Below are 55586 nucleotides of genomic sequence, written 5' to 3'. Positions count from 1 at the left end.
GATGCGCCGACAGCATTGGCGCTCGGCGGAACTCTCGATGCGGTGCACAGTCATGCCAGTGGTGCGTCGCTGAACATTCGAATTTCCGTGACAGCGATGGGGGAGGGATTCGTTCTCCTGTGCGCTGACATGGCGTCGGCTCGGCAGTCGATCGAGCGGTTTGGCACTGTCATCTCCGAGCTGAACGAAGCAATTATTGTTGCGACGTCCGAGGGCGTGATTGAGTTGGCGAACCCGGCGGCTTTCAACCTGTTAGGGCTTTCGCCCGCAGATGTGCCCGGCCTGGGAATTGCGACGTTGCCGATCGAGTTTCCAGACGATCAGCGAGAGGACCTCATCGCGAAAGTCTTGCGGACCGGTGTGGGCTTCACCGGTCGTAGGGCCCGGCGGACCGGTGCCGGCCTTCGGTGGTTCTCGGTGAGCTGTCACATTCTTGACATCGATCAGGACAACCCAACCCTGATTACGTCGCTGACCGACATCACCGAGCAGACCGTCGACGCAGAAGATCAGCGACACAGAGCAATTCACGATGGGCTCACTGGCCTCCTGAACCGTTCGGGCTTGCTTGCGCGGCTTGATCTCGCAAAGCCGGAGCGCGGAGCAGTCCCGCTGGTCAATGTGCACTACCTCGATCTCGATCGCTTCAAGATGATCAACGATTCACTCGGCCACAGCTACGGCGATGAGGTGCTGCGCATTGTGGCGCAACGCCTCCTGCACGCCGCAGTACCGGGCTCTGTCGTCGGCCGTATCGGCGGTGACGAGTTTGTCGTCATCAGTCCTGCCAGCTCACCTGGGGCATCGATTTCTGGTCAGGCCGACCACCTCCTCGCGGCGATCGCCACTGACCCGATCGAGGCCGGCGCGGGCAGTGTCCGCATGACCGCGAGCGTAGGAAGCGTCGGTACTGACCTCCTCGCTGAGCAGCGCAGCGGGGTCGACCTGCTGCGCGATGCGGATATTGCGTTGTACTACGCCAAGCAATCGGACAGGGCTGGCGCCGTGCTCTTTTCGGTGCCTCTGCGAGAGAAGTTTCAGTACCGCCAGCAACTTGAGCAGGATCTGCGTGTGGCGCTCGATACTGCGGGGAACGAGGCGCAGGTCCGGAACTCCTATGAACTCATCTACGACACCGCGACTGGACTACCTGTGGCTGTAGAAGCTCATCCGCGTTGGATGCACCCCACCAGGGGTGAGATCGCGCTGACTGAGTTCATGCCTCTTGCTGAACAATCCAATCTTGTTGAGACGCTCGGCCGTCAGGTGATGGTCGAAGCCCTGGCGGATCTGACCACCGTTTTCGGGTACCGACCCGGCGAGTTGACGCTGGCGGTGAATGTGTCTGCCGGCCAGTTCCGCGATGTCCACCTGGTCACCGGGATACGGGAGGCGGTCGAGAAATCGTCCGTCCGGCCAGCCGATGTACGACTTGAAGTCAGCGAGACTGCGTTCAGCGACGAGAGCGGGACCCGGCGAAGCATCGTGATTCCGCGCGCGCAGCTCGAAGACCTGCGCGCTTTGGGCGTGAGGATCGTCCTTGATCATTTCGGGTCGGGGTACTCGTCGTTGGAGCAGCTAGAACAACTACCGGTAAACGGGATCAAGATTGCCGCGTCATTCGTCAACCGCTACTCGACATCGCACTTCGCGAGAACTGTGGTGGAGAGCATCGTGGGCATTGCCCGCTCAGAGAACCTCGTAGTCATTGCAGATGGGGTCTCCAGTGCGGACGAACTGCGGGCGATGACCGACCTGGGCTGTACACAAGCGCAGGGGCCATACCTTCACGCCAGCGCATCCGCCGCTGAGACGGCCCGGCATCTGCGATAGTGCTAGAAGCGTTCTGGATCCCTAGAGGACCGACCCCGGCCGGCGACCATCAGAGAGCATCCCGCGGTTGCCCGTGGCATGAAGGTGCCGTTGAAGCGGTCGTCTCGCGTCGGTGGGCGTTGTTTTCGCCGCCGCTACCTCGGCGAGTGCCGCGAGGAGCTCGCTGCGCGACACTGTGGCTGAGCCAGCAGCCCTGGCCTCGTCGTAAGCATCGATGATGCCCTGGCACTCGGGATGACGTAGCTGGTGGATCGCGAGCACGACAGTGATCGCGAACGCGCCGATCACAACAGCGATCAGGGCAACGAGTAGAGCCGAATGCAGCATGTAAGTCCCCGAGACTCTAGTTGCGCTCGCCAACCCCGCGCTGGCGACAGCTGTCTTGCGAATTGAGCGTAACGCTCAATCCCGCTACCCACAATGGCACCACAGACGCGGCGGCCAGCTGCTGCTAGGTTCAACATTGATTCCCGGTTCCTGACGGTCTCGGTTCCGGATGGCCGCATGGGCCTCTGCTGAAGCAGAAGGCGCTATGCCTTCCATTCGTCGTGCCTCAAGGAGGCTAATCGTGATCGAATCTCTGGGCCGTCTCAGGCAAGTGCACCACCTGAATTGCGGCACGTTTAGGCCGTGGCCGGGAGCCCTGCTGGCTACGCACGTTCTTGCGTGCGAGTTCGAGCATGGCCTGATTCTGATCGATACCAGTCTGGGAACGGCAGACATCGCGCAACCAGGTAAACGGTTGGGGGGAGCCATTCGCCCCCTGCGACCATCGTTGCGTGACTGCGAGACGGTGCTGTCTCAGCTCACTCAACTGGGCAAATGGTCATCGAGTGATGTTGCTGGCGTTGTGGCCACGCATCTTGACTACGACCACATCGGCGGCGCATCGGATTTTCCGGGCGCCTTGGTGTACACAACGCGAGCCGAGCTCGAGGTGGCGGTCAGCCGATCATCACAGAAGCAGAGGATCCGATACCGCCCGAAGCACATCGCTGAAATATCCACTCGCGTGGTAGTCGCTGCGGCCCCCGATTCGGACGTACTCGGATTGGCCGCCACCCAGGTTGATGCAGAGGGGTGGCTGTATATGGTGCCGCTGCACGGCCATACAACAGGGCACTCGGCGGTGGCGGTGCGAGATCCAGGCCGGGGATGGCTGATCCATGCCGGAGACGCGTTCATGCACCGCGCAGCGATCGGCCTTGACAGCCCGTCGATCCAATCGAGGGTCACCGGGGTCGCCGAACGGCTCCTGGCGACCGATACCCAGGCTGTGGAAAGCAACCACAAAATCCTGTCTGCTCTCGCGGCGGACCCCGCTGTCCGGGTCTTCTGTTCTCATGATCAGAAGCAATTTGACATACTTCATGCTGAATCCTGCGTCGGGCAGCGTTCGCCGATGGCCCACAATGTTCGACGGGGCGTGGTCCAGCCACGAGGTCAAGCATGAGTGTGAACACACTCGAAGGGTGTTAGGGGAACACTTTGAACAGCACTGAGAACAGTTCGACCTGGAACATCGTTGAGTGGATGGCCGACGGCGAACCAACGTTGATCTTCGACGGCAAGAAGCCGCGCCAGTACGTCTCGATACGTCGGCGCGAGCACTATAGGCAGCTCGACATCGACGCCGCCATCCTGGATGCGGTCAAGGCGGCCGTCACCAGCTTCGAGCGCGTCGAGCAGGCGGTGACCGTGAAAGAGGGATACCCGCCACTTCAGCTCATCGCCGACCCCATCCTTGGTCCGCTGGGTGTTTCGTACGGCGCGCAAGTGTGGATCGGCCCTACCGACCAGCCTGTGCCACCCGTTCGGGCCATTGGGGCCTTCGAATGGGATCCTGCCACGGAGATCACCTATCACGGCCGCACCATCGAGACAGAAATCCTCGGTCACGCTGAACCCAAGGAACAGCGTGTGAGCCCGGAGATTTTTCGTCACTTTGAAGCTTTCCCTCGGGAAGGTGAGCTCGGTCGGTTCATCGCCGAGATGCGCTCCAACCTTGTCGAGCACGGTGCGACATTCGACAGCAGGTTAACCCTGAAGAGGATGGATAACGTTGTGCGGCAGGCATATATGACTATGCGAGCGGTCCGCAAAGACGAGGGAGTGTGGATGCTTCGGGGGCTCGTGCACGACATCTCCGACGTCGAGAAACCACAGCTCACCGATACCTATGACCGGCGTACTGCTCGGACCACTGCTGCGCTGATCGCCGGAGATGACCCGGTCGGCATCGGTCACATCGACTTTGCCACCGGCATTGTGGCCGATTGGCTCACACCACCCCCGGCTCCTCTGGACGGTTGGCTGGTTAACAATCCGGAGTTTCACCAGGACAACATCGAGGAGATGACCGCCGCCCAGCTCAGACTCGCGAAGGCAGAAACGACCAAAGAGGAGTACCGAGCATGGGTTAGGTTCCCGGACACCGACTGGATCGAGGCAAAATTCCTGCTCGCTGCCGCGACACCGGGAGTGTTCGGCCACGGACTTATTCGCGTGGAAACCGTTGCTCCTCACGAAGATCGCGGCGACAGCTCCGAGCAAGGGGGGCCGCTGCTGTGGTAGGGCGCACGACGCAATGGCAATGGCAGTGCGCACACGACCAACCCAACATGGAGGATTGATGATGACGAACCCTGCTCGCGATGCCCGACTCGACACAGAGGCGGCGACGTACCCGGATGGCAGCCTGAAAATGGGCTGGGCGGTCGCGATGAGCATGGCCACCGTCCAGGATTACGCTGACGGCAAGAGCAAGGCGGAGCCAGGCGAAACTGAGATCGACGTCCCTTAAATCGGGAACGATCAAAAATTGCGACCTTTACTTGACGCGTCGGCGCGCCCTGGACCGCGCCTCACGCACATGCGCTCGATCCTCGACACCCCGATCCCACGCCGCGCGTAGCGCTTTCTCCGAGACCGCGTACAAAGGCGCCATGAGCGTCACCAGGCTGGGATCGGGCGCCCGCCGGCCTCGTTCAATGTCGCTGAGAACGCTCTTGGCCATGCCCAGGCTCTTGGCCACCTCGGTCTGAGTCAGCCCGGCCCGACCACGCAGGTCCGCCAAATACGGGTGGTCAGACACACCGGGGGTCAGATCCGCTGGCGTGAGGCCCACAGCTTTGGCGGTGCTCACCAGGGACGCAGGGGACGGCGTAGTCACGCCTCCCAACCACGACGACACCGCCTGGCGCGAGACTCCGATCTCATCCGCCAAGTCTTCGATCGCTAGGTTGTGTCGCTCAAGAGCCCGCCGCAGTGCCGCCGGAGAAAAGCCTGCCGTACCGCCGCGTGGCACCCGCCGTACCGCCTCTCCGCCATTGACCCCGCCAACTCCCTGTCCGTCTTCATTGTGGCCGCTCACAGCAGACCTCCCAGCCTTCGGACGAACAATACTTGCGAAAAACAGTTGCGGTTCGTCGGTACGCGGCTTACGCTATCTGCATGGGTGCTGACAAGGTGACGACACGGCCGTGTCGCTTGCGGAACGGACATCCATCTGCTTACTATCCTTTCGCGCTCCCGTCAGGGAGGACTCTTCTCATCGGTTTGATGACTCGCCGGTGGTCGCAATTTCGGGCACAGTCGTGCCGTGATTTTGGGGGAGTCTGGAATGGGTTTTAGCGCATACACACCGCGTCGGTATCACCTGGCGAACAACTCTGTCAGTTCGCCGCAGATCGTGCAGTTCACGCCGCTTCTCAGCGACAGACACGAACTATTGGTTCTAGCGCCTCCATGAACAGCTAGATCGACCCCGAACCCTTCCAAAGATTGGCGTCCAGGGGGGTCCGGGGTCTAGTCACGCAACCACCGCATTTGGCGACTGCCGACCCTCTCAGGGTAGGCGGTTTTTGGAGTGCTCGTTAGACGCTTCGTCGATGCACCCCTTCAATTTCCCTAACCTTGCAGAGGAAATCCCTTGTCTTCGAGATCTATTTACAGTCCCCGCCATGCGCTCGTCGAACCGCGCGTTTCCCGTTCGTTGTCCACTCCGTCGTCGACGTCACGTCGCATGATTGCGGCTGCTGTGGCAGCTGCAGCCGTGATGAGCTTCGGTGCCGGCACCGCGTTCGCTGACCCTGAGGGTCAGGGCGGTGTAACAGCTCCACCGTCTGCCGGACCTGGTCAGGGTGGTGTCACTCCGACTCCCGAGCCCGCGCCGACTGCACCTGTCGAGACTGCTCCCGTTGTCGATTCGGGGCCGGGGTCGGTTCCCGATCCGGTGTGGGACCCGGCCGCGCCCCCGGTGGTGCAGGGATGGGACGAGCCCGCTCCGGTGTACCCACAGGTATATAACCCGGTGCCGCAGGGACCGATCCATCTCCCCAAACAAACCAAGCCCGTAACACCGGTACTGCCGCGGCCGGGATACGTGATGCTCGGCAATAAGACCGGCCCACAACCGGATTGGCTCAGCGATCCTGATACCCGGTCGTGGAATCGGTGGAACGCGAAGTGGACTGCTGATATCGCGACGACGTTGATTTCTATCGGTGTACCCGAGGACGAAGCTAGCCGTCAGGCAGCGGCCACAATGGTGGGCATTGTCGCCGGTAGTGTCACCGGCTTCATGCTGACCGGGCCTCTGGCGGCCGTCGTGTTCGGCGCGACCGGGGCCTTGATTGGTTTGGGTATCGGCACCGCAGTCGCTCCGTTTGTGCCGCCGTTCACCCCGGTGGCCCCGCTGATCGGTGCCGCGGCCGGTGGCGCGGCCGGTGCCGCGGGCGGCTTGCTCATTGTGGGCGGTGCCGGTGCCATCGCCGGCGGCGTCGCTGGCGGTCTGCTGGGCTGGCTGTTCGGTGCCGGCGATCCGGGAGCAAGCAAGGACGCCCCGCCTGCGCCGGGCACACCCGAATCCGAGCTGAGCCACCCCGAACCACCCAACCCCGAGGCCAATCAATTCGAGCTCAACGCCGACGGCCTGCCCGGCAACGGCACGGTGTCCTACGTCGTCAACTCTGCAGGCGATGTGTCGGGCAGTGTCGACGTTGGCCCGGTGTCTGTGCCGCTGGAGTGGTCCGCTGAGCAGGCCGACGCCCCGTATGAAGCGATCGGGTTTCTCGCGCAGACCGCCCGCGACACAGTTGCCGATGTGACGGCGCAGGTCAGTACGCAGATCGAGCAGGTCATCCCCGGTGTGCGGGTGGAGTTCCCGCAGTTTGCCCCGGCGGACAAGTAGCACGGGGACACCTGCCATGCCTGCCACACGCACTCGTCGGCCAGGATCGGGCCGGCCCGGACCTGCGCGCCGGCCGCGGGCGATTATGCCCGCAGCTGGTGCGAGCGTGCCCCGCGCGATGCGTGGCGGCCGCCGAGGGTGGAACCAGCCCGCGACCCGACAGGCGCAAGCACTGCCGGCCGCAGCGCCGAGAGCGGCAGCGCCGAGGGTCGAGGGCACTGACCAGCCCCGGCGGGCATCAGTCACCACGGGGCGCGGTCGCCGCCGCGGTCCCGTGGTGGCGGGTGTCGTGGTCGTCGCTGCCCTGATCGTGGTTGCGGTGGTGATCGCCGGCGGGTGGGCAGTGTCGAAGGTGATCGGTGGAGATGACGCACCGAACGCCGATCTGCCTGCCCTAGATCAGATTCAGTCGCCGACGGTGGCGGTGCCGCCGCCGTCGGTGACCGACCCCGCGTGCCCATCGACAGCAGTGGGTGCGGTCTCCTGGGGCAAAGACGCCGGAGGGACCGATACCGGTGTCGAGGCGATCAAGAAGTTCGACTACGGCTACTACGTGACCCGCTCGGGCGTGGCCGCCCGCGAGGCAGTCGCCCCGGACGCCCTGGTCGGCGACGCCGCCAGCCTGCAGTCGAGTATCGACGCGATGCCGCCGGGCACGACGCACTGCTTGCAGATCACGGACCGGGGCAACGGGACCTACGAGGTTCGTTTGGCTGAGTTCCGTCCGAACTCCGAGCCGGAGTTGACCTTTCAGGTGATCGAGACCGCCCGTCAGGGCGACCGGACCGTGATCACGGCCATACCCACCAACGTGTCGATCAAGCGGTGAGAACAGCGATGAGCTGCAGTAACGGACCTCGCGCCGGGGCGGTGGGATTGGGCCCACCGGGTGCGATAGAGCGGCCTGGGAGCGGAATCAGATTGGCGTCGAGTAACGCTCCCAGGCCGCGGGTTGCCGATGGTCCACACAAACGCAGGACGCACATCAGCGTCCCCAGTCTAGGGGGAAAACCACTGTGAGCCGCTTGTCGATCACACACCGCGCCGCGCTCGTCGCCGCGTCGGCCACCACCGTCGTCGCGATGGGCACCGTGGCGCCGGGGCCGGCCGGTGCCGCCGACCTCGGGTCGGGGTGTACCCAGTACATGGCCTACCTGGTTCCCGGGACGTGGGAAACGTCGCCGGCGGCTGATCCGACCAAACCGGCCGGTCTGCTCGGTGCGGTGGGGGAGAAGCTCAAGAAGTCGTACGGCTCAACGATTACCGTCATCTACCCGAACTATTCGGCGTCGGCATTCGACAAAGGTAAGACCTACGCACAATCGGAATCCGAAGGTGTGGCGCGGCTGCAGGATCTGATCAAGCGGTGCCCCACCTCGCAGAACGTGCTCGGCGGGTATTCCCAGGGCGCCGATGTTGCCGGGGACGTTGCCTGGCAGATCGGGCACGGCAAAGGCCCCGTCGATGCCAGCAAGGTCGACGCTGTCGGCCTGGTCGCCGACCCCAAGCAGGGCAACGCGCCCGTCGCCGGGCCCACCCCGGACGGCAAGGGCATCGCCGGCACCCGCGACGGCGGCTTCGGCGAACTCGAGTCCAAAGTCCGGCAGCTCTGCGCACCGGGCGATCTGTATTGCTCCACCAACTCCTCGCAGCATTCTTTCCTCGCCGGCCTCGGCCAGACCCTCGGCTCGGCCGGCAACGGCGAAACCAGCCCTGGCAGTACCACTGCCCCGGTCAGCACTACCAGCACCGAATCCGGACCGGCAGCAACCACTCCGGATGTGTCTGGCCTGACCAGTGACTACTCGCGGACCGACATTCCGGGGACGGTGGCGACCACCGATGCACTGGCCACCGGGCTCGGGCAATTGTCCGAGCAGGGGGCGCCGACCTCGGGCGGGCAAGCCAGTCAGCTCGCGTCGTTGGCGTCTCTGGCCGGTCAGATCCTGGAGACGTTTACTGCTGTCGCCGACACTCAGCAGTGGGTCGCCACCACCCCCGGCGCCACCAAGTACGTCCAGGGCGCGGATCCGGCCACCCCCACAGGGCAGGCCAACGCGCTGCTCACGACGTTGGGCGGGATGGACATTCCCGCGATCCTGAACACCGCCACCACGATCGCGTCCGGCCTCTCGCAGGCCCTGGGCTCGGGTCCCACCGTGCCGTTGACCCCGGCCACCGCACCCGACGTGTCGCCGGCAGAACCGACCGTGCCGACCACCACGACTACTGCGGCGCCGAGTGCGCCGGCTTCGACGTCGACGACCACCAGCTCGTCGACGACCACACTGTCCACTACTGCGCCGTCGTCCTCAACCCCCCTAGAGGGCGAGGGTGCGGGAGTGGTCGATCCAGGTTCGCCGCCTGGATCAGGGACGGGGGAGGGGAGCGCGCCGTGGCAAGGCACGAACGCGCTCCCCGCCCCCGGATCCAGTACGACCGGAGCCACCACATCGGCTCCTGACATCGCCGGGCTCACCGCCTCGGCCGCGCAGCTGGTGGCGCAGGTCGCCCCGCTCAATGCTGCTGACAAGACCGCGCTGACCTCCGCGTCCTCGGTGCTCGGCGGTCTCAAGCCCGATGTGCTGATCGGGCAGGGAATGAACGTGATTACCGCGGTCACCAGCACTGATTACGCCGGGATCGTCGCGAACTTGCAGGCTCTGCCGCAGCAGATCTTTACCGGCAACATCGCCGGTGCCCACAAGATCTCCGGCGATCTGAACAACCAGCTCTCTCCGTGGGTGAAGATGGCCGCGCAGGTCGATTTCAAGACCGCCGCCAAGCTGGTCGCTCTCGTTCCCGACACCTCCGGCACCACGGCGATCGCGTCGGTGGTCCTGGGGCTGCTCGGCAACCTCGACATCATCCGGTTGGCCAAGAACGTCGGCCAGATCCAGGAAGTGGCCTGGCAGGTCCTCGAAACACGGAACCTGTTCGCACTGACGCAGCTGCTGCCGATCGGCCTGGACTTGGCCTCGGTCGCGCTCGGTGTGCTCGAGCCCGGCGCGAAGATGTCGCCGGAGCTCCTCGGCGCCGGCGCCAGTCCCGAGCAGCAAGCTCTCGCGACCGCCAGCGGCGGCCAGGACATGACCGCGATGTTCGGCTCGCTGACGCAGTTGGTGTCCTCCCAGGGCGCCCAGGACTTGTCCAAGCTCGTCGGCGAAGGACTTACCGCAGCAACGTTTTACGCCTCGAACGCGCACGGTTCCTACGACAAGCTCGTCATCGACGGCAAACCCGCACTCGAATGGCTCTACGACTTCTTCCGCACAGCGTTGGGCGGGTGAAGGAGCTGATGAGCACCTGACACAACGGCTGCGCGAATAGCCCGCGCACCCCCTTTCCTCTTTTTGCTTGTCCTGGCCGGGCGCGTGAAAAGCGAAGTAATGCAACCAAAGTGAGGAGGTCGACCCCATGGCATCATCAGCTGGAACCAGCAAGAAACTTTCGCTCGCCGGCGGGGTCGGACTGCTCATCGTCATCATCGGCTTCTTCGGTTTCGGCTCCGACGACAACCCGCCACCGACCGACTGCCTGCCCCAGGTCGCCACCTCAGGGCCCACACTGGCCGGACCCGGCAGCAAGGTCATGCCACTCAAGACCGGCACCTACCAGCTCTCTAGCCCCTTCGGGCCGCGGTGGGGCACGCAGCATCAGGGCTCAGACTTTTCCGCCCCGCTGGGTACACCGATCTACGCCGCCATGGGCGGCACCGTCGCCAAAGCTGAGACAGCGCAAGGGTTCGGGCACTGGATCATCATCGACTTCGACGACGGCGGCAAGAAGTTCTCCAACGTCTACGGACACATGACCGGCGCTTCGCTCAAAGTCCGCACCGGCGATCAAGTCTCAGCGGGCCAAGAGATCGCAGCCGTCGGCAACGAAGGAGAATCAACCGGCCCCCACCTGCATTTCGAGCTGTGGGACGGCACCCGCCTGGGCGGCGGCCAGGCCGTCGACCCAATGCCCTGGCTCTCCGGTGCCGGCGAACCCGGCCAACCCACCAGCGACCCGTCCGCCGATCCCGCCGCACCGCGCGGACCACCAGCGGCCACCGACGTCAACGCCGCCCCCGCTCCCTCTGATCCGTCAGTGGTCTCGGTCGCCGACTGGGAAAAAGTCGCCAAACTCGAATCCGGCGGCGACTGGGCCATCGACACCGGCAACGGCTACCAGGGCGGGTTGCAGTTCGCGCCATCGACCTGGACCGGCCACGGCGGCGACGAGTTCGCACCAACCGCCAACAAAGCCACACCGCAGCAACAAATGGAGGTCGCCAACCGCGTCCTGATCGGCCAAGGCTGGAACGCCTGGCCCACCACCAGCAAAGAAGCAGCGGTCACCGACAAAAAGCCCGCACCCGCAGGCACCTTCCTGTCTGGGACGGCCGCCGCACCGAAGGTGGAGCTCGCGGCCGCCGTCACCCCCGCCGCCGGGTGCGTGCTCCCCGGTGCCGGCGGCGGAGCGGTCCTCAAGCCGGGATCGGTCCCGCCCGAGTACGAGCCGTGGATCATCAAAGCCGCCCAGACCTGCCCTGAGGTCACCGCACCGCTGCTGGCGGCGCAGCTGGAGAACGAGGGCGGCGGCTTCAACCCGAAGGCGTACAACGCCGATTCAGGGGCGATGGGGAACGCGCAGTTCATTCCGTCGGTGTGGCCTGAGAAGGGCGTTGACGGCGACGGGAACGGCACCAAAGACCCGTACACCGTTCCCGATGCGGTGATGTCGATGGCCTCGTTCGATTGCGAGCTCGTCGGCATCGCCAAGAAGGGATTGCAGGACGGAAGCCTGCAGGGCGATCTGACCGAGCTGTACCTGTCGATGTACAACTGCGGCCCCGGCGCGACCGCCTCTCAAGGCGGGGTCTGCCAGAACACCCAAACCCAGAACTACGTCCGCAACATCCCGGCCAACGCGATCGCCAAGTTCAGCGCCCCTGACCCTGCGGGCGGCGGGGCGGCCGATCTCGCGCTCAGTGGCCCGTTCGGGAAGAAAGCGGTGGACGCGGCGATGCGCTGGCGCGGCACGACCTACGCCTGGGGCGGTGGCACCGCCAATGGCCCGTCGAAAGGCATCGCCGACGGCGGGGTGGCCGACAGTTTCGGCGACTTCAACAAGATCGGGTTCGATTGCTCCGGGTTGATGATCTACGCCATCGCCCAAGCCTCCGACCACAAGATCATCCTCGACCACTACACGGTCAGGCAGCTCAACGACCCACGCGGAAAACCCGTCCCCATCAACGCCTTACAGCCGGGCGATGTGGTGTTCCCGGGCGGCGGCAACCCCCAGCACGTGGCCATGTACATCGGCGGCGGCCAGATGATCGAAGCCCCCCAATCAGGCGATGTGGTCAAAGTATCGCCGCTGTCGAATCTCGGCGGCGGCATCGACGCAAGGAGATTCGGATGAGCACCATCACCCGCCGGCCCTGGCTGGCTGTGGCCACCCTCGCCCTGACCTTGGCTTTTGTCGCGGGCTGCTCCAGCGACGACAACAGCCCCAGCGCCTCGACGACAGCCACACCGCTGGCCCCGGCGCAGCAGTGGGACCCCAATGACGCTCCCGCCACCACCGAACCGACGGCCCCGACGCCGGCGACGGCGCTGGACAAGGCGTTGCTGGTCGACCGGTCTGATCCCGAGCAGCTCGCTCAGGCTGCGGTGAAGATCTGGTTCTCCTGGGACACCGGCAGTGACGACGGACCCAACGACGCCGCCGCCCGCACTGCGCCGCTGCTGACGGCGGCGTTCGCCGACAGCTTGTTCTCCACCGGGTCGAACAGCCCTGGCGGGCAGTGGCTGACCTGGGCCGAGCAAGACGCGGTGGTCACTCCTACCTGGCGGTTGCTGCCCGATCAGGGCGCTCCGCAGACCGCGGACCGCAAGTTCTTCGTCTACGAGGTCCAGCAGATCGCGCGGACTCCCGAAGGTAACCAGATCGGCAAGCCCGCGATCTCGTCGGCGTGGGTGATCTGCGTGCGCACGGCCGCCGACTTCTGGGAGGTGAGTCAACTCGCCCAGCGATGACCCGCCACCGACAGTGCACCAATACCTCGAAGGAGGACACCTATGAGCTACTCCAACAACACTTTTCCGCAGTCTGAGTTCGGCAGTCCGTACGACGCCGAAACCCCGGTCAACCTGCGGGCGCAAACGCTGCGCCGGGTCACCGAACCCGACCCCGAACCCGAGGTGGACACCGAGCAGACCGACGTCGACGACACCGCTGTCGATGACCCCACCACTGGGGACACCGAGACCGCCCGGCGTGTGAGCGCCCGCGACGCCGCCGAAGCCCTGCGCGCGCAGATCACCGCACCCCGCAGCACCCCGCAACCAGGTGCCGGGGACGCCCCGACGGTCGAGTTCACCGCGCCCGCTGCACCGGTGCCTGCCCAGACCAGGCAGCCACGACCGGACGCGGCTCCCGATATCGAGGCCGATGAGGTCTACCGCGAGCAGGTCCGGCGGACCGGGTTGCTCGCCGCGAGCCCGGGCATCGAAACCGACCCGGCCGAGTGGGGCAAGCGGGGCTGGCTCAACCAGACCCTGGGCATGAAGCTCGCTCCGCAGCCCGACGAGATCGACTACCGCTACGACACCGAAACCATCACCCGCGCGGTCCTGCCGCCGTGGTTCCAGGTGATGATCGCCAACCCCAAAGGCGGACAGGGCAAAACCCCGACCACGCTGATGCTGTCCTACATCTTCGGCATGTTCTACGGCGCCGGGATCGTGGCATGGGACAACACCGAATCCAAAGGGACGCTGGCAGACCGGGCAGAAGCGACCACCGACGGTGAGCAGCTGCACGTGTGGGATCTGCTCGAGCACGCCGCCGAGCTCGCCGGCCCGAACGCCACCGCAGGCGCCCTGAACACCTACCTGCGCCGCCAACCCGGAACCAAGGTCGACGTCCTGGCCTCCGACAGCACCTCCTCGCGCGTCAAAGCCATCGGCGCGACCGAATGCGACGCCATCGCGGCCGTCCTGCGCCGGCACCGCGTCGGGGTGTTCGTCGACACCGCTGGAGAAGACCTGTCCGATAACTGGCAGTGGACGGCCGCGCACGCCCACCAGCTGGTCATTCCGATGACCTACCGCCGCGACGCAGCGCGGGCGGTCCTGGAAATGCTCGACGGTCTGCGCGGGCGCGGGGGGCGCGGCGACCTGGTGACCGGCGCGGTGGTGGCGATCGCGCCCACTCCCGGCAGCGCCGACCCCGCCGACCGGGACGCGATCATCGCTGACCTGCACGATCTGGGCATCACCCGGATCGTCGACGTCCCCTATGAGCCGCTGTTCGAAGGGTCCGGAACCCGGATCGCTGAATCGCAGCTGGCGTACACCACCCATGTGGCCTACACCCGGGTCGCGGCCGAGATCGCCGACCGTCTCGCGCATCTGCGGGTAGGTGCGCCCGTGGAGTACACCGCAGGCGAGGTGCCGGCGTCGATCACCCGGCCCGCCCCCTATAGCGCCCCGGTCTCGCAGCCGGGGTACGGCCCACCCGGGGCCTATCTGCAGCAGATGGCCGCCGCGCCGACCTGGCACCCCGGCTCCACGCAGCAACCCATCCCCGGCCCGATGCCGCCGCACCGGACCGATTCATTTCACACACAAGGAGGTAACCGATGACCAGCACCACCAACACCATCACCCGGCCACGCACCCGTCGTCGAGCGGCGGTGATCGCCGGACTCACAGCCCTGGCCTGGCTCGCCGGCACCGGAGTGGCCGGCGCCGAGACCGCCGGCAATACCGTTGTGCTGGCGGCGGCATGGAATCCCCTTGAAGGGATCTTGCCGGACTTCTCGCTCTGGGGAACCGGGGTCGGGGACAGCTGGCGCCGACTCATGGGCGCGTTCTGGGCAGCATGCCTAGCATGCTGCGCAATCTGGGTCATCGCGGCCGGCGCGAAAATGGGCATGGCCAACAAACGCGGCTTCGCCGGTCAGCAAGTCGAAGCCAAACAATCATTCTACGACGCCCTGGTGGGTCTGGGTGCCTGCGCCGGAGCCTCCATCTTGATCACCGGCGTTCTGTTCGCCGTCGGCGGATAACACCTCACTGCCCAGCTCAACCATCAACCGTTACAGGAGAACCCCACCATGAACGCACCCAGCCCCCGCGCCCGCAGGCCCATCAACGCCGCCAGTCCAGTGCCTCCCCGGGTCCGCGGCAACAACCACGCCCGACGCCGTTTCCGCGTCGCGCTCATCTTCGCTGCGGCGCTGGTGCTCACGCTGATCATGATCGCCATCAGCCTCGCCTTCTGACACCCACCCGAATCCACCACGGCTACCGCAAGATCAAAGGAGAACAACCTCATGATGGTCACTGACCCAGCCAGAACCACACCACCAACGCCTGACGCGCATCCGTGCGTGGCGACCCTAGTTGGGGGCGAGTGGTGATGGCCCGCAACTACAGCCAGGTCGGGGGCCCGCTAGCCGCCGGCAGCGCCACTGCAAAGCCGTCGCGTAAGCCATGGTGGATCGGTGGCGGCGCCCTGGCCGTCATCGTGCTGCTGGTCATCATCGTGGCCGCCTCGTGCGGCGGCGGCGGTGACAGCGGCGGTTCCGTTGACGGAGAGAAGAACTCAGCAACCCAGGGGATTGGATCCGCGCACGGACCGCAATCGATCACCAACGGCATCCCGTCGGGCTACACCCGGGACAAGCCGGGGGCTGTCACCGCAGCGGTCAACTTCATTCAAGCCCTGACCCAGGCCGATCAGGGACGGGTCTCCGGTGAGAAGTTGCAAGAGCAGGCGGTGGGAACCAACCCCACGCAAGCGCTGATCGACGTTCTCGATCAGGCGTCAGGCCGCGGTAAGACGGAGAACGTCTACAACACCATCCCTGTGCTGACGACAGTGACCTCGTTCGATCCCGCACGGGCGGTAGTGAGTGTGTGGCAACTGGATACGGGTCAGTCGAAGATCGGCACTGAGGGCAAGGTCGGGGTCCAGACCATCTGGTCGACGACGACCGTCACTCTGTCCTGGAGCGGTACCGATTGGAAGGCTGTCGATTGGCAGTTCGCACCCGGTCCGAACCCGGCCGACACCACCTTCCCTGAAGCAGAGTCTCCGCTGTCGCAGACAGCGACCGGCGGCTACTACAGCTTCTACGTCGACTAAACCCCTGCACTGGCGAGGGAGCATCTGGAATGAATCAAATGACCTTTCACGACGCGCCGCGAGATCGCGGTGGCCGCAGTCGGGCGCTGTGGACCAGAGTGGTGTTGCTAGTGGCCACTGTGCTGGTGCTGCTCACCGTAGGTGCTGGACACGCCGCGGCCGCCCCTGACGACGACGGCGGTATGACCGCCTCGAGTGGCGACGTCGGTCAGGGCAAAAAGCTCCCCGCCGGGCTGCCCGCAGAAATCAAACCGCTCATCGCCGGCACCGACGAGTTCAAGAATGGGCCCTGGTTCTCCGGAGCGTGCGCCGGCAAGGGCGGCGACATGGCTGGCTACCTCGCAGCCGTCTTCCCCAAGGAAGAGAAGATGCGGTACTGGCGCAAGACTGATGAGGAAAAGACCAAATTCCTTGCAGTCCTTGGCATAGGGGCAGGCGTCGGTTTCAAAGATGGAGACGGCGAGACCATCTCGCCCGAGACCATGCGCGACAACGACCAGGTCGCCCAGCTCGTTCGGGACAAGGGGGTCGTGCCGCCAGAGAAGATGCTCGGCAAAGCCTTCCCGAATGACCGTTCGGAGTTCTACCCATCGACCACACCTGTGTGCGCTGAGGACTTCAAACGCTGGAACGGCGAGAAGATCACCACCTGGGGGTTCGAGTGGGCCGAGCAACCTGACGCGGCATCGCTGCAGGCGATGACCGGGGGCGATAAGACCAAGACCGATCGGATCAAAGAACCCTGCAAGACAGGTGACCGCAACGGCTGGGCGTACTGCGAACACGCCTTCTTCGTCAACTGCGACAACGCCAGCAGAGGCACCGACCTGCAGCGCTGCACGGCATGGAACGTCGGTGTGGGGCGGATGTTCGACGAGACGGCCGCCTGGATCGACCGCAATACCAGCCTGTCCGAACGGATCGGCGACACGATCGAGGACCACCCGCTCTACAAGGGCGGCGCTGCGATCGTCAAGGCGTACTCGGACATGTGGCAGGGCGCCAAAGAGGTTGTCGAGTTCATTCAGGACCCCAGCGATGTGATCGGGAAGTGGGCCAACAGCATCAAGGCGTGGTCGATGGATCTGGTGCAACAGGTCCTGCCCGGGCTGGCTGATGCCGGTGACTTCGACTTCACCGCCGACTATTTCGCGGAGTGGTACGCCAAGTCAGTCGGGCTCGGTATCGCGCTGCTGTGCGTGCTGTTTCTGGCCGCCACTGTGCGCGCCTCCCGCAACGGTGGTGCCCGGGAGTTGATGTACAACACCGTCGGCTATCTGCCGGTTGCGGTGGTCATGATGATCTTCGCGCCGGGGGTGGCCTACCTGCTGGAGGTGTTCTTCGGGGCCCTGGCCGATGCCATCGTGGGCATCATCGGGACCTCCGTCGATGAGCTGGTCAACAACGTCTCCTCGACTCTGGGAGCGTTGACCAACGAAACCCTCGTCGGCGGCGTGATCATGGGGATCATCGGGTTTGGGCTTCTCGGGTTGGGCGCGTTCGCGCTGTACCTGGGCTTGTTGATGCACCAGATCGGAATTCCGTTGGCCTCGTGCGCCATGGCGATCGGGTTCGCGTTCTTCGTGTACCCGCCGTGGCGGAAGAAGGCGTTGCGGATTCCGTTCACCCTGATCTCGATCATGGCCAGCGTCCCGTTGCTGTTCTTCCTGCTGGGCATCGTGGCCGACATCATGAACTCGGCGTCGGTGAACGCCTCCCTGGGCAGCGGGGACCTTCAATCGCTGGGTCAGTTGGCGTTGATGGCGTTGTGCTTCATCGTGATCGGTCTCGCGCCGCTGTCGATGCTCAAGTGGGCACCGATCCTGCCCGACACCGAGGACGCGGACCGGATGGGCGATGGCGGCGGTGGCGGCGGCCAGGTCCTGGGCGCCGGCATGGGGGGAGCGATCGGGGCCTCCCGCGGTGCCAGCGGCGGTGGCGTAGGCGGCGGTGGCGGCGACCCGGTCGGCGGACAGGGCGCGTCGATGGCCAACAAAGCCACCAGCACCGCCGCCAACCATCACTCCATGCCGCACGGCGGCGGCGGCGGTGGCGGTGGCGGTGGCGGTGGCGGTGGGGGCCAGGGAAGCCAGGCTGGCAAGGGCATCGAAAAAGGCTCCAAAGGACTGGGCAAAGCCGCAGCGCTGACCGGGCCCGAAGGCGGCGCGGCCGGGAAACTGCTGGCCGCGGCTGGCGGTGTCGCCGGTAAGGGCGCGACCTTCGCCGGGCACGCGGCCTACGCGGGCGCGTCCGGCGGCACCAGAGCGGCGGCGATGAACGCCTCGAACCGCACCCATGGTGTGGCCGCGGATTCCGCACCCACCCCCGACAACACCTAACCGACGGTGAGAGAGCTGAACTGATGACAACCGAGATGCGTGAAGAAGTCCGGACCTCCATTCTGGGCGGCGAGGTGGCCTCGCGCGGGTTTCCGATCGCGCAGTCGATCGTGTGGACCGCCGGCGCGCTGGGATCGATCGCTGCGCTGGTAATCATCGGTGGGCAGTTCGGCGGCATCGCCGGACTCCTGGCCTGCGCGGTCATCGCCATATCCACATTGGGATCCACGCTCAAGTTGTTCAACGATGAATCACTAGCCGGGATCGGCGCTCATCGTGTAGCGACGTGGTGGCGGCGGCGCGATGGTCGTCATGTGTGGCTCACCCCCGGCGACCCGGAGCTCGGTATCGCCGCCGACCCCGACTACGGCAACCCCGACGTCGATCCGGGCTGGACCAGCCCACCCGCCCTGGGGGCGTGTGAGCCGCTGGACCTGACCGGTACAGGCCTCGACGATCTGTTCATCCTGTGGCACCACAACCCGGGGGAGCGCCCGTACTTTCAGATCATCTTGGCCGTGCAGGGATTGGCCGAAGGGCTGCGGTCAAACGAGCGGTGGGCCCAGAACCAGGCCGCCTACAGCGAATCGGTGCTCAACGCCGCCGCCCGCGACACTGTCTTCACCCGCAGCCTGCAACTGGTGCTGAGGGTCGTGCCCGCGGATCTGGACCCGCACCAGGAGTGGGTGGAGCGCAAAGTGGCTCAACTGCCACCCGAGCGGGTCGAACAGCTCACCCCGGCCATCCGATCCTACGGCCATCTCATCGACGACGCCCGGCCGCACTCGGAGGAACCGCACTCGTATCTGTCGATCGCGGTCCCGGAGAACGGGCGGCTGATGCGCGAAGCCTCCCGTATCGCCACCGGTAAGAACGCGAAACCCGAGGGCGGTGTCGCCCAAGTCATCCGCGACGAAGCAGCCCGCATCCAGCGGTCGTTGCAAGCGGCCGGGTTCGGCCGCGTCGATGTCCTCGGTGAGCAGCGCGCGTGCGCGGTGATGCGAGCGATGATCAACCCCTCGTTCGCCCTCGACCGGCACCAGGGCGCCAATTGGTACAACTGGATTCCCACCTTCTTCGGCGGCCGCGACGCGGTCCTGGTGCGCCGCTCCACCGACCCCGACCGGCGCGAGGAGTTCTGGCACACCCGCGTCGGGATCGTCCCGCCCAGCTCCATCCCGCCGGTGCATCTGGGCCCCGCCTGGCTCACGCCGCTGCTCTCGCGGGTCGAGCCCGACCCCGGCGACCCCGGCGACGGCCTGCCGCCCTCGCCCACCATCCGCACCATTTCAGTACGCCTGGATCTGGTGCCGGCGCGGATTGCCCGTCTGGCCACCAAACGCCACGCCACCACCGACGCCGCCAAAGCCATCGAACTGGAGAAGAAGGGCCAGATCAGCGACGGGTCCGAAGAAGTGATGGCGTCCTCCTCAGCGCGGCGGCGCGAGGACCTCAAGGCCGGTAGCGGCTACCACGGGGTGATCTGGTCCATGGCGATCGCGGTCACCGGCCGCGACGGCGACGACCTGGACCGGGCCTGTGCCCGCGTCACCGCCGCCGCCGGCGATTCAGCGATCACCGAGATCCGCTGGTGCGACGACGACCACGACATCGCCCAGTTCTGGACCCTGCCCCTTGGCCGCGGTCTGGCACGCACCAAATTCACCCGCAACTAAACCGAAAGCGTCTGCTGATGAGCACACCGACCGGCCGCCACGGCCACCACCCTGCCGAAGACTTCTACGCCGACGAGGACCCATCGCGGATGGCCGCAGCCCGCGGCTGGATGCGGTGGGTGCTCGGACGCGACGAGGCCCCGGTGTACCTCGACGACAACGGCGTCGAGCGCTACGACCTGGAGGAGGCGGCGCTTCTCAACGAGCAAGCCCGCCAGCGGGGTTCAGAGATCGACCTGGACGGTTGGGGTTCCTACGGGTCGATGATGGAACGCCGTGACCCGCCGATGCGCAAACGCTGGCTCGATCGCTCCGGCTGGTACGAACGCCGTCCCGCCGGCGGCTGGACCACCACCCGCCAGGCCGAAGCGCTCAACCTCTTCACCACCCGCCGCGCCGTGCAGCACTCCGGGCTCATCACCGGACAAAACCTGATGGGCCAATCAGTCGTCCGCCTCGACCCGTTCGAACTGTACAAAGAAGGCGTCATCGACGGGGTCAACACCTGCAACATCGGCGACGTCGGATCCGGCAAGTCCTCGGACATGAAAACCAGTGCCTTCCGACAACTCCTGCTCAACCGGCAAGTGGTCGTATTCGACAAGAAACGCCAAGGTGGCCGCGGGGAATACGGAGCGATCGCCGATGTCCTGGGCGTGAAGTCGATCGAGTTCCTCCGCGACGGCGCCGGGGTCAGCCTCAACCTGCTCGACCCCGACATCTCCACCGACGGCCGCCACCAAGGCGGCATCGAAGGCGTCGTCCCGGCCGGGCAACAATCGCTGCTGCTGGCCGTCCTCAAAGACGCCATGGAACAACCCATCACCCCGGCCATGCGCGCCGCCGTGCGCCGCGCCCTGGCCATCGTTAACGACCGCGCCCGGGCCGCCGGCCGCGAACCACTGCTCAAAGAAGTCGCCTACCAACTCCTCGACCCCGACCCCGGCCTGTCCTCGGCAGCTGATCAAGCACTGCGCACCGGCACTGACCTACCACCGTCGATCCTGGAAAACCTCGGCGACGGAGCCTACTTCGGTACCCGCTGGGCCGGGCGCTCCCTGGAATGGGGCGTCGATGCCGGCCTGACCCTGCTCGAACTCATCGATGGCGAACTACGCGGCCTGGTCGATCAACCCACCAGTCCCGAAGTCCGCGCCGCCCTAGAGCATCCGTTCGTGCACTTCGACATCTCCGGCCTGCCTGAGCAGGGCAAAGCCGTGCAGGTCGTGATGACGACGGCCCAAACGTGGCTGTCGAACCGGCTCGCGGCCCGCTCCTCCAACCGCACCCAAACCGTCGAAGTCTTCGAAGAAGGCTGGTCCCTGGGAGATGGGTCCACCGGCGACACCGCCCGAGCGAACATGAAACTATCCCGCGGCCTGGGCCTGTCGACCGCCAGCGCGTTCCATCACCTCTCCGACCATCCCGCCGACTCCCCGTCGCGGGCGCTGATGCAAGAAGCCGACATCGTCAAGCTCTACAAACAGGGCCGCGCCGACGACGCCGAGGCGGTCTGCGACATGTACCATCTGCCGCCCGAAACCCGTGATGTGCTCATGCAACTCGGACGCGGACAGTGCCTGGTCGTGATGAAAAACCGCGACCCCATCCTCATGCAACACATGCGCTCGAGCGACGAAATCGCGCTCACCAACACCAACGACGTCCTCGAAGGAACGCCCGCCTAGACCACCGTCCGCGCGCGCCCACTGACACATCCGATGCAAGACCAAAGGAAGGCCCCGACCATGCGATCACCCGTGACACCCCGACTGATTCGGCGCGTACAGCAACTCTGGACCAGTACCACCCCTAGTGCTCTCGACACCGAGGATCTCGATGAGGTCGATACGTCATACCGCTACACCGACGGCTATAGCGAGCAGGCCATCGCCCTGGCAGATGCACTGGTAGACAACGGATTGACGCCTCGGACGACACTAGGAAGCTCCTGCGGTCACGGCGACACCTACACTCTGTCCGCCGATGCACCGTTGCCGCAGTGGCTGCACCGAGCCCTGTCGGGAGCAGTGTTCACCGACCCCGAAGGGCCCTGGCCCGAGTGGGGACGCACCACCACACCCATCGACTGGCCAGCACTCATTGCCCAGCACCCCGACTTCCTAGCCCCTGACGCCGACTGCTTCGCGCCCCACAGCGCCACCTGGGAAGCCATCACCGACGCCTTCACCCGTGCCCGCACGGCCGACGAGTTCGCAGCGCTCGACGTCATCCTCTGGGTCAGCCCCGACGCCACCATCCTCGTCGAGCCCTGGGCAATGACCTCCCCGCACCTACCCCTGCCTGTGGCGCAGGCGATCACGGCCACCTTGAGCGACAGCGGCCGGCCCCATCGCCTCCTGCACCCCAACGACGGCGATCAGGCAGATGGCTTTTGGCTCCTCACCAACTGACCCCGCATCGCAACCCGCGATCAGCCCACCCAAGGGCACGAGAACACCGATCACACAACGAAGGAGACAGACCATGACACAGAGCGATGACTGGAACACCGCCGAGACCGCAGTGGCAGAGGGCGCGCAGGCGCTGCGGGCCGCACGCACCCACCGCGAGATCCGGGCGTGGGCCGACACAGCGGGAGTGACCACCAAAGCGCTGTGGCCGAAAGTCAAAACCGAGATGCGCAAGCAACTCGACATCGACTACGACCAGATCCGGGACCAGACCACTGCTGCCGAGGCGGCCGAGCTCGCGACCGCAGCGTCAGCGGCGCCGGTCATCGAACTGTGCAGCGCCGGCGACGGTGAGGTCGGCACCTACGCGGTGTGCGCGGCCGACAACGACCACGAATCCTGGTACGGCGAGTTCCATGCCAAAGACATGATCTACCGGGTCGGTGATGATCTGTCTGCCGAACGCTCCGCTGCTGACAAAGCGATCTTCCTGGCCGGCAAAGCCCGCGAGAAAGCGGGCCTGGATTCGGTGCGGCTGATCCTGCACACCAGCCACCACGACCTGACCGCTCAGGACCTGGCCGCGACCGCTTCGCGGCATCGGGTTGCGGTGACCGTCGAGCTCTCCGATCAGAACCCGGCCATTGCGCTGTGCCGCGCGCCGGGCTACCGGACCTGGCGGGAGATCAAACTCGACGCCCTCCTTCCCGCGTCATGACCGCCGAAGAGGCAACGGCGGCGCTCGCGGACGATCCCGCGCAGCTGCTCGGCGAGGCTGAACAAGCATTAATCGACGCGGGCGGCGAACCGGAGGCGAGCACCCGCCGCCGCTGCCACGCTCACCACGCCGCTGTGCAGGCCAGTGACGTGATCGTGCGCCCGGAATCGACTCCGACTCAACGGGAGCAGGCGAGGTCGGTGTTACGCGACGCGCTGGCGTGGTCCGAGCTGGACCGACCGAGCCGGGTCAGCACGCGATGAACGCGGGCGTGGCGTGCAGTCAGCACCCCCAGACCCGGCGGCGGCGCTGGACTCGGTGCGAGGCCATCGTCGACGCTGTGGCGGCCGCTCCCGGCCGCGTCGACGAACGCGGCATCTACCGGGCGATGACCGCTGCCATCGCCTGTCTGGGACCGTCGGCGCGGCTGCACCTGGATTTCCTGCCCGCCGGGGCGGGCTCGTCGGTGTTCGTCGTCGCCGACCTCACCACCGATGCCGGCGCCCACGCCGGCCGCACTGCGCTGGCCCGCGCCTGCGCACAGATCATTGCCGACCCCACCGGCTACGGGCTGTCGGCGGCCACCGCTGCTGCTGCTTTGAACGAACGAGAGGACTTCGTCTGATGTTTGACCACCCACTGCCCCTGACCTGGCCGCGAGAAGTGCTGCACCGCGCACAGTTCCAGCACCACAAAGCAGCCCAGACCATGACCGGCGTCCCCGCCGCGCAGCACGGACTGGTCGCCGAGATCCTCTACTCGTGCGACCCACGGCAGTGGACGAATATCGACGAGCAGACCGACAAACAGCTCGCCGCGCTGATCTACCGGGCCCTGACCAGTTACCTCGACCCACTCGACGTAGCAGCCCCGCCGGTCGCGCACTGGCTCTCACTGGTGCGGGGCCAGATCGCCTACACCGCCGGTATCGACGAGGGAGAGCTGCGATGAGTACTCCCGGGTCCCGGCCCACCCCGACCCCGCCACGAACCCCGATCATCGCGTGGTGGGTGTGGCCGCTGGCACTCGCGGTGTTCGTGGCCACCGCCACCATCCCCTTCGCCGGGGCACTGTCGGGTCTGCTGGCCGGACACGGATTCGCCTGGCCATCGGGCCCGTTCGGGGCCGGCGGCTACAAAGCCGTATTCACCTCCCCGGCAGATCCGGCCGCCGCGTGGCCCTCGCAACCGGTCCCGGGCGGGCCGGTGCTGACCTGGCTGATGATGATCGTGTGCTTCGTTGTCGCCGGGGCACTGTCCGGGGTCGGCGAATCCATCGCCCAACGCAGAGCGCAACGCAAGAACGGACGACATTCCGGTCTCGGCGACGACCGAGAACTGGTGCGGTTGCAGATGAACGAAAAAGGCGCCGCCGAGAAGGCGCGGCAGGACTTCGGTTCCCTCGCCGAACGCCGCCCGTCGAGTATCGATTCAGCGGCGGCGGCAACGTATCTCGGTGACAACGTGATCGGCGGATCGCCGATCTTTCTGCAGCACCGAGACTGTGTGCTGTGCTTCGCCCAGACCGGCGCGGGCAAAACTGCACGATTGGCGGTGCAACGCTGCTGGGATGCTCCCGGTTTTCTGCTGGCCACCTCCACCAAACGCGACCTGGTCGAATACACCTACAAGTACCGCTCCGCGGTGGGGCGCGTGGAGATCTTCGACCCGGAGAACCTGATCGGCCACCCCCACCCGATGCGGTGGTCGTTGCTGTCGGGGTGCACCGACGAGCGGGTGGCCACCCGGCGGGCCGAAGCATGGGTCAAAGCAGTGCCCATGGGGGACACCAAAGATGCCTCGTTCTGGCAGGGGAAAGCGCAAACGTTGATGCGCTGCTATCTCTACGCTGCTGCCGCCGAAGGTCTCGGACTCGAAAAAGTGCGGGCGTGGGTGACCAACCGGCGGGCCACACAGCCGCTGGAGATCCTCGACATCGTCAACACATCGTGGGCCGCTGAGCTGCGCCAGATCGTCGAGAGCGAAGCCGATTCCAGCGAAGACATGTTCCATGCCGTCTCCACACTGGTCGCGCCGCTCTCTGACCCGCGCCTGATGGCGGCTGTGGACACCCCGGCCGCCGAGTCCGTCGACCTGGCCGACCTGGTGCTCGGGGGACCGAACACGCTGTACCTGCTCTCCGACGGAACGAGCGGGTCGGTCGCACCGATCGTGGCGGTCCTGGCCAGCGAAGTGCACCACCTGCTCAACCGGCATTCGCAGCGAGTACCGGGCCGCCGGCTCGATCCACCCGCCCGCCTGGTGCTCGACGAGGTCAACACCGTCGCACCGATCCCGGGCCTGCCGGGGATGATCAACGACATCGGCGGCCGGGGCATCAGCATCTGGGCGTTCGCACACAACCGCACGCAAATGCATGTGCGCTGGGGGCAGACCGAAGGCGATTTGTTCATCAACTCAGCACCGGTCCGGATCGTGCTGGCCGGTATGACAGATGATCGCCACCTCGAGGAGCTGTCCTCGCTGTCGGGGACGATCGAGGAGTACGAGCCGATCACCGACCCACAGCACCCACCGCGCTTGCGGACCCGGCGGGTCTTGGAGAAACACGAGATCCGCCAGCTCGACTCCGACCACGGGCTGATGATCACCCGCGGCGCGGCACCGTTTCTGGTGCACCTGCCCACAGTGTTCGCTCGCAAAGAATGGAAACGTGAAATCGCAGCCTCGACAGCTGCGTTCGAGAAAGTGTGCCCGTCCACCGGCGAGGACCCCGACACCATCGCACCGGTCAGGAGATGGGCATGAGCACCCCCGCGCCGTCGACGTTCGCACCAGGGCCGCTGAACTGGCGGTACCTCGATGCCGTCGAAGCAGCCGCACTATGGGATGAACTGATCGACTGGGTCGAATGGCTCCGGCACCGGTACGGCCTCACCCACAACAAACTGCCCGGCTGCTGGCCAAACCACCCGGCCGCGGTAGAAGAGCTGACCGCACTCATGGCCGGGCACACCGCGTCCTATCAGCGGTTGAGTACGCCCAAAGGCCAAGTGGTGCGCTACCACGATCAGATGATCGTCTGGCACCGACTGGAAATGTGGTCGTGCCTGGAGCGGATTCGGGCGAACGCCGCCGTCGGCGACTGCACCGCGGACGAGTGCAATGCTCGCCCGCGGGCGGTGCCGCCGCTGACCTCCACTGCGCGCCAAACCATTGCCGAGGACCTGCGCGGCCGGGCTGTGCCCACGGACGTGACGGTCCTCGATGAGGTGGTCATGGCAGAACTGATGGAACGCGGCGAGGCCGTCGATGATGACAGCGGAGTCAACTTCGCCGGTGCGGTGTGGACCTACAACCAGAGCAGTCGCCGATTCCATCGCGCCGCCGATTCCGCTACAGAGGCGGTCGATACATAGCGATGCGTGTGTAGCGATCCCGCGCCCGGCTGCTGCGTAGTCCGTGCGCGATCGCTTCTGAGACCCGGTCCCATGCAGCCCCTGCTGCGTGGTGCCGCTACGGGCGAGAGTTTCACCAGCTCGGCGTCACCGGATGTTATTCCCGGCCAGGAACATCCCGTGACACCGCATCGCTGGTGGGACTCTCGTCCCTTTTCATGTGTGTGCCCGGCGCTTTACAGGTGCCGTCCGTTGCCACGGTCATGTGTGCGCCCGTTCTCACGGCCGCGTGAATGGTCGAGCTGGTTGTAGTGAGCGTGTTCGTGTTCGGACTCTGCAGCCCGCGCCGCGTGCTCCCGCTCGGCCGCCATCGCCCGTTGGTGCTCGTTCAGTGCCCGTTCGAGATTCTTGTAGTGGCCGCGACCGTTACCTGCCTCCGGCATCGAGCCCAGCGGGTGCTCGTCGACGTCGATCTGGTGCTCGCTGCGCCAGGCGGCGACGTGCCCGGCGAGCTGCTCCCACCGTTGCTGCGTGGCGGGTTCGGTCGGGCGGTCACCGAGCGCTTCACTCCACAGTGGTCGTTGTTCGGCGACGCTGCGGCCTTCCTGGCGCACGGCGTCCGCGACTGCCTGGTAGCGGGCACCGGCGCCGCTATCGCCAAGCGGGGGCGCTGGAATCCACGGTGGCACCGCAGGATCGACAGCCCCGCGCGTGGGATCAGGATGCAGCGTGCGCCACGCGGAGACCAGTGCGTCGCGGTCGGCCGTGGGGTCGTCGCGGTCGCGGGCGACGCCTGCCACCCACCGTGAGACCAGCATCTTGCCGGCCTCGCCGGTGGCCCGTTCGCGGTCCCGGATGTCGTCGACAATGCCGGCGAGCTGCGGGTCGGACAGGTCGATGCGGGCGGCCGCCAGATGACGGGCGGCGGTGGCGTTTTCTTCGAGCCAGCGTCGACGATCCACTGCCTGCGCCCGCGGCAGGGACTGTTCGATGTGGTCGGCGATGGCCGCGGCGGAGATGTCGCGCTCAGCCGCGTAGAGGTCTCGGGCGGCGATGGCCACCACTTTGTCGGGGGTGTGTCCGGCGCGCTCGGCCCGGCCCAGCAAGGCGCTCAACCGGGCGGTCTCGGGATCGTGTTCCACCTGGGGGCGGTCCTCGGCGGGTAGTACCGCCAGACCGGTATCGAGGCGGGTCCGGTCGATGTCGGCGAGGGTGCGGCGGTAATCGGCCACTGCGCCGGTCAGCGGGTCGGTGCGACGCGCGACCGCATCCTGATGCGCTGCAGCGCCGGCCGCGCACCAGTCCGCCAGCTCAGCATCGATGCCGGGGTGACGCGGTGGCAGCGGCGCCAGCCAGTCCGGATCGGTCCGTGCGGGCAGGGGTGTTGTGGCCCGCAGTTCGCTGATCCGATGCACGATCAGCGCCGCCGGGTCGTGCGCATCAGCCAAGGATCGGTGATCGCCCAAGGCGTCGGTCAGCAGATGAACGGGGTGTCCGCCGGCGTCGTGTTCGGTCACCAGGACCTCGCGCAGGCGGTAGTAGCTGTCGGGGTGAGCCTCGCGCATGGTGTGGTGAATCGTCTCGGGCAGAGCCTGTTCCAGGACTCGATCGAGGTAGGCGTCACGCAGGATGCGTTGCCCGGCGTGGTAGTGGATCGCCAGGCGTTCGGGGTCGTGGGCGGCGGCCAGAGCTGTCCGCAGTTCTTCGGTGGCGGTGCGTTGACCGTTGTCCCGGCCGACCGACACCTTGAGCAATTCGATGGCGGTCGGTGCGCGCTGCACGCCGTCGACGTGAACCTTCTCGACGTCGATCGGCAGTTCCTGATCCAGCGGGACGTAGGCGTGGTTTTGGGAGCGCCCGCGCGTGAGTCCGACGTACAACCCGGACAGGTTCGTCGAGACTGAGTGCAGCATCCGGGTCACATCGACGGTGAGACCTTGAGCGCGGTGGATGGTCATCGCGTAGCCCAGTTCGGTGTGCTCACGCACGTAGTCGGCGCTCAAGCGGACGGTGCCGTGGTGGTCGCGGTGGCGCAGGGTCAGGGTCTTGTCGCGGTGCACTTTCACCACCGTCCACACGTCGCCGTTGCGGACATAGGAGCCGGGGCGGGTGCCGCCTTTGGTGCGGCCATCAGGGCGACGGTTGTTGGATCGGGTGACGACCTGGTCGCCGACGCCGGCCATGTGCTGATCGGACAACCCCACCAGACGGCCGGTGCGGGCGACACCGTCGGCGCGGCGAATGGACTGGATCGCTTGGTTGAGCTCGCGCACATCGTTGACCGTCGAGGCCAGGACAATGCTGTTTCGGCCGGCGTCGAGGTCGGCGATATGGTCGTCCACCACATGGGTTTTCAGTTCAGCCAGGGTGCCATCGTGCACCCACCCACGGCGGGCGTAGAGGTCGATGGCGGCCGGGTCACCGGCCCGCAGATCCATCGAGTTCTTGGCCTGCACATGGTCATCGCCGAACCGCACGACCTCGTCGAGTTCGGGTGCGTAGGTGTGCTCAGCCAAGGACCGCAGCAGGCCACCGGATTCGACGGCGTCGAGCTGCGCGGGGTCGCCCAGGGCGCGGATGATCGCGCCGCGCTCATGCGCGATGGACACCAGTGCGTCCCAATCGGCGGTGCACATCATCGACGCTTCGTCGACGAGCAGCACCGTGCCGGGACCGATGGGAACTGACTCGACGATGGTTCCCGCTGCGATCCCGGAGTCGGCCATCTTGCCCCGATAGGGGTAGGTCAGGCGGGCCACGGTGATGCCGTCGATACCGATTTCCTCGCCCAGGTTTTCAGCGGCGACCGCCGACGGTGCCAGGGCGATGACGTTGTGTCCGGCGGCTTCCCACGCGCGGGTGGCGGCGGTCATGGCGGTGGTTTTACCGGCGCCGGCCGGGCCGACACCGACGGCGAGCAGCGCACCGGAGCCGGTGAAATGCTCCACCAGGGCGCGTTGGCCGGGGTTGAGTTCGCGGCCGTTCTCGGCCTGCAGCTGCTCGCAGATGTGCCCGACATGCGCGCGGGTGAGCACGTGCCCGGTGGGGGTCGCGGCGGCGGCGTGCACCCGGTCTTCAGCGGCCAAGACGGCGGTGGTGGTGAGCAGGGTTTCGTCGTGGCGGACCAGCTGGGATTCGCCGTTGGCGCGTTGCAGCGCGGCCGGGGTGGGCGCGAACTCGGGTGTGGCCAGGGCGATCACCTGGCCGCGTGCGTGGTCGATCACGGCGTCGATCGCGGCCCTGCGGGCGGCTGGATCGTCGAACGCCACGGTCGCTACATGTGCTTCGGCGGCGCCGCGCAGCTGGTGCATCGTCCACGAAGACCGGCGCTGCGAGAGCTTCTCGATCACTTGCTCGGCTTCGGGCTGCACCCCCTCGAACGGGCGGTCCACGGCGCTCTCGCGGCCCATCACACGGTCCATCATGCGACCCAGCGCACGCTCGGAACCGACGATCGCCAAGGCTCGATCGCGCCACCCGACGCGCAGCTCGGCCAGCGAAGCGCCAGTCTGTTTACCCTCGCGGGTGTCGAGGTTGGCCTGCTGCATCATCCGGTACATGGTGCGTTTGGCCGGCATATATCCATGCTCGTCGCGGTAGGTGCGCAGCAGCTCGTCGTAGCGGGCCTCGATCGCTGTACGCCGGCCGGAGAACCCTTCACGCAGCTCCGGGAGGACCCCGGCGATCTCGATGACCGCCTGGCGTCCTTCGCCCATATCGCGGACCTCGCGGCCGACGCCGAGCTCGCGGCACACCAGGTCCATGACCGCACCGTTGTAGCGCTGCGAGTGCGCCACCGCCGCACGGTGCAGCGCTTTAGAGTCGATGGATCGCCACACCCCGTCGGTGCCCTGGACCTTCTGTGACACCGCGGCGTGGGTATGAAAGTTCGGGTCACCGGCGCGCGAATCGTAGTGATCGAACTGCGCCACGATCAGCCCTTTGGTGTCGACCTGCAGTTCGCCACTGGCCCCGGAGCGGGTGAAAATTGCTTCCTTCTGCAGGTGCGTGATGGCGTCGTTGACCGCTTCATGGTGGCAGCGTTCGATAGTCCGGCGGGTGTTCTCATCACCCAACGCCCACAGCACCGACACCGACTTCGGGGGAGTAAACACCAGGTCGAACCCCGCAACGGGCTGGCGCACTTTGCCTTTCTCGTGGGCCATCCACGACACCAGCTCGCGATCGGTGAGCGGGGCGCGGCCCTTGTCGTCTTCGAACAAACGGCGGCCGTGGCCACGTTCGATCTCCCGCAGTTCGGCGACCGTCGGGCGGCGCTTGTGATCGGCGACGAACGCTGCCGCGCTCATCTCCGTGGCGTTCACCAGCTCGATATCGTTGCTGTACTTCGGGAACCGGCGGCCCAGTCGGGCGGCTTTGATCGCCGCATCGGGCTTCATGCCCTCGTCGATCATCGACTCGATCAGGGCATCGGCGTTGGGGTGCAACGCTTCCCCGAACAGCGCCTTCATTTGCGCTTCGGCGACCGTGCCGTTGACCATCAAAGCCTCGTGGGCGCGGCCGCCGGCCAGGCGCTCGTCCTCGAGCGCGATGAGCCCATCGCCCCACCACATGCCCGGGGGAGTGCCGTGGGCGGTGTAGTAATCGGCCAGCTCCTGGCCCCGCTCGCGCTCGCGATCTGCACTGGCCACCTGGTCAGTGAGATAGCTGTAGCCGTCACCGGCGTGCAGCACGTGCAGGGTCATCACCGGAGCACCATAACCCGCGCGCAGCCGGGTCGGAAGAAACCAGGCCGCCCCATATTCAGATGATCTGCCAGAGGTGTGTCAGATCTCAACACCACACAGCAACGCTGTGGAACAAAAGGGCAGGTCATCGGCAGAAGACACGACCAGAAGGGAGCGCAGCAACCGCAATCTTGAAAAATCACGACAGGCAGACCAAGACAGAGAACGAGCACACCAGCACCAGGACGAGGCCCCCAGGGCCGAGAACGGGCGGTGTGCGACACCGGCGGCGATAGGTCTGCCAGAACCCCCACTCGGCCACCACACTCCGGTAGCGTGGGTGCTGCATTCCACTGGCGTCGAGTGCATGGAAGAGAACCCGCGGCACTGACCCCTACCCAAAGGGGCCTGAGCCGGACGTTCGGACACACCCTGTGCGGGTTGTCCCATGGAACAGATTGTGAGGGCCCCGACTGATGGCTACCACCGACAAGAAAGTCTCTGCGCGCGAGTTGGCGCGCAAAAAAGTAGCGGCGCAGCGCGAAGCGCAACGCCAGCGCGACAAAGACAACGAAACCGATCTCGCAACGGTCATCCAGGCCGGCGACACTGTAGCGGCCGCCGAAGCGGTCCGCGACAAAGCAATCCTGGCCGCCCGCAGCAAATGCGACGACAAGATCGCCGGCGCGCACGCCCGGATGGGCGCAGCCTTGACCGCGATCCGCGATCGCGGTGAAACCATTGCAGCGCTCGCCGAACTGAGCGACCTCACCGACGGCGAGGTGCGGCGACTGATCAAGCTGCACACCGACACCGCGCCAAACCCGGCCCGCAGCGACTCCTCCGGGGAAGGTGCAGCCGAGGCGAGCGAGCCACCCGCAGCACCGCAACCGTCTGCGGCCGAGGCGGGTGAACCCGACACACCGCCGGGCGGCGATCACGGCCAGGGGCCGGCCGCGCTGGCATCGTAGTCACCTATGACCAGTCACCGACTCGTCGTCGACCCGTTGGTCCACGCCGGCGAGATCGCCCGCTTTGAGCGGCTGGTCATCGCCGGACCGGGCGACAAAGCGTGCGCGGTGTTTGCCGCCGCCATCGGCGACGACGGGTACGGCCGGTTCTGGCTCGGCCGACCCGATGGCCCGAAAGTGGTCAGGGCGCAGCGGTTCGCCGTCGCCGCCGCCGAAGGCGAGATCGCGGCCGGGCTGGTGGCCATGCACGAATGCGACAACCCACTGTGCGTGCGCGTCGGGCGCGGGCATGTCGTGGCCGGCACCCAGTCCGACAACCTCACCGACATGGGATACAAAGGGCGCGGAGGTGGCAGCGGATGGGGCCGAGGCACCACCGGCCTCGACCGCGCGGCCCGCCGGGCCCGCGCGCACGCCATCCGCGCCGCCATCACCAGCCACGGCGGCTGGAACAGCGCGGCGGTCTCAGAAGCGTTAGGCGCCGGAATGCCCGGGCAGCAAACACTCTTCGCCATGGACATCCCGATCCAGTAGCGGCGCCTAACGCTTCTCGTGCGGCGGGCGTTCGTTGTCGGTCGATGGATTGACAGCGGCGCGCGTGCCCTGGGCGGGGTTGATAGGTTCCGGGCACATCACGTTTTAGTCGACATCGGGGGATGCCATGAGATCTGAGTCCAATCCACTTGTCCGACGGGTCGGTCTGCGGCTAGCCGCGATCGCCGTGGGCGTGTCCATGTTGTCGGGGATTGCGGTCGCCGACGTGGCCGCTGCGCCGAGCCCACCGGCCGGGATGGTCAACCCGAAGCCCGCGCCGCCTAAACCGGCACCAATCCAGGCGAAGCCCAAGCAACAGGCGCCGCCGGCACCACCGCAGCAGGCGCCCGCGCCGAAGCCCAAGTCGGCTCAACCGGCGCCGCCGAAGCAGCGCAAGCCGATCGCGACACCCGACCGGGGGCCGAACAAGAGCGAACCGAAGACCAAGGCGCAACCAGCATCGCCCCCGACCAAGAAGAGAAACAAGAACAGGGACAAGCCGGACAAGATCTCGCCGGCGACGGCCCTGGACCAAACGCAGACACCATCGACGCCGTCACCGTCTGCGACGACCACAACACCCAAGACCACAGCACCGAAGACCCCGGCACCCAAAACCCAAGCACCCAAGACCACCACGCCCGCTCCACGCACAACAGTCCAACCCGGACCTGGGGTGCCCGAGCCCCCCACATCGATCACTGGTCGGACAAAGCACGGAGATGCTCAAGTCACCGGTCGCGACGGTGGCCGCGGCGTCAACGACCAAGCAATCGAGGACGCGTTCAACAGCGGCAACCCGAGCATCGAACGCGATGAGCTGGGCCGGTGGAGCTTCAAATACGTTGGCCCGAACGCCACGATCGTTCTCAATCCAGCTGGCGAGATCGTTACTGCGATCGCGACGAACCGGGGTGGGTGGCGGAACGCTCCACCGCCACCACCATCGACTACGTCTCCGCCGCCTGTGGTGACCGTTCCGCAGGCACCGACGATGCCGCCGCTGCCGACTCTGCCTCCGCTACCGGAGATCAAGGTGCCTACCGTCCCGTTGGGCACCTGTGGACAATTGGGTGGCTACCTGTTGTGCATGCCACCTGATCCCAACGGGCCGGCGACCGCATGACCGGAGGACTGCCGAACGGAGCCGCAATGCTCGAGCAGCTGGACGCCGCCCAGCGCGATCTCCTCACGGCGGTCTTGCGGCGCCGAGATCCTGAACTCGAATCAGAAGTCGCCGGATGGACATCCCCGACGACCGCCCAGATCGGCCGACTGGCTCAAGCGCTGCAAACCGAGACAGCCACGAGCACCGACGAAGACTGGGAGCCGACCGAGTATGGGAAGTCGGTCCACCGCCTGATGGTCGACATCATGAACCTGTGGCCGTACCCAGACTAATCGGCCGGGCGACACCGCCCGGAGGCACTAGCGGGTGGGGATAGGCGCGAGCAGTGACAGTCCGGGTAGCCGCCAGATCACCAGGGCCAGGTGTGAGCGCCAGAGGCGGTGCTTGATGGCGTAGAGCCAGTGTCCGGCGAGCCACAGCCCGAGCCCGATCGCGGCTTCGGTGACGTAGTGGGTGCCGGCGAGTGCACTGGAGTGCAGGGCGATACCGCCGAGGCCGTCGATGAGCAGGATAATGCCGACCACGCGGGCAACGGCGGACCCGATGCCCCACAGGAGCATCGCGGCGACCGCGAGTGCGGCGGCGACGAAAATGATCGCGGCCATGGTCATCCTTCTTTCTGCTGGACCGGTCGGTGGTTGGCGCTCAGTGTGCCTGGGCCCTCTGACAACTGGCGGGGTCTACTCGGGCGGCGGGCACTTTCCCCACAGTCCGAAGTCTTTCGACTGGGCGTTGCGTTCGGCAGCGCGGAACGTGTCGCGGTAGCGGTATCGGGTGTCGCGGTAGGTGTATTCGCGGGCCGCGCCCGCTTCGATCAGTGCGAGGTTGAACAGCCGCTGATCGTGCACGGTCCACACGTACGCCAGGTGCCGGCCATAGCGGTCGGTGTCTCCGGCCGCGGGATCGGCCTCCAGGCGCACGACCCGTCCGGTGAGCATGGCGCTGGTGTACTCGGATGCTTGTGGGCCGAAGCAATCGACCGGTGCGCCGGGTTTGGCTGTCTCGGGGGTGTCGACGCCGATCAGACGGACCGTGCGGTCCTCACCAGTGGCGGTGCGAACAACGATGGTGTCGCCGTCGATGACTCGGGTGACGGAGACCTCCGGGCCCGCTTCAGCCGGAACTCCGGTCGCCATGGTGATCGAACTGCTCACAGTGTCGGTGGGTGCGGCGTTGCTGTCGGTCGTGCAGCTCGTCAGCAGCGCGGCCACGGCCGCCAGGCTCGCCGCGACAGCGGTGGTGGTGCGTCGACGATCACTCATCGTCGTTCTCTCTTTCCTCGCGTGCGGCCCGGATCTCGGCGAGCATGCGGTCTCGCTCGTCCTCGGCGGTGCTCTGTCCACGGGCCACCCGCAGGACTGCGGCAATGTCCTTCTCGGACAGCTCAGTGCCGGTTTCCATCACCTCACCGGCATTCACTCCGGCCAGGATGCGCTGCTCTCGTGGGGTCAGAGATTCGTCGGCCATGGCGTTGATCTCCTCGTGTGCCCGTGGGCGGTGTCAGCGACTCATGCCGCGGTGGTGCCCAGGTGATTCCGGCCCGCCGTACCCGCGATAGCGGGTCTCGTGCTCGGGGTGCTGGGTGTAGCTGACTGGTTCGGGGTGCTGCTCATAGGTGAGCGGTTCGGGAGTCAGGCTCAGGTGCTCGACCCGGTCGTGTTCTTCGGTGCCGGCGGTCGGGGCGTGCGGGCGGTCGATGGTGATGTGATCAAACACCGGCAGCATCTCCCGGTGGTGGGGCAGGTACTGGCCGAGGTCCGGGCGGGTGAGCATCGATCGCTGGTTCCATACGTCGGGATGCACTGTCTCGAAGTCGAAGTCGAACTGCGTCTGCTCGGTCAGGTGTGCCAGGAACAGTTTGCTGGCGCGGCCATTTCCCTCACGAAACTTATCTTTAGGAATCTCCCGAAACATGGGCGTGAAATGCGGTTCTGCGTCGCAGACAGTGTCGTTGACGAGCTATAGCTCGGGTCTGGCTGTGGCTGTCAACTGATGCCCGACCCCGCTGGGGCTTGATTCGGCTCCAGTTTCGCGAGCGGGTCGCTCGTGGCCCTGTTAGCCTGGGTAGAGGTATCAGTTGACCTGCCGCTCGCTCCGGGGTGTCCGGAATGGTGAACAACTGACATGTGACTGGCCTGGTTCGCCTATATCCCTGGGTGCTTCGGTCGGTAATGCGAGCGCCGGCTAGTTGGGCACCGGGAGGTGAATCATGGGTTTTTCGATCGATGAGGCGAAGGCTGCTGCTCAGACGCTGCGGAACGAGTTAGCTGCAGCGAAGCTGCCTATCGGACACAGCCGAGCTCTAGAGATCGTGTCGAGGCAACTTGGCTTCTCAGACTGGAATACGGCGTCAGCACGGCTAAATAGCCGCGCACTCAAGACTGGGAGCGCCATACCGATTCTGCGGATCCAGGATGAGGCACTTGCACGAGAGTTCTACCTCGACTATTTAGGGTTCGCCGTGGAGTGGGAGCACCGGTTCGAGAAGAACCTTCCTATCTATATGCGGATTATGCGGGGCGAGACGGTGATCGACTTGTCTGAGCACCACGGTGACGGCATTCCGGGGACGGCTCTGTGGGTCCCGGTTTCTAGTGCTGCGGAGTTTCATTCCGAGATCTCTGGCCGGGGCCACCGGCGGGTTCAACCGGGCATCGATACTGATGGACCTGGAGGTCCCACTGTTGAGGTATCCGATCCCTTCGGCAATGTGCTTCGTTTCGGCGAAGGGCAATAGAGTCGCATCCTGTTGACCAGCATTGCTCGCGTTGTGGTGAGTCAGTAAATGGTGGTTCCCGTGTCAATGATGAGCAGCTCGATTCCTCTGATCTCGACCACTGCCGGTTTCGCTCGTAAAGGGCTTTGACGAGCCGCCATAAGGCGGGCCAGATCAAACCGCCGCAGTACCACCAGCGAGTCGCGAACGGGTTCAGATCAAGCCGAAGTACCTGGGCCTACGTAAGCCACAACCACGGGTCGGTGGCCGCACGCGAGCGACCGAAAGGAACAGATCGTCGGCTGGTCACTGACGACCCGCGGAGCACCGGTGTCGGAGCAGTTCAAACTCGAGCTCGCGCGGCCCTAAGTTCGCCGAGCGTTCGAGCGAGTTGGTCGCGAAGCTGGTGGTTCTCTGCAGTGAGGGCCAAGATTCTTCGGTGGGCCAGTTCGAGTCGCATGAGCAGGGATTCGTCACTGGCTCGCATGCTCGCAGGTGCGCGAACGGTGCCATCATTCTCCGTGGACGTCGCCGCGTTCAACTGCTGTAGCCGTTCGACGATGCCCGGTTGCGAGTACACCCAGGAGCGGGAGACGCGGGCGCGACGCGCGAACTCGACAACGCTGACAGTTTCCTGCCGCCCTTCGGCGTCGGCAAGGATCTGCGCCGCGCGGTGTGCTGTCTCTTGGGCGCGTTTGCGCGCGCTGTCGGCCAGGGCCGGGGAGTTGTCAGCGCGCATCGTTGTCCTTGTGGTCGCGACCTCGCTGCGCGTCGGCGCAGGTGCTCGGTGCGGTCTGGAGCGTACCGATGATGTTGAGCAGGTTCTTCTCGACGGTTTCGTTCATTTGCTGCACGCGTTGTTGGCCGCGCGCACGGGCCGATTCGATCAGGACCCGGGTTTCGATGAGTTGAGTGCGGTGCTGTGGCAGGAACTCTGGTGTGGTGAGGAACATCGGGCAAGTCAGGCACGCGTTGGCGTATTCGCAGGTCTGCTGCAGCGGGAGGGTGCAGTAGCCGTTCGGCAGCGCCATCTTCGCTCGAGACAGACTGTTCTTCAACCAGACTGCTTCTGCGAGTTCACCGTCGAGTTCGCGGATTTCTTGACCGTGGATGTCGACCTTGGTCGCTCTGGACCATTCCTCACGCACTGTTTCCATGGAGAGCCGCGCGTAATGCGCCGTCATAGTGTCGGAGTCGTGGTCGAGTAGCTTTTTGACGACGTGCTGGGGAACTCCGCTGTTGATCAGCCTGGTGGCATACGTGTGACGAAACTGGTGTGGACGCACATGCACGTTATCGCCAGCTTCGGTGCGGATCTCGCACGCCGATACCCACGCGTCGAGGTTCTGCGCGTAGGCAGCCCGGTCGATCGGCCGTGTCCCGTCTAGGTTCGCGACGATCATCGGGAACAGTATCGGCCCGGTCGGGAACTGCTTGCGCACTCTTTGCTGTTGAGCCGTGATCGCTTCGGCGAGAGCGTCGTCGATCGGTGTGCGTGCGTCGCGTCGCATTTTGTGGTTGTGATAGCGCAGGTACGCGGCCCCGTGCTGGTCGCGGTCGATGCAGTCTATTGTCAGTCGCCGGGCGTCGCCGACCCGCAGTCCCGTTCGTTGCAAGATCTCGGTCAGCACCCGAAAACGGGGTTCGGCGAACCGACAGAGGTTGGATTCGAGTTCGAGCTGTGAAGCGACGAACTCGGACAGCGCACGCGCTTTCGGCGCGGGAATCGGTGGGTAGTCTTCTCTGAAAAGTACAGCTCCGGGCGAGAGGTCAGGCGCCCACCGGTGTTGTTGCAGCGTGCGAAGAAACGACGCGAGACCGCCGAGATCCTTGCGGCGTGTATTGGGGTCCGGGCATCGGACGGCCACCCACGCGAGGTACTCCTCGATCATCGGCCGGTCCAGGGCAGCTGGCGTGGGGACACCTCTGCCGGTTTCCTCGAGGAATCGGCAGAACCGTGTCAGTGCATACAGATTCGACGCGACCACACCCGCACTGCTGCCGGTGGACAGTCGCCATCGGCACCAGCGCTTGGCGAGGTCCCGCATCCAGTGGGGATGAATGCGATCGAACCGCAGCACCGCGAGCCTGGTGGCAGGGAAACCCAGGTTGGTGAGCTTCCAGATGTCTCGCGGGTACTCGGTGTCCCAACCGACCAGGCCTTGCAGCCGGTCTAGAGACGCGAGCGTGTCACGGACGAAAGCGATCACGGAATTGGTCCGTCCCAGACTCGCGCCTGTGAACAGAACCGCGTCCCACTCCTCGATCGTGTGCTCACGCAACGAATGTGCGCCGATCTGGCTAAGACAGCGGATCATCGGCATCAGTCGCCGCGGTTGAGTCTTGAGCCGGCTCTCGTCGACTCGGCATTGGAGTCCGTACTGAATTTCCCGGACAAGGCGGTCAGGCAGGCCGCGCAGATCGAAGATGTCCGCGCCGCGCACATCGCAGTCGATGACGAACTGCTCGATCGGTGGCATGCCGTTCGTTCGCCATCGGTGATCGTGGTTGCGGCACAGCGGTCGCTTCTTGGTCTCGGCATCGAGGGTGCAATCGCCGATCGCGCAGACCGATCTCGGGAAGGCTGAAAGCGGTTGTTGTCCGATGATCCATTGACCCAGCTTGGGCCGGTCACTTCGCTTCCATAACTGATAGTGGCCACTGCACAAGGTCGCGGCGCATTGGCCTCTGCGGCAGCCTTCAACGGCACACGAAGCGAGTATCCGCTGGGGCTGAAGCGGCGGCTGATCTGTCTGGACCCAGCGGCCGACGTCGGGCCGGTCGGCGCGATGCCAGCGGGTGTGGTGCCCCTTGCACAGGCCAGCACGGGTGATCGCACCGCCGGCGCATCCGAGCACACGACAGGGCGGCAAACCCAGCACCGGATGCCCGACCGGCGCGACAATGACCGCCTGGTCGAACTCCGGGCGCAGCGCTGCCGCGATCCGCGCGGTCAGACTGTCCATGTCATCTGCCCTCGCGAGCGATCCGCGGTTCACAGCACACCTGCCTTGACCAGGGCGCGTCGAGTGTCCTCAGCAGTCAAGTGGCCGTAGGTGTCGACGGTCGTCGATATCGACGAATGTCCCAACAACACTCGCACCACTTCAGCGGGCACCTCACTGCGCAGCAGCTCGGTCGCATAGGTGTGGCGGAAACTATGCGGGCTGAAAGCCACACCCGTGTCGGCGCGGAGGCGCCGCACCAGACTGTGGATCGCCGAGTACGACATGGCCTGGCCTCGAGGACTACCCCACAGATTGACGAAGACATAGTCGCAATCAAGCGGACCGTACTCCTCGTGGAGGTAGTCGCTGTAGAGGGCAAGCACCGCCGCTGGCACGGGTACGACCCGCGAACGTGACTTAGCGCGAGCGTGATTGGTGTTGACTCGGGACCACACGGCAACCTCGCAGCGTCGAGGGTTCAGATCTTCATGCCGCAGCCCGAGCGCTTCGCCGATACGTAAACCGGAGGTGCGAAGCAAAGTAAACAAGAACCGATCACGCAACCGGACGCACGCACCGATCACCGCGTCGACCTGCTCGGGCGGCAAAACTCGTGGCCCGAGCCGATCTGTTTTCAGTGATATGACCCGTTTGCGAACGGGATGGTTTCCCAGATGCGCGAGGAACGGTGCCCAGGAACTTGCGACCTGACTTTGCCTTTGCCAGGCCTGCATGGACTTGTCGAGTCCGACACCGTTACGCCCGTGAAACTGATAGAAAGACGACACCGCCGACAGCTTTCGATTTACGGTGACCGGCGCGCACCGTGCGGCGCGGATCGGAACAGACGCTGTCCCACCATGTCGTGCCTCGTCGGACAGACCAAGCCAGGGAATGAATCGGCCCACGTCTTCGAGGCTGACTCGATCCCACTCAAGCCCGCATGCCCGGCAATAGGTGAAGAAATCTTTCAGGTCGTGGGCGTATGCGCGAACAGTGTTGGGGGACCGGCATACTGCGGACATGTGAGCCAAAAATGACTCGATCGGGCCGACCACATCGAGGTCGTCGTCGAGCACAGTCCAAGAACGGCTCTCGTCGTGGGGAGCGATGACCAGTTGAACTCGCATCTGGACCTCCGTCGTTGACGGTTAAGATAATCCGTCCAACACGAAGAATGGCGGAGGTTCTACGCCCGTGTTCTACGTGTCGTACACGTCGACCTGCGGTACAGATAACGGTACGGATGGGCGGTATTGACGTAGGAATACACGCGGGCGGTTTCTTCGACGAACGCCGCGCGCTCCAGGTGCGGCCAGTCGGTACCGGCGATGATGTGGGCGGTGTCGGCGAGATAGGAGTCGATGCGCGTGACGTCGGCGAACTCGAGCCCGCCTTTGGACATGTCGACTCCCCGGTGCTGGCCGGCCCACTCGTAGATCTCGCCGAACAGCTCGCGGTGGATCGCGTCGAGGTGCACGGCGTCGAACGTTCGCGGAATGTCGATGATGCCGGCGCGGATGTCGCGCTCGGCGGCGGTGGTCAGAACGTACTCGGCGGCCGCGAGTTCGTCGGCGTCGCGGATCCCGAGTTTGTTGATCAGGACGGTCGTCCCGGGCCAGAAGTACTCGGCCGGTGTCGTCACCCGTGGTCGCCTCGCTATCGCGTGTGTGGAGTCACTGCTGTCGAAACCGGGCGCTCACACGGGCCAGGCCTCGGCGCACGTACTCAGCACGGTCGATGTCGCCGCGTTCGAACGCGGTCAAGTCAGCGATGTCGTCGCGGTCGGGTGCCCAGCCTTCCATCACGTGGCTGGCGATGTTGTTGTGCACGTTCCATTTCTGCTGCTCGCTCAGTCCGGCGAACAGCTCGGGGAAACGTACGGCCCATTCGGGGTCGTGGGTCATGACGGCCATGGTAGGAGCCTTTCGAGGTTGGAGGTGGGTCTATCCGCGTTCGATGCCGCGGTGGCTGCGCTGCAGGGACACATCGGCGCCGTGGGTGTGGCCGGGAACTGGGTAGTAGTTCATCGACTGTCTTCGGGTCAGAACAGGGTGTGTTGCCGGTCGGCGGCCAGGGCGTCGGTGTGGTGGGCGTAGGCGGCGGCCATCTTTTCGACGGCGGCCAACGGTTCCTCGAGTTCGGTGGCGATCTGTTCCCAGCTCATGTGCTCGTCGTAGTGCATGTGCCAGGCCATCTTGTGCAGGTCTTGGGCCCGCAGCACCGGTCCACCTCGTGGCGTTGGGTCCGGTGTCATAGCTTGGCCAGCTCGTCGCGTTTGGTGAGCCAGAGTTCTTCGGCCCGCAGCTGGTGGCCGGTGAGGTTGGCCCAGTGCCCGGAAAGCTCTTCAACGCTTACGCTCTCGCGGACTTGGGCCATGCGGGTCAGTAGTCCGGCGTAGCCGCGGCGGTACCACTGGTCGACGACTTTGGCGGCCAGGTGCGGAAGGTCCGCACCTCCGACCATGGGGCCTTGGGTCGGGGAGATGATCGCGAGCAGGTGTTGCTCGACACGGCGCAGGTGACCGGTCTCGAACAGGTGCGCTTGCACCAGTGTGGGGTTCGGTGGTGCCCCGCTGTCGAGGACCGCGCAGACGGCGTCGAAGATCTCGCGGTGCGGGGCGCTCCAGAACGGGTCCCACCTGTCGCTGGTGACCAGGATCTGACGGATCTGACGGGCCATGTCGGCCGGCGCCCACATCAGCGCGGTGAGGAACGCAGCTTCGACAGCAAGGGTGATGGTGCTCTCGGTGTCGAGGTCGGCTCCCAGGCCGCCGGGGAACTGACCCACGGTCACGGCGCGCTCGTCGTCGGGCAGCTCGCCGGCCGAGACAGTGTCGGCGCTCATGTCAGTGGCGGTGATCGTCATGGGATCCTCCTGGTCAGTCATCGGTCGGGTGCGGGTCAGGTGGTGGCGTAGGCGGCGTCGGCGTAGATGCAGCTCGGGCCGTGGGAGTCGCTGATGTGCTGGTGGCATTCGTGGCAGCACTCGTCGTTGTCGTAACGCAGTCCCTCGGCGTGCCGCCAGGCGCGGTCCTGGTGGGCTTGGAGGGCTCGCTGGGCCAGCGCCTCGAGGTCGGTGGCCTGCCCGATCTCACCGGCGGCGTGCGCGGCGTCAGCTGCGGCCTGGAAGTGGGCGGCGCGGTCGGCGTAGGTGTTGCGGCGAATGGTGCTCATGGGGATTCCTCTCTTCATGCCGCTGCGGCGGCGGCCTTGATGCGGTCGGGGCGGAACCCGGACCAGTGGTCTTCGCCGGCCACGACGACGGGGGCTTGCAGGTAGCCCAGGCTCATCACGTAGTCGCGTGCGGCGGTGTCTTCGGTGATGTCGACGACGTTGTAGTCGAGGTTGTTCTTGTCCAGGGCCTTGTAGGTGGCGTTGCATTGCACGCAGGCGGGCTTGGTGTAGACGGTGATCGTGGCGGTAGTCATCGTGGGCGACCTTCCGAAGTTTCGTGCGACTGGGGTTCGTTGTGTATGCGTCCATGGTATCGCGTATTGCGTTGTACTGCAATGATTTTGGTCACTTTTCGGTTACTGTTTGCGGGTCTCGTTAGGTAGTGAGACCTGGGCTTTTCCTGATATTTGGCGCCGCTCTGGGCCGGGGCGTGCGGGTCCAGTGGTGGAGGCGGGAAAGGGCCGCGAAATAAGCGCAGCGCGTGGGTCTTTCGTGTCGGAATCCACTTGACGTGTGCGCGTCGGTTTACGAGATGATCGCCTATCAGGCAATGCCCTATGCGGTGGCAGGTCGCGGGCGGTAGTCTTGGTGTTGCCAGATTGGCGTCGGGCATCTCTTTTCGTTGCGGCTGTGCCGCATCGCCATATTGTCGTGTCGTGAGAGCAGTTGTCACGGCACGGTTTTGGCGTTGGCATGTGCTGATTGTCTGGCTCCTGTGTGGTCGGTGGACGCGTGGTGTGTGTGCCGGTGTGGCCAACTCGAAGGGATGTCCTTGTGATACGTAGAGCGATGTGTGGTGCAGTGGCGGCGGCGGCGCTGGCGGCCGGTGTCGGGGCGGGTGTGGGGCCGGCGGCCGCCGACACCGTGCACGTGGTCGAGAAGACTCGGTACTGGTGGGACGATTCCACCTACTACGAGTACGGTCCGTTCCGCGGGCCTGAGCATTGCGCGAACTTCGCTCGGGCGAATCCGGCTCTCGCACCGCTGTTTACCTCGAACCGGGCGACATGCTTTGCGCCCAGCATGGCGCCGAATGCGCCGTGGTTTTTGAACGCGCCGATCAACGTTCTGTAGAGCGGCAGTGTGGCCCCACCCTTGCGGGTGGGGCCGGTGCGGCCTGCTAGTTGTTCTCCCCGAAGGGATCGGACGGTGTGCCGTCCGGGAGGTACCAGCCGCTGTCGTAGCTGGCGGTAGTGCCGGCGGCCGCCGCGTCGGCGGCGCTGCGTGCCAGCGACGTGGCGGTGGTGAGAATGTCGGCTTGTCCGATGATGGTGAGGTTGTTGATCATGATGGTTCCTCTCGTTGTGGGCGACGCTGTCGGCTTCGCAGTCGCTCAGGGCGAGGGTGGGCGGTCAACCCCGGAGAGTGCCAGCGGCCGGAAGCCACTTTCCTGCGAGCGCAGCGAGTGCGGGATGAAAGTGGTTGGAGCGCATGGGCGCAGCGCAGCGGAGAACAGGCGACAAGCGCCGGTGCGTGGGTTGACCGCTCGGGCCCCCGCCCTGAGATACTGAGAAGACGCGCGCCCCTGGTGACCACAGGAGCGAAGCTCGGGCCGCAGGCCCGAATCCTCGTGTGACCGCGCAGCGGGCAAGTGAGATCCGCTACGCGATCACACGATGGCAGTTACCCGGCCTGGCGGGTCGTGGCCGGGTTCGGATACTCGTCGTCGGCGGCAGGGGTCGCGGCGCGGTGGCCGGTGAGATCGGGATATTTGATCGTCGCGGTGAGCATCCCGTCGCCGTGGCGTGCGGGGTATTCGACGGTCACGCTCTTGGCGTTGGTGCGGCGCACTCGTAGCCAGTCGTTGTAGCGGTCGCGCACCAGGTCGCCGGGGGTGATGGTTTCGCGGGTGTAGTTGGTGGCCTGGCCGGCGGCGATCTGGTCGGCCCGCACGCTCGTCCAGTGCGCGATGTCCTCGGCGAGCTGAGCCATCCGGGCGATGATGCGGTCTCGGTGCATACCGGTCGCCGCTGGGGTGGTTTCGGTGCGCTTGTCTCCGCGGGCATCGGTGAACAGGGTGCGGGTGTGCCCGTCGAGGGCTCGTTGGTCGGGGCGGTGTTCGGCTTCGAGTGTGTCGATGCGATTGGCGACGGTGGTCGGGTTGTAGCGGTGGCCGGTGGTCGCGGCGGCGGCCTGGGCGCGATGGTCGGCGTCGGTGGCGGTGGCCTCTGCGGCCACGGCCGCGCCGAGGGTTTTCCATGCCTTGTCGAGCGCGTTGCGGTGCCAGCCTTCGGAGTGATGGCCTACCTTGATCGGTTCGCCTCCCGGGGGCAGTGCGGCGGTCGCGGCCTTGTCTTTGTCCCACGCCGCCTGGGCGGCTTGGTGTTTGCGCGCGGCTTTGGCGGCCAGGGCGGCGGCGCGGCCGTCTTGCCGGTCCAGGCGGTCGGCTTCGGCGTCGGCGGCGGGCCTGTGGTCTCGGTCGATGTCGACGGTCACGGTGTGTCCGGCGGCACGGAGCGCGTCAGCGGCGCGGTTGATCTTGTATTCGTTGGGTTGTCGGTCGCGGCTGGCGGCGATGCCCCAGAGTCCGAGGGTGCGGAACCACCGGAAACCGTGGGCTTTCAGGACGGTGTTGGTGCCGTCGCCTTTGCTGGTGCCCTCGACGAGCGTTCCGTCTGCGGCGGTGTGGCTGATGGTGATGGTCATAGTGGGGCCTGCTTTCACAAGTGGTTGAGGAGTTGAGGGGGCCAGGGCCGGCCACCGATGGGGGCGGCGGCCGGCCCTGGCGGGCCGAGTGGTTTAGAGGTCGCCGTACTCCTGCCAGAACTGCAGAGCGTCGGCCGCGGCGTCGTCGGGGGCCAGGTCGTCGTCGTAGGCGCTGCGCCAGGTCCAATCCGGGAGGTCGGAGTGGTTGAAGCCGGTGGTGGCGCGGAGCTCGCGGTCGACTCCGAGCATCCACACGGCGAACGTGCGATCGCCTGCGGCCTCGGTAATCCGTGCGGGTTCGTTCTTGGCGATGCGATCGGCTATTGCGCTGACTGCTGCGGGGTCTTTGTCTGCGATCCATGCGTTCACGGGTGGGGCCTTTCAGCTGTGTAGTGCGTCGGTCAGGGCGGCTTGCTGGGCGGGGGGTGCCGCTGTAGATCCCGGGCACGCTCATCCCTCGAACCGGTCATGCACGGCGATGATGTGCTGGCGGTAGCCGGTGAGCTGCTCCATCAGCTCCGGGAGGCGACTGTCGGAGGTTCCTGCGTAGTTGCCTCCCGCCATGCCGCGTCGGGGTCCGGCGTCGACGGGGGCCAGGTGCATGTGGCGGGGTGCTCGGGTGTCTAGGGCGGCGCTGTACCGCAGGATCACGGCCGGGGCGTGCTCGGTGGGTGCGAACACCTCGCATCCCTTGGGAAGTCGGGTGACGTGCATACCGGTCAGCGGGTAGAACGCGCGGTCTTCGTCCTCATCGTCCGGGGTTTGGAAACCGACGAGAGTCACTGCGTTGTGGCGGCCGGTGAGTCCTCCGAGTGTGAAGTCGGTGGTGTACTGGGCGTTGCGGTAGACCGACAGGGTCAGTCCCTTGGCGTCGACGGCTGCGGTTTTCTTCATGGTGACCCTCCCGGCCTACGTGCGGCAGACCTGTTGTCCGCCAACTTTTTTGCCCTTCTGGCAATGGAGATAAAGACCGGCTTAGGAGGACGGAGTGCAAGGCCGCGGGCGCAAAGTTTTCACGCGCAGCGCAGCGGAGTGTGGGTGTGAAAAGTTTGTGCACCCGTAGGGCCGGAGCGCAGCGCAGGCGGGGCCTTGCGCGCAGGACGACGCCGGTCACAATCGGAAGGCCAGAAGGGAAAACAATCAGATCCCGGCCGCAGGCCGGGTCACTGCGCCGCCGCAGGCGGTTCCACATGGTTGCTCGCGTGGCGAGCAATAAGGCCGGCCACCTGATGTCGGTGGCCTGGCCTCGAAGGGTGTTGGTCCCTGACGCACGTGGCTGTCGGGGTGATTGTGCGGGAGCGGCGCGGGTTCGGGAGGGCTTGGTGTCGCGGGAGCTCTTATCGTGCGTCGGTGGGTCGTTGTTTGCGTGGGCGAGGCGTTTTGGGTGTTGGTCCGTAGAGGTACCAGCGTGCGAACTGGCCGTCTTCTGAGTTCAGTGCTTGATGTGGATCGCGTCCGCCAGAAAATTCTGCGAAGTATCCATCTCCGAAGGAGAATTCCATCACCATTGACCAGGTTGCATCGCCGTCGGGCAGCACGCCTTCGAGTTCAGCACCCATATCTTCGACGAGCTCTGGGGTAAAGAGCTTCGGGAGCCCTGGCTTCCGAAACCATAGTTGCTGACCTGGGAGCACGGGTCTGGGGTCGAGGACTGCGAGGTTAAGCGGAGAGCGCTGTGTATCTCCGTAGGCGCCAGGGCGTGCGATCCAGAGAAGGTCGTAGGGGAACTCATGCGAAATTTCCAGGAGTCCGTCCCTTGCCAGCGTTCTGATGCTCCGGTTCAGTGCAGACCGTTCGGCCGTGGGTGTCTTCTCGGTTAACAAGCCACACATGTAGAGGTTGAACCATCTATATCGGTGTGGGCTTTGAACTTTGCGATCTTGTGCACCAACGTATTTCATAGATGCAAGTACCTGGCTCTGACGCCGTCCAAGTCCACGCGACATACCAGAATTCAACCATAAAATCGGGTTTAAGTGTTGTCGATGATGCTAGGGCTGTCCGTTACCCGGCTCAGAATGGATGTAGGTCGTTATGAGACGACTTTGCCCCCGTTCCGCTGGCACGGGACGGGGGCATGTGTGTCGATTCCGTTGGAGGAAGACAGCTATGAGTCTAGTCAGGTTGCGAAAGATAAAGAACCCCGATTCGCGGGGATTTCGTCTGATTTGGTTGGTTGTTGGTCTGCTGCTCGCCGTTCTGGCTGCGACCCCGGTCCTGTGGTTTTTGGGTAGCTGGGCATTGGCAGGGACGGTATTGGCGCTGGTCATGAGCGTTTGGCGGGACCTCGGACAGGTTCTTGCGGCACCTCGCGGTGGGGCCGGGGCCGGTATTGATTGAGGGCACCGATCGCGGGCCGAAGGCCCAGCGTCGGTTGCGAAGCGTCTTCGCCTGGAACCAGCTGGTGGAAGTCTCCCGGCGAGCAGACGCCAGTCGCGCCGACATGACAAAGCCCGGCCCGCGCGGTGTGGGCACTGCGGTGTAAGTCACCAGGGCGTGGTGGTGGGTGCGTATGCCTGTCCGGTGTCGCGGACGTGGGCGGCGGCGGCCTTGAGTGAGGCGTGGTCGACGGTGCCGTGTTCGTCTTTGCTGGCGCAGGCCAGCAGGAGCGGTTGGTCGTCGATGCTGATGGTGAGGAAGGGGACGGCGTGGGGTTGTTCGCCGGCGATGTGGTCGAGCGCAGCGAGTGCCGCATCGCCGGCGGCGCGGTGGGCGTCGGTGTAGGTGGTGGCGGCGTTGGCGTCGATGAGGACGTCGTCGGGTTTGCTTGCGGTGTAGGCGGTGATGCTCCAGCAGATCATGGTGGGGTGTCCTTGTCGGTGAGTGGTTCCGGTGGTGACAAGGATGCCGCGCGACCCCTCGGGCCGCGCGGCATATGGGGTCCCCAGACCTGTTTTGTGTGGATAACTTCGGGTCTGGGGATACCGGGAGTTAGCGGTTGCCGTTGCCGGGGGTGGGGCCGTTGGTGATCCAGCCGGTGCCGGTGATCTTGAAGCGGTGTTGAGCGCGGGGTCGCCAGCTGTCGGCGGCTGAGTTCTTGGCGTAGGTGTCGCCGTCGTCGAACAGGGCAATGGCCAGCTTGTGGGCCTTTTTCATGGTGGCGAGCATGGTTTCGATGGCGGTGGTGTCCATCAGGGCGAACGTCAGCGGCGGCATCCGCAGGGTGACGTAGGGGGACACTTTGCGGGTGACGGGGTGGGTGAACTGGTCGCGGTGTGCGGCTCCGTTCGGCGGCCGGGTCCACATCATCGTGGTCTGCACTCCCACGTTGTTCTCGCTCATGATGCCGGGGAGCTGGTGCATCCGGGCCATGCCCATCCGGGCCTGACGGGCGATGGCGAACAGTCCGAGTGTCAGTTGCACTTGCTCGCAGTTGGTGAACTGCATCGTGATGCCGGTGAACTCGATTTGCAGGACCGGGGTCCCGGTGCCTGGGGCAATGGTGGTGATGCGGCCGTGCTGCTCTCCGCAGACGGTGATGTTGACGTTGCTGACGACGCCGTTGGTCCGCAGGGGTAGCGGGGTGGGGGTGTGCCCGGGGCGGCTGCTGTCAACGCGGCGCGCTTCGGTGGTGGGCGTATTCGCTTTGCCTTTAGCCATGGTGACCTCCCGGTCTCACTGCGGCAGACCCGGTGTCCGCCAACTTTTTTGCCCTTCTGGCAAAGGAGAGACTGAACGGCAGAGGACAGAGCGGAGTGGCTGGTGATCGAACAGTTTTTCAGCGAGCGCAGCGAGTGCGGGTGGAAAAAGTTTTCGACCCCGCAGGGGCCATAGGTCAGCAGTCCGAAGCGGCGGACGAACCGTTCATGATCGGAAGGCCAGAAGGGACAAAACAAGCGTTCCCGGCCCGCTAGGGCCGGGTCACTGCGCGCCGCCAGGCGCTCCATGTAGGTGACCGCGCAGCGGGCATGGTGGTGCTGCGGTCCAGGAATGGTGCGGCGGCGCTGGCGAAGTCGTGCGGATCGGTGTGGGCGAAGCCTTCGGTGTGGGTGATGCAGTGCTGCAGCACCGCCAGCCGCGCCAGTGCGGTCGCGAGGTCGGTGTGGGTTTCGGACCATTCGTTGGCGGCGTTGTCTGTCCACCAGAGAACGACGGTGTCGCCGCTGGCGGCGACGATCGTGGCGGTGGTGTCCGGGGTGGTCAGTGTCGCGAGGGCGGGGGAGTGGGCGTAGCTCATCGGGATCGGGTCTCCTTGGTAGAGGTTGTCGGGTGGTGATCGGGGGCGCAGCTCAGGTGACGCTCTGGCACTGTCGGCATTCCCATTGCCCGCTGATGCGGGTGCAGGTGCGGCGTTCGTCGCAGAGCCAGCACCGTTGGTTCGGCTTGGTCAACGCCTCGCCGGTGGCGTCGGCGGCCGCCGCTGCGGCGGCGACGGTGCGGTGGGCCGCGCTGCGCTGCTCGGATGTGCTCGTCGCGGTCGTGTTGCTCGGCTTCGGTCAGCGGCGGTGCGGCGGCGGGGTGCAGGTACCCGGTGAATGCGCGGGCGCAGTCGGGACAGGGATGGCCCTGCTCGTCGGCAGGGCGAGTGCATCCGGGAAGGACGCAGCGGGCGAACAGCTCTGGTGGAGCCGTCATCTAGTTCTCATTTCCGCGCGGAGGATGGCTACGGGCGGTGGGTGTCCCCGACACTGGGGGCACCCCACCGCACGGGCCTGGGGTCGTGTCAGGACTGGTGCGTTTCGCCGTCGATGGTGGCGCGGGCCCTGTGGGCCGCCAGGAACGTCTCAGCGGCCTGCGGGTTCCCAGCGGCGCGTAGCGCGGCCGCGGTCGCGTAAGCCTGGATCCAGTTGAGCGCTGCGGCGATCTCGCCTGCGAGCTCCGGGTCATTGAACATCTCGGCCCACCGCGCCAATGGGTCGACTGGCGCGGCCATCGCGGTGGAGTCGACGACACCTTTCCAGAACTCGACCGCGTCGCCGTCCTGGTCGGCGATGGAAGGTAGACCGGTTCCGGTCCATGCCATTGTGGCGTGGTCGGCGATCCACTCCAGGTGCGCAGGCGACCAATTCTCGTAGGCTCCGAGTGCCGCCATGATCTGCGCGAGGGCCAGCTGCGCGCGGCGTGGGTTGATTTGGTTGGCTACGTCGTTGATGTCCATTGGTGACCTCCACTGCATGGGTGCGGCAGACCTGGTGTCCGCCCACTTTTTTGCCCTTCTGGCACGCACGATTGGGCCGGCCGAGGACAGAGCGGAGTGGCTGGTGATCGGACAGTTTTTCTGCGAGCGCAGCGAGTGCGGGTGAAGAAGTGTCCGACCCGTTAGGGCCGCAGGTCAGCAGTCCGAAGCGGCGGACGAACCGGTCATGATCGGAAGGCCAGAAGGGCAAATGAGATCCCGGCCCGCCAGGGCCGGGTCACAGTGCGCCGTAGGCGCTCCGAGTAGGTGACCGCGCAGCGGGCACACAGCTCCCTCGCCGCCGATGCGCGTGTCAGCGCACGACAAAGGCCCACCCCGGTGGGGGTGGGCCAGGCTGTCGGTGCCCGGGGGCCTTACGGCGCTACCTGTAGGGACCAGTAGCCGATGGTCCGGGGGAACAGCTCGACGGTCTGGGTGGTGGTGGGACTGAGGTGGGTCTGGGCGGTGGGTGTTGATCCGTCGGCCATCTCGACTCGGATCAATCCGACGCGGTGGACCAAGCTGGCCTGGGTAATGGCCAGCGGCCCGTACTGGATTCCGGCGATCGTGGTGTAGACGTTCATGTGTGAGCCTTTCGCTCTGGTGATTGGCGCCCCGCCCGGATAGGCGGGGTGTGCGGCGGCGGTGAAGGCCGGCGGGTCGTGGTGGTGACCCGCCGGCCCCGACCGGGTTAGTCGGTCGTGAGGGTTTGGATGCCGATGGCTTCCTCGAGGTAGTACCGGGCCCTGCCCAGGTCCCGGCCTGTGGCAGCGGGGTCGGTGAGGATGGTGTTGGCCAGGCTCTGGGCATGGTGGGCAGCTGATCGTTGCCGGTCGGTGCCGTTCTCGGCGGCGACGGCCTGATGGATGGACTGCCGGGTGTCTTCGAGGATCTAGGAGATGGTCATGAGGTGAGCCCTTCGTGGTTGGTGGCGCTTGACGCCTTGCGTTCGCGCTGGCCGGGGTGGGCTGTCAACCCCGAAGAGTCCCGGCGGCCAGAGACGAATTTCATGCGAGCGCAGCGAGTGCGGGATGAAAATCGTTGGAGCGCACGGGCGTAGCGCAGCGGAGAACGGGCGACACCGCAGGGGCGTGGGTTGACTGGTCGGGCCCCCGGCCAGCGACACTGAAAAGGCGCGCGCCCCCTATGGTGACCACAGCAGCGAAGCTCGGGCCGCAGGTCCGACACCCGGTGTGACCGGGAACGTCGCCGGGTAGCCCACCAGCAGGTCGGGTGCCTGGGAGCGTTGGCCCCGGCTTAGGTGCTGCCGGTTCAGAACCGAGCCGGGGCACCGCCCGATCGCGGCCGGGAAATAGAGGAGCCTGGCCAGCTTCAATCGGGGGGATTGGTCCGGGGGGACTGCTGGCCAGGCTCGGCGTTGACGATAGCAGCGGGCGCCGACAGGGCCGCTGCCGTGCGGGGCAGATCGTGGTGCGATCTGCCCCGCACGGTTGTTGGTCAGCTGATGTCGATGTCGTCGGTCGTGATGTCGCCGGTGACGACTTTTTCGATGTCAGAGAGCGCGTAGCCGAACGTCTCGGTCAGGAACCGCAGGTATCGGGTGCGGGCGTCTCCGACGGTGCGCAGGTACGCGTGGCCTCCGCGCCAGGCATCTTTGGGCAGGTTGGCCTCGTGCGCGGCGCAGGTGATCGCGAGCGCGATCAGCTGGGCCCGTTCGGCGGCGGCACCGTCGAGCGCGTCGAGGGGATCGGCACCGAGCAGCTCGGCGGCGATCTTCTTGGCGTCGGCGTCCTGGCGGGCGGCGTTGTACAGATCGGCGTTGCGCCACACCGTCGTTGCCAGGAACGCCGCGACCACAGCAGCTTTGCCCTTGGGCAGGGTCTTGCGGGCGAATGCCTCGGTCAGCTTCTCGCGGCGCACGTTCTGTGCCGCCACACCCAACTTGTTGAGTGTGAGGACCTTGCGGCGTTCGCGCTTCTCGGCCTCGGCTTGCAGTCGTTCACGCTCGGCGCGCTCGCGTGCGAGCCGGTCGGCCCGGTCGTCGGGGCTTTCGCCGTCGTCCTGCACCTCGGCGTCACCAGCGGGGGCAGTACCGGGTAGGTCGGCATCGGCTGCCGCTGCCCGGCTGCGCTTGCGGTACTCGCTGAGTGTTTCCAGGCCGTCGCGGGCCGGATCGTTGTGGTACCAGGTGACGTAGTGGTTCCACTCCTCGCCTTCGGTGAGGGTGCGCGGGTCAGCCATTCCCTCAGTCGCGGCGACGTCGGGGTCTGCGTCCTGCACGCTCCAATCGATCGAGGACGCAGCGACCTGCTCACCGGCGGCGTTGACGTAGATTTCGTCGCAGTCGGTCTCCACGAACGCCATCACGTGCTCAGAGGTGAGGTCCTCGAACTGCTCATCGCTCACCCGCTCGCCGGTCTCAGCGTGGACCAACTCGCTCAATTCGGTCCAGGCGCTGCGGTATTGGGGGCGTACGGCGCTGACGTGAAAGCCCTCGTTCCGCCAGTGCGCCATCCCCTCGCGCAGAGCTGCGCGGTCGGCGGCGGTTTCGAGCAGCTCGGCGTGCTTGTGGTCGAACCGGCCCTGCGCGGCGGCGTCGAGAAGCTCGGTGACGGCGTCAGTGTCCTGGTCTGCTTCGAATCCGGCGATGATCGCGCCCTGGTCCAGGGTCAGCAGGTCGTTGACCGCTGCCATCGCAGTATCGGATCCGGCGATGGCCAGGGCCGCGTCCACCGTCTTTTTCGACGTGTGGGTGGTCTTGGCGATCTTGGTCCTCGACAGTCCCAGGTCGAGCAACTGCTGCATTGCCGTCGCCCGGTCGGTGTTGTTGAGCTGCGTGCGGTGCTCGTTGGTTTGGAGCTGGTCGCTGATCCGCTCGATGGTCGCGGCGTCATCGGCAGCCGCCGAACTGATCACGTAGACCGGGATGGTCGCCAGCTCGGCCTCACGAGCGGCCAGCGTGCGCAGTTGTCCGTCTCGCACCCGCAGGGTGCCGTCGTCGTCGCGGGTGGCCAGGACCGGCAGCAGGACGCCTCTGGCGGCGATGGAGGCCGCGAATGCCTTGTCGAGGGTGGCGTCGGTGCGTACGTTGTCATCGATGACGAGGGTGTTCGGGTCGGCGGCGACGAACTCGCCGGTCTGCGCGACAGTGGTGGCGGTAGCGGTGTTGTTTGTCATGGTGTTTTCTCCTACTGTGGGTGAGAAGCAACCGGGCCGAGTATCAGTCGGCCCGGCTGCTTTTCTTTTGGGCCAGAAACCTTGTGGTTACTGGTGGTCGGGGAGTTCGACGGTGCGAACGGGTCGGCCATCGAGCCGGTTGGTGTCGGCGTCGGCGAGCATCTGGGCGGCGACATTCCTGATCTGGGTGAGGCGGTAGACCTCGGTCAGGTGGTCGTGGGCTTCGGCGTACCACTTCGCGCGCTGCGCACCGGTCATCGCGGCACCTTCGGCGTTACCGATGGCGATGGCTGCTTCCTGCGCGGACCGGTCGATGGCTTCGTCGAGGGCGGTGCACCAGTCGCGGGCCTGCTCGACCAGGGCCTGCTCGAACGGGATCTCCCGCAGGGTTGCGATCATGCGGACGGCGGCGAGGTTGGGGGCGGCGACGGTCAGGGCGTCGATGTCGGTGTAAATGCTGGCGATGCTCATCGGTGGGTTCCTTTGCTTCTCAGAGGTTGAAGTCGGCGGGGTCGAGCCTGGTTTCGGCCACCTTCTGTGCCTCGGGGCTGCTGATCGCGAGGTCGAGCAGAGCGCTCTTGGTGTCGTAGTCGAGGTCGGCGTAGGCCGGATCGGTGGGGGTTTTGATCTCGTTGTAGACGTGCTCCATCGCAACGAACGGGTCATAGAACATGGCGTGCCTCCCTGGGTTGTCGTGTCCGCCAACTTTTTTGCCCTTCTGGCAAGCACGATTCAGACCGGCATAGGAGGCCGGAACGCAAGACTCGGTCGGAAAGTTTTTCTGCGAAGCACGGGTTGAAAAAGTTTCCGAGCCGGCAGGCCGGAGCGAATGCGGAGCCGGGTCTTGCGTGGAGGTCGACGCCGGTCAAAATCGAGTGGCCAGAAGGACAAAAGGGTTCCGGCCGAAGGCCGGTGTCACTGTGCGCCGTAGGCGCTCGGAGTAGGTGACCGCGCAGCGGGCAGTCGTGGCCGCGTCAGCGGACAACAAAGAAGGCCGGCCACCTGGTGGGGTGGCCGGCCTTCGGGTTGGTGTGTGGCTCCAGGTCGTCGACGCTGGGAGCCGGTTGTGCGGGAGCTGCGCTAAGTCGCGGTAGGGCTTGGTGTCGCGGTAGCTCTGGTGTTTAGAGTTCGATGGTGTGCCATGTGCCGGCTTGGCGGAGTGTCTCGATGTCTTCGGCGGTCAGCCGGACGTAGGGGCCTCGGGAGAGTCCTTCGGCTTCTCGGTGTTGTTCGAGTCGGTCTGCGCGGATGGGGTGTCGCGCGTTGAGCCAGGCGGTGAGTGCTGGTTGGCCGTGATTGTCTGTGAGGCGTTCCCATTGCAGCACTTTGCAGTGCATTTCGCGGCCGTGGGTACCGTCGGCGAATTCTGTTCTTGAAGAGAGGACTAGCCACCAGTCTGCGCTGTCGCTGAGTGTGGAGTTGCTCTCCATGGTGCGGTGTCCTTTGTTCGTTACTGGGTGGGGCGTTGGTGGCCGAGGACTTTGGCTGCGAGGGCGAGTGCGCCCATGCCGAGGAGGGCCAGGGTGGCGAGGGTGTCGATGAGGAGTAGTGCTGCGCCGGTTGTCCAGGTGAGTGTGTTAGATCCGCTGCCCGGGGGTCCGCCGGTGGACATCATCCAAAGGCCGATGGCGAGGACGGTCAGTGGTGTCAGGATGGATGCGGCGATCAGTTCGGCGGTCGGCCTTCCGAAGCTGTCGTCGGGGGTGTTGTTGTTTGTGGACATGCCTTTGCCTTCTACCTGTGGCTCATCGGGATTGCCCCCACTTTGGTTGACATCTGACCTGTGAGATTTGATCTCACGGTGAAAGGATGTTCGACATGCCCAAGCCCTATCCGAAGGAGTTC

The 55586-nt window shown here is 65.7% G+C and carries 60 protein-coding genes (1 of these 60 running past the window's edge); 29 read left to right on the top strand and 31 right to left on the bottom strand.

Annotated features, from left to right (window positions below; all coding sequences use genetic code 11):
• Window positions 1-1833 carry the 3' portion of a sensor domain-containing protein gene (locus tag DFR67_RS23355; RefSeq protein ID WP_110471891.1) on the top strand. Its footprint begins 687 nt before the window's first position, so 1833 of the gene's 2520 nt are visible here — the last part of the coding sequence; its start codon lies beyond the left edge, outside the window; it ends in the stop codon at window positions 1831-1833.
• 21 nt (window positions 1834-1854) lie between these two features.
• Here the strand turns inward: DFR67_RS23355 and DFR67_RS23350 are convergent, their stop codons facing one another.
• A complete protein-coding gene (locus tag DFR67_RS23350; protein ID WP_110471890.1) occupies window positions 1855-2160 on the bottom strand; it encodes a hypothetical protein in 306 nt (101 codons plus the stop codon).
• 241 nt (window positions 2161-2401) lie between these two features.
• Here DFR67_RS23350 and DFR67_RS23345 point away from each other — a divergent pair, with 241 nt between their 5' ends.
• The 3 genes from DFR67_RS23345 to DFR67_RS30625 all read left to right on the top strand — a co-directional run bounded on the left by DFR67_RS23345 (window position 2402) and on the right by DFR67_RS30625 (window position 4636).
• Window positions 2402-3286 carry an MBL fold metallo-hydrolase gene (locus DFR67_RS23345; RefSeq protein WP_158540020.1) on the top strand — a complete coding sequence of 295 codons (885 nt, stop codon included), beginning with the start codon at window positions 2402-2404 and terminating at the stop codon, window positions 3284-3286.
• A gap of 35 nt (window positions 3287-3321) precedes the next feature.
• Window positions 3322-4407, top strand: a complete 1086-nt coding sequence (locus DFR67_RS23340) for a GAF domain-containing protein (RefSeq protein WP_281268367.1) — start codon at window positions 3322-3324, stop codon at window positions 4405-4407.
• 61 nt (window positions 4408-4468) lie between these two features.
• Complete coding sequence (locus DFR67_RS30625) at window positions 4469-4636, top strand: hypothetical protein (RefSeq protein WP_158540019.1); 168 nt, start codon at window positions 4469-4471, stop codon at window positions 4634-4636.
• Between the two features lie 27 nt (window positions 4637-4663).
• On the opposite strand, the gene DFR67_RS23335 is transcribed toward DFR67_RS30625, so the two are convergent.
• On the bottom strand, window positions 4664-5206 hold the full coding sequence (locus DFR67_RS23335) for a helix-turn-helix domain-containing protein (RefSeq protein ID WP_110471887.1): 543 nt from the start codon (window positions 5204-5206) through the stop codon (window positions 4664-4666).
• A gap of 666 nt (window positions 5207-5872) precedes the next feature.
• On the opposite strand from DFR67_RS23335, the gene DFR67_RS30305 reads away from it, so the two are divergent.
• From DFR67_RS30305 to DFR67_RS23240, 19 genes are all read left to right on the top strand, one after another.
• Window positions 5873-7024, top strand: coding sequence for a hypothetical protein (locus DFR67_RS30305; RefSeq protein ID WP_146240520.1), 1152 nt, complete (start codon window positions 5873-5875; stop codon window positions 7022-7024).
• Window positions 7025-7130: 106 nt separating this feature from the next.
• Window positions 7131-7853 carry a DUF8176 domain-containing protein gene (locus DFR67_RS23320; RefSeq protein ID WP_146240519.1) on the top strand — a complete coding sequence of 241 codons (723 nt, stop codon included), beginning with the start codon at window positions 7131-7133 and terminating at the stop codon, window positions 7851-7853.
• A gap of 196 nt (window positions 7854-8049) precedes the next feature.
• Window positions 8050-10314: a cutinase family protein gene (locus DFR67_RS23315; RefSeq protein WP_146240518.1), complete on the top strand. Its 2265-nt coding sequence runs from the start codon at window positions 8050-8052 to the stop codon at window positions 10312-10314.
• A gap of 127 nt (window positions 10315-10441) precedes the next feature.
• On the top strand, window positions 10442-12439 hold the full coding sequence (locus DFR67_RS31425) for a transglycosylase family protein (protein WP_110471882.1): 1998 nt from the start codon (window positions 10442-10444) through the stop codon (window positions 12437-12439).
• Window positions 12436-13056, top strand: coding sequence for a hypothetical protein (locus DFR67_RS23305; RefSeq protein WP_110471881.1), 621 nt, complete (start codon window positions 12436-12438; stop codon window positions 13054-13056). Before DFR67_RS31425 ends, DFR67_RS23305 begins: the two co-directional genes overlap by 4 nt.
• A gap of 42 nt (window positions 13057-13098) precedes the next feature.
• Window positions 13099-14667 (top strand): hypothetical protein, encoded by a 1569-nt coding sequence (locus DFR67_RS23300; protein ID WP_110471880.1) that lies wholly within the window; start codon window positions 13099-13101, stop codon window positions 14665-14667.
• Window positions 14664-15092 carry a hypothetical protein gene (locus tag DFR67_RS23295; protein ID WP_110471879.1) on the top strand — a complete coding sequence of 143 codons (429 nt, stop codon included), beginning with the start codon at window positions 14664-14666 and terminating at the stop codon, window positions 15090-15092. The genes DFR67_RS23300 and DFR67_RS23295 overlap by 4 nt, the downstream gene beginning before the upstream one ends.
• A gap of 48 nt (window positions 15093-15140) precedes the next feature.
• Window positions 15141-15308 carry a hypothetical protein gene (locus DFR67_RS30620; protein ID WP_158540018.1) on the top strand — a complete coding sequence of 56 codons (168 nt, stop codon included), beginning with the start codon at window positions 15141-15143 and terminating at the stop codon, window positions 15306-15308.
• Window positions 15309-15445: 137 nt separating this feature from the next.
• Complete coding sequence (locus DFR67_RS23290; RefSeq protein ID WP_146240517.1) at window positions 15446-16174, top strand: DUF8175 domain-containg protein; 729 nt, start codon at window positions 15446-15448, stop codon at window positions 16172-16174.
• A 38-nt stretch (window positions 16175-16212) separates the two neighbouring features.
• Window positions 16213-18513, top strand: coding sequence for a hypothetical protein (locus tag DFR67_RS31420; RefSeq protein ID WP_170135271.1), 2301 nt, complete (start codon window positions 16213-16215; stop codon window positions 18511-18513).
• Window positions 18514-18536: 23 nt separating this feature from the next.
• A complete protein-coding gene (locus tag DFR67_RS23280; RefSeq protein ID WP_110471876.1) occupies window positions 18537-20189 on the top strand; it encodes a hypothetical protein in 1653 nt (550 codons plus the stop codon).
• 17 nt (window positions 20190-20206) lie between these two features.
• A complete protein-coding gene (locus DFR67_RS23275) occupies window positions 20207-21877 on the top strand; it encodes an ATP/GTP-binding protein (RefSeq protein ID WP_110471875.1) in 1671 nt (556 codons plus the stop codon).
• Window positions 21878-21937: 60 nt separating this feature from the next.
• A complete protein-coding gene (locus DFR67_RS23270) occupies window positions 21938-22603 on the top strand; it encodes a hypothetical protein (RefSeq protein ID WP_110471874.1) in 666 nt (221 codons plus the stop codon).
• A gap of 73 nt (window positions 22604-22676) precedes the next feature.
• Entirely contained in the window at window positions 22677-23321 is a 645-nt protein-coding gene (locus DFR67_RS23265) for a hypothetical protein (protein ID WP_110471873.1), read from the top strand.
• A complete protein-coding gene (locus DFR67_RS23260) occupies window positions 23318-23584 on the top strand; it encodes a hypothetical protein (protein WP_110471872.1) in 267 nt (88 codons plus the stop codon). Before DFR67_RS23265 ends, DFR67_RS23260 begins: the two co-directional genes overlap by 4 nt.
• Window positions 23581-23946, top strand: a complete 366-nt coding sequence (locus DFR67_RS23255) for a hypothetical protein (RefSeq protein ID WP_110471871.1) — start codon at window positions 23581-23583, stop codon at window positions 23944-23946. The genes DFR67_RS23260 and DFR67_RS23255 overlap by 4 nt, the downstream gene beginning before the upstream one ends.
• The gene (locus DFR67_RS23250) at window positions 23946-24272 is read left to right on the top strand and encodes a hypothetical protein (RefSeq protein ID WP_110471870.1); all 327 of its coding nucleotides are present in this window, start codon (window positions 23946-23948) and stop codon (window positions 24270-24272) included. The genes DFR67_RS23255 and DFR67_RS23250 overlap by 1 nt, the downstream gene beginning before the upstream one ends.
• On the top strand, window positions 24269-26089 hold the full coding sequence (locus DFR67_RS23245; protein ID WP_110471869.1) for a type IV secretory system conjugative DNA transfer family protein: 1821 nt from the start codon (window positions 24269-24271) through the stop codon (window positions 26087-26089). Before DFR67_RS23250 ends, DFR67_RS23245 begins: the two co-directional genes overlap by 4 nt.
• Window positions 26086-26700 (top strand): hypothetical protein, encoded by a 615-nt coding sequence (locus DFR67_RS23240; RefSeq protein ID WP_146240516.1) that lies wholly within the window; start codon window positions 26086-26088, stop codon window positions 26698-26700. Before DFR67_RS23245 ends, DFR67_RS23240 begins: the two co-directional genes overlap by 4 nt.
• Window positions 26701-26915: 215 nt before the next feature.
• Here the strand turns inward: DFR67_RS23240 and mobF are convergent, their stop codons facing one another.
• Window positions 26916-31385 (bottom strand): MobF family relaxase, encoded by a 4470-nt coding sequence (gene mobF, locus DFR67_RS23235; protein ID WP_110471867.1) that lies wholly within the window; start codon window positions 31383-31385, stop codon window positions 26916-26918.
• 458 nt (window positions 31386-31843) lie between these two features.
• Here mobF and DFR67_RS23230 point away from each other — a divergent pair, with 458 nt between their 5' ends.
• From DFR67_RS23230 to DFR67_RS23210, 4 genes are all read left to right on the top strand, one after another.
• Complete coding sequence (locus DFR67_RS23230) at window positions 31844-32338, top strand: hypothetical protein (protein ID WP_110471866.1); 495 nt, start codon at window positions 31844-31846, stop codon at window positions 32336-32338.
• A gap of 6 nt (window positions 32339-32344) precedes the next feature.
• A complete protein-coding gene (locus DFR67_RS23225; protein WP_110471865.1) occupies window positions 32345-32872 on the top strand; it encodes a hypothetical protein in 528 nt (175 codons plus the stop codon).
• Between the two features lie 127 nt (window positions 32873-32999).
• The gene (locus DFR67_RS30300) at window positions 33000-33998 is read left to right on the top strand and encodes a hypothetical protein (RefSeq protein WP_146240515.1); all 999 of its coding nucleotides are present in this window, start codon (window positions 33000-33002) and stop codon (window positions 33996-33998) included.
• A gap of 26 nt (window positions 33999-34024) precedes the next feature.
• Window positions 34025-34273 carry an NAD-glutamate dehydrogenase gene (locus DFR67_RS23210; RefSeq protein WP_146240514.1) on the top strand — a complete coding sequence of 83 codons (249 nt, stop codon included), beginning with the start codon at window positions 34025-34027 and terminating at the stop codon, window positions 34271-34273.
• A 27-nt stretch (window positions 34274-34300) separates the two neighbouring features.
• On the opposite strand, the gene DFR67_RS23205 is transcribed toward DFR67_RS23210, so the two are convergent.
• The 4 genes from DFR67_RS23205 to DFR67_RS23190 form a co-directional block, all read right to left on the bottom strand.
• Window positions 34301-34606 (bottom strand): hypothetical protein, encoded by a 306-nt coding sequence (locus DFR67_RS23205; protein ID WP_146240513.1) that lies wholly within the window; start codon window positions 34604-34606, stop codon window positions 34301-34303.
• A 75-nt stretch (window positions 34607-34681) separates the two neighbouring features.
• Window positions 34682-35263, bottom strand: a complete 582-nt coding sequence (locus DFR67_RS23200) for a thermonuclease family protein (protein ID WP_110471860.1) — start codon at window positions 35261-35263, stop codon at window positions 34682-34684.
• Window positions 35256-35468, bottom strand: coding sequence for a hypothetical protein (locus tag DFR67_RS23195; protein WP_110471859.1), 213 nt, complete (start codon window positions 35466-35468; stop codon window positions 35256-35258). Before DFR67_RS23195 ends, DFR67_RS23200 begins: the two co-directional genes overlap by 8 nt.
• A 33-nt stretch (window positions 35469-35501) precedes the next feature.
• Entirely contained in the window at window positions 35502-35915 is a 414-nt protein-coding gene (locus DFR67_RS23190; protein ID WP_110471858.1) for a hypothetical protein, read from the bottom strand.
• Window positions 35916-36210: 295 nt separating this feature from the next.
• Here DFR67_RS23190 and DFR67_RS23185 point away from each other — a divergent pair, with 295 nt between their 5' ends.
• The gene (locus DFR67_RS23185; protein WP_110471857.1) at window positions 36211-36738 is read left to right on the top strand and encodes a glyoxalase superfamily protein; all 528 of its coding nucleotides are present in this window, start codon (window positions 36211-36213) and stop codon (window positions 36736-36738) included.
• Between the two features lie 322 nt (window positions 36739-37060).
• Here DFR67_RS23185 and DFR67_RS23180 read toward each other — a convergent pair whose 3' ends face one another.
• From DFR67_RS23180 to nrdH, 9 genes are all read right to left on the bottom strand, one after another.
• A complete protein-coding gene (locus DFR67_RS23180; protein WP_110471856.1) occupies window positions 37061-37456 on the bottom strand; it encodes a DUF6262 family protein in 396 nt (131 codons plus the stop codon).
• Window positions 37446-39683, bottom strand: coding sequence for a tyrosine-type recombinase/integrase (locus tag DFR67_RS23175; protein WP_146240512.1), 2238 nt, complete (start codon window positions 39681-39683; stop codon window positions 37446-37448). The genes DFR67_RS23180 and DFR67_RS23175 overlap by 11 nt, the downstream gene beginning before the upstream one ends.
• A 29-nt stretch (window positions 39684-39712) precedes the next feature.
• Window positions 39713-40795 (bottom strand): tyrosine-type recombinase/integrase, encoded by a 1083-nt coding sequence (locus DFR67_RS23170; protein WP_110471854.1) that lies wholly within the window; start codon window positions 40793-40795, stop codon window positions 39713-39715.
• Window positions 40796-40854: 59 nt separating this feature from the next.
• Window positions 40855-41310: a Fic/DOC family protein gene (locus DFR67_RS23165; protein WP_158540017.1), complete on the bottom strand. Its 456-nt coding sequence runs from the start codon at window positions 41308-41310 to the stop codon at window positions 40855-40857.
• 31 nt (window positions 41311-41341) lie between these two features.
• Window positions 41342-41572 carry an antitoxin VbhA family protein gene (locus DFR67_RS23160; protein ID WP_146240511.1) on the bottom strand — a complete coding sequence of 77 codons (231 nt, stop codon included), beginning with the start codon at window positions 41570-41572 and terminating at the stop codon, window positions 41342-41344.
• Window positions 41573-41709: 137 nt separating this feature from the next.
• A complete protein-coding gene (locus DFR67_RS23155; protein ID WP_110471851.1) occupies window positions 41710-41922 on the bottom strand; it encodes a hypothetical protein in 213 nt (70 codons plus the stop codon).
• On the bottom strand, window positions 41919-42533 hold the full coding sequence (locus DFR67_RS23150) for a DnaB-like helicase N-terminal domain-containing protein (protein ID WP_110471850.1): 615 nt from the start codon (window positions 42531-42533) through the stop codon (window positions 41919-41921). The genes DFR67_RS23155 and DFR67_RS23150 overlap by 4 nt, the downstream gene beginning before the upstream one ends.
• Window positions 42534-42568: 35 nt before the next feature.
• Window positions 42569-42841, bottom strand: a complete 273-nt coding sequence (locus DFR67_RS23145) for a hypothetical protein (protein WP_110471948.1) — start codon at window positions 42839-42841, stop codon at window positions 42569-42571.
• A 14-nt stretch (window positions 42842-42855) separates the two neighbouring features.
• The gene (gene nrdH, locus DFR67_RS23140) at window positions 42856-43095 is read right to left on the bottom strand and encodes a glutaredoxin-like protein NrdH (RefSeq protein WP_110471849.1); all 240 of its coding nucleotides are present in this window, start codon (window positions 43093-43095) and stop codon (window positions 42856-42858) included.
• Window positions 43096-43615: 520 nt separating this feature from the next.
• On the opposite strand from nrdH, the gene DFR67_RS23135 reads away from it, so the two are divergent.
• Entirely contained in the window at window positions 43616-43915 is a 300-nt protein-coding gene (locus DFR67_RS23135) for a hypothetical protein (protein ID WP_146240510.1), read from the top strand.
• A 46-nt stretch (window positions 43916-43961) separates the two neighbouring features.
• Here the strand turns inward: DFR67_RS23135 and DFR67_RS30615 are convergent, their stop codons facing one another.
• From DFR67_RS30615 to DFR67_RS23060, 15 genes are all read right to left on the bottom strand, one after another.
• Window positions 43962-44129: a hypothetical protein gene (locus DFR67_RS30615; protein WP_158540016.1), complete on the bottom strand. Its 168-nt coding sequence runs from the start codon at window positions 44127-44129 to the stop codon at window positions 43962-43964.
• Window positions 44130-44464: 335 nt separating this feature from the next.
• Entirely contained in the window at window positions 44465-45487 is a 1023-nt protein-coding gene (locus DFR67_RS23130; protein WP_110471847.1) for a DUF3560 domain-containing protein, read from the bottom strand.
• Window positions 45488-45580: 93 nt separating this feature from the next.
• On the bottom strand, window positions 45581-45856 hold the full coding sequence (locus tag DFR67_RS30850) for a DUF5419 family protein (RefSeq protein WP_110471846.1): 276 nt from the start codon (window positions 45854-45856) through the stop codon (window positions 45581-45583).
• Window positions 45857-45937: 81 nt separating this feature from the next.
• Entirely contained in the window at window positions 45938-46381 is a 444-nt protein-coding gene (locus DFR67_RS23120; RefSeq protein WP_110471845.1) for a hypothetical protein, read from the bottom strand.
• Between the two features lie 1592 nt (window positions 46382-47973).
• The gene (locus DFR67_RS23105; protein WP_110471842.1) at window positions 47974-48288 is read right to left on the bottom strand and encodes a hypothetical protein; all 315 of its coding nucleotides are present in this window, start codon (window positions 48286-48288) and stop codon (window positions 47974-47976) included.
• Between the two features lie 130 nt (window positions 48289-48418).
• Entirely contained in the window at window positions 48419-49087 is a 669-nt protein-coding gene (locus tag DFR67_RS23100) for a hypothetical protein (protein WP_110471841.1), read from the bottom strand.
• Between the two features lie 250 nt (window positions 49088-49337).
• Window positions 49338-49664, bottom strand: a complete 327-nt coding sequence (locus tag DFR67_RS23095) for a hypothetical protein (RefSeq protein WP_110471840.1) — start codon at window positions 49662-49664, stop codon at window positions 49338-49340.
• Window positions 49661-50062, bottom strand: coding sequence for a hypothetical protein (locus tag DFR67_RS30605; RefSeq protein WP_158540015.1), 402 nt, complete (start codon window positions 50060-50062; stop codon window positions 49661-49663). Before DFR67_RS30605 ends, DFR67_RS23095 begins: the two co-directional genes overlap by 4 nt.
• A gap of 88 nt (window positions 50063-50150) precedes the next feature.
• The gene (locus DFR67_RS23090) at window positions 50151-50585 is read right to left on the bottom strand and encodes a hypothetical protein (protein ID WP_110471839.1); all 435 of its coding nucleotides are present in this window, start codon (window positions 50583-50585) and stop codon (window positions 50151-50153) included.
• A gap of 392 nt (window positions 50586-50977) precedes the next feature.
• Entirely contained in the window at window positions 50978-51187 is a 210-nt protein-coding gene (locus DFR67_RS23085) for a hypothetical protein (protein WP_110471838.1), read from the bottom strand.
• 874 nt (window positions 51188-52061) lie between these two features.
• Window positions 52062-53741, bottom strand: coding sequence for a ParB/RepB/Spo0J family partition protein (locus tag DFR67_RS23080; protein ID WP_110471837.1), 1680 nt, complete (start codon window positions 53739-53741; stop codon window positions 52062-52064).
• Between the two features lie 87 nt (window positions 53742-53828).
• Complete coding sequence (locus tag DFR67_RS23075; RefSeq protein ID WP_110471836.1) at window positions 53829-54212, bottom strand: hypothetical protein; 384 nt, start codon at window positions 54210-54212, stop codon at window positions 53829-53831.
• A 19-nt stretch (window positions 54213-54231) separates the two neighbouring features.
• Window positions 54232-54414 (bottom strand): hypothetical protein, encoded by a 183-nt coding sequence (locus DFR67_RS23070; RefSeq protein WP_110471835.1) that lies wholly within the window; start codon window positions 54412-54414, stop codon window positions 54232-54234.
• A 448-nt stretch (window positions 54415-54862) separates the two neighbouring features.
• A complete protein-coding gene (locus DFR67_RS23065) occupies window positions 54863-55171 on the bottom strand; it encodes a hypothetical protein (RefSeq protein ID WP_211325143.1) in 309 nt (102 codons plus the stop codon).
• Between the two features lie 20 nt (window positions 55172-55191).
• Window positions 55192-55464, bottom strand: coding sequence for a hypothetical protein (locus tag DFR67_RS23060; RefSeq protein ID WP_110471833.1), 273 nt, complete (start codon window positions 55462-55464; stop codon window positions 55192-55194).
• Window positions 55465-55586: the final 122 nt, after the last annotated feature.

Origin of the sequence: Williamsia limnetica, assembly GCF_003217475.1 — a bacterium.
In the GTDB taxonomy this organism is placed as follows: Bacteria; Actinomycetota; Actinomycetes; order Mycobacteriales; family Mycobacteriaceae; genus Williamsia; species Williamsia limnetica.
Note: the sequence above shows the minus strand (reverse complement) of the source record. Positions and strands in the feature narration are given on the sequence as shown.

What these genes read in the sequence shown, in the direction of transcription:
- DFR67_RS23100 (WP_110471841.1), bottom strand. Translation starts at nt 49,087, where the DNA reads ATGGCTAAAGGCAAAGCGAATACGCCCACCACCGAAGCGCGCCGCGTT.
- mobF (WP_110471867.1), bottom strand. Translation starts at nt 31,385, where the DNA reads ATGACCCTGCACGTGCTGCACGCCGGTGACGGCTACAGCTATCTCACT.
- DFR67_RS23280 (WP_110471876.1), top strand. Translation starts at nt 18,537, where the DNA reads ATGACAACCGAGATGCGTGAAGAAGTCCGGACCTCCATTCTGGGCGGC.
- DFR67_RS23255 (WP_110471871.1), top strand. Translation starts at nt 23,581, where the DNA reads ATGAACGCGGGCGTGGCGTGCAGTCAGCACCCCCAGACCCGGCGGCGG.
- DFR67_RS23095 (WP_110471840.1), bottom strand. Translation starts at nt 49,664, where the DNA reads ATGAGCTACGCCCACTCCCCCGCCCTCGCGACACTGACCACCCCGGAC.
- DFR67_RS23290 (WP_146240517.1), top strand. Translation starts at nt 15,446, where the DNA reads ATGGCCCGCAACTACAGCCAGGTCGGGGGCCCGCTAGCCGCCGGCAGC.
- DFR67_RS23155 (WP_110471851.1), bottom strand. Translation starts at nt 41,922, where the DNA reads ATGACACCGGACCCAACGCCACGAGGTGGACCGGTGCTGCGGGCCCAA.
- DFR67_RS23350 (WP_110471890.1), bottom strand. Translation starts at nt 2,160, where the DNA reads ATGCTGCATTCGGCTCTACTCGTTGCCCTGATCGCTGTTGTGATCGGC.
- DFR67_RS23120 (WP_110471845.1), bottom strand. Translation starts at nt 46,381, where the DNA reads ATGAAGAAAACCGCAGCCGTCGACGCCAAGGGACTGACCCTGTCGGTC.
- DFR67_RS23230 (WP_110471866.1), top strand. Translation starts at nt 31,844, where the DNA reads ATGGCTACCACCGACAAGAAAGTCTCTGCGCGCGAGTTGGCGCGCAAA.
- DFR67_RS23200 (WP_110471860.1), bottom strand. Translation starts at nt 35,263, where the DNA reads ATGAGTGATCGTCGACGCACCACCACCGCTGTCGCGGCGAGCCTGGCG.
- DFR67_RS23150 (WP_110471850.1), bottom strand. Translation starts at nt 42,533, where the DNA reads ATGACGATCACCGCCACTGACATGAGCGCCGACACTGTCTCGGCCGGC.
- nrdH (WP_110471849.1), bottom strand. Translation starts at nt 43,095, where the DNA reads ATGACTACCGCCACGATCACCGTCTACACCAAGCCCGCCTGCGTGCAA.
- DFR67_RS23250 (WP_110471870.1), top strand. Translation starts at nt 23,946, where the DNA reads ATGTTTGACCACCCACTGCCCCTGACCTGGCCGCGAGAAGTGCTGCAC.
- DFR67_RS23295 (WP_110471879.1), top strand. Translation starts at nt 14,664, where the DNA reads ATGACCAGCACCACCAACACCATCACCCGGCCACGCACCCGTCGTCGA.
- DFR67_RS31425 (WP_110471882.1), top strand. Translation starts at nt 10,442, where the DNA reads ATGGCATCATCAGCTGGAACCAGCAAGAAACTTTCGCTCGCCGGCGGG.
- DFR67_RS23085 (WP_110471838.1), bottom strand. Translation starts at nt 51,187, where the DNA reads ATGAACGTCTACACCACGATCGCCGGAATCCAGTACGGGCCGCTGGCC.
- DFR67_RS23270 (WP_110471874.1), top strand. Translation starts at nt 21,938, where the DNA reads ATGCGATCACCCGTGACACCCCGACTGATTCGGCGCGTACAGCAACTC.
- DFR67_RS23275 (WP_110471875.1), top strand. Translation starts at nt 20,207, where the DNA reads ATGAGCACACCGACCGGCCGCCACGGCCACCACCCTGCCGAAGACTTC.
- DFR67_RS23170 (WP_110471854.1), bottom strand. Translation starts at nt 40,795, where the DNA reads ATGCGAGTTCAACTGGTCATCGCTCCCCACGACGAGAGCCGTTCTTGG.
- DFR67_RS23180 (WP_110471856.1), bottom strand. Translation starts at nt 37,456, where the DNA reads ATGCGCGCTGACAACTCCCCGGCCCTGGCCGACAGCGCGCGCAAACGC.
- DFR67_RS23260 (WP_110471872.1), top strand. Translation starts at nt 23,318, where the DNA reads ATGACCGCCGAAGAGGCAACGGCGGCGCTCGCGGACGATCCCGCGCAG.
- DFR67_RS30620 (WP_158540018.1), top strand. Translation starts at nt 15,141, where the DNA reads ATGAACGCACCCAGCCCCCGCGCCCGCAGGCCCATCAACGCCGCCAGT.
- DFR67_RS23070 (WP_110471835.1), bottom strand. Translation starts at nt 54,414, where the DNA reads ATGTTCTATGACCCGTTCGTTGCGATGGAGCACGTCTACAACGAGATC.
- DFR67_RS23075 (WP_110471836.1), bottom strand. Translation starts at nt 54,212, where the DNA reads ATGAGCATCGCCAGCATTTACACCGACATCGACGCCCTGACCGTCGCC.
- DFR67_RS23185 (WP_110471857.1), top strand. Translation starts at nt 36,211, where the DNA reads ATGGGTTTTTCGATCGATGAGGCGAAGGCTGCTGCTCAGACGCTGCGG.
- DFR67_RS31420 (WP_170135271.1), top strand. Translation starts at nt 16,213, where the DNA reads ATGACCTTTCACGACGCGCCGCGAGATCGCGGTGGCCGCAGTCGGGCG.
- DFR67_RS23190 (WP_110471858.1), bottom strand. Translation starts at nt 35,915, where the DNA reads ATGTTTCGGGAGATTCCTAAAGATAAGTTTCGTGAGGGAAATGGCCGC.
- DFR67_RS23090 (WP_110471839.1), bottom strand. Translation starts at nt 50,585, where the DNA reads ATGGACATCAACGACGTAGCCAACCAAATCAACCCACGCCGCGCGCAG.
- DFR67_RS23130 (WP_110471847.1), bottom strand. Translation starts at nt 45,487, where the DNA reads ATGACCATCACCATCAGCCACACCGCCGCAGACGGAACGCTCGTCGAG.
- DFR67_RS23160 (WP_146240511.1), bottom strand. Translation starts at nt 41,572, where the DNA reads ATGACCCACGACCCCGAATGGGCCGTACGTTTCCCCGAGCTGTTCGCC.
- DFR67_RS30625 (WP_158540019.1), top strand. Translation starts at nt 4,469, where the DNA reads ATGACGAACCCTGCTCGCGATGCCCGACTCGACACAGAGGCGGCGACG.
- DFR67_RS23080 (WP_110471837.1), bottom strand. Translation starts at nt 53,741, where the DNA reads ATGACAAACAACACCGCTACCGCCACCACTGTCGCGCAGACCGGCGAG.
- DFR67_RS23245 (WP_110471869.1), top strand. Translation starts at nt 24,269, where the DNA reads ATGAGTACTCCCGGGTCCCGGCCCACCCCGACCCCGCCACGAACCCCG.
- DFR67_RS23195 (WP_110471859.1), bottom strand. Translation starts at nt 35,468, where the DNA reads ATGGCCGACGAATCTCTGACCCCACGAGAGCAGCGCATCCTGGCCGGA.
- DFR67_RS23145 (WP_110471948.1), bottom strand. Translation starts at nt 42,841, where the DNA reads ATGAGCACCATTCGCCGCAACACCTACGCCGACCGCGCCGCCCACTTC.
- DFR67_RS30615 (WP_158540016.1), bottom strand. Translation starts at nt 44,129, where the DNA reads ATGATCAACAACCTCACCATCATCGGACAAGCCGACATTCTCACCACC.
- DFR67_RS23205 (WP_146240513.1), bottom strand. Translation starts at nt 34,606, where the DNA reads ATGGCCGCGATCATTTTCGTCGCCGCCGCACTCGCGGTCGCCGCGATG.
- DFR67_RS23225 (WP_110471865.1), top strand. Translation starts at nt 32,345, where the DNA reads ATGACCAGTCACCGACTCGTCGTCGACCCGTTGGTCCACGCCGGCGAG.
- DFR67_RS23305 (WP_110471881.1), top strand. Translation starts at nt 12,436, where the DNA reads ATGAGCACCATCACCCGCCGGCCCTGGCTGGCTGTGGCCACCCTCGCC.
- DFR67_RS23065 (WP_211325143.1), bottom strand. Translation starts at nt 55,171, where the DNA reads ATGGAGAGCAACTCCACACTCAGCGACAGCGCAGACTGGTGGCTAGTC.
- DFR67_RS23265 (WP_110471873.1), top strand. Translation starts at nt 22,677, where the DNA reads ATGACACAGAGCGATGACTGGAACACCGCCGAGACCGCAGTGGCAGAG.
- DFR67_RS23105 (WP_110471842.1), bottom strand. Translation starts at nt 48,288, where the DNA reads ATGATCTGCTGGAGCATCACCGCCTACACCGCAAGCAAACCCGACGAC.
- DFR67_RS23240 (WP_146240516.1), top strand. Translation starts at nt 26,086, where the DNA reads ATGAGCACCCCCGCGCCGTCGACGTTCGCACCAGGGCCGCTGAACTGG.
- DFR67_RS23175 (WP_146240512.1), bottom strand. Translation starts at nt 39,683, where the DNA reads ATGGACAGTCTGACCGCGCGGATCGCGGCAGCGCTGCGCCCGGAGTTC.
- DFR67_RS30300 (WP_146240515.1), top strand. Translation starts at nt 33,000, where the DNA reads ATGAGATCTGAGTCCAATCCACTTGTCCGACGGGTCGGTCTGCGGCTA.
- DFR67_RS30605 (WP_158540015.1), bottom strand. Translation starts at nt 50,062, where the DNA reads ATGACGGCTCCACCAGAGCTGTTCGCCCGCTGCGTCCTTCCCGGATGC.
- DFR67_RS23060 (WP_110471833.1), bottom strand. Translation starts at nt 55,464, where the DNA reads ATGTCCACAAACAACAACACCCCCGACGACAGCTTCGGAAGGCCGACC.
- DFR67_RS23300 (WP_110471880.1), top strand. Translation starts at nt 13,099, where the DNA reads ATGAGCTACTCCAACAACACTTTTCCGCAGTCTGAGTTCGGCAGTCCG.
- DFR67_RS23210 (WP_146240514.1), top strand. Translation starts at nt 34,025, where the DNA reads ATGCTCGAGCAGCTGGACGCCGCCCAGCGCGATCTCCTCACGGCGGTC.